The organism is Streptomyces sp. NPDC088706 (assembly GCF_044752765.1).
GTDB lineage: Bacteria > Actinomycetota > Actinomycetes > Streptomycetales > Streptomycetaceae > Streptomyces.
Map to the genome: position 1 here is coordinate 111,406 of NZ_JBIVLW010000007.1, position 54,365 is coordinate 165,770.

At 72.0% G+C, this 54,365-nt stretch carries 54 protein-coding genes, 2 pseudogenes and 1 riboswitch (2 of these 57 only partly in view); of the genes and pseudogenes, 42 read left to right on the forward strand and 14 right to left on the reverse strand.

Annotation, left to right across the window (positions count from 1 at the left end; translation table 11 throughout):
* The 4 genes from ACIQAK_RS18730 to ACIQAK_RS18745 all read left to right on the forward strand — a co-directional run.
* Positions 1-1,847: the end of a SpoIIE family protein phosphatase gene (locus ACIQAK_RS18730; protein ID WP_366389354.1), read on the forward strand. Its footprint begins 2,296 nt before the window's first position; only the last 1,847 of its 4,143 coding nucleotides appear in the window; the start codon falls outside the window, past its left edge; it ends in the stop codon at positions 1,845-1,847.
* Positions 1,847-2,164: an STAS domain-containing protein gene (locus ACIQAK_RS18735; protein WP_366389163.1), complete on the forward strand. Its 318-nt coding sequence runs from the start codon at positions 1,847-1,849 to the stop codon at positions 2,162-2,164. The genes ACIQAK_RS18730 and ACIQAK_RS18735 overlap by 1 nt, the downstream gene beginning before the upstream one ends.
* 203 nt (positions 2,165-2,367) lie before the next feature.
* Positions 2,368-2,970 carry a hypothetical protein gene (locus ACIQAK_RS18740; protein ID WP_366389162.1) on the forward strand — a complete coding sequence of 201 codons (603 nt, stop codon included), beginning with the start codon at positions 2,368-2,370 and terminating at the stop codon, positions 2,968-2,970.
* Positions 2,957-3,718, forward strand: a complete 762-nt coding sequence (locus ACIQAK_RS18745; RefSeq protein WP_401848503.1) for a class F sortase — start codon at positions 2,957-2,959, stop codon at positions 3,716-3,718. The genes ACIQAK_RS18740 and ACIQAK_RS18745 overlap by 14 nt, the downstream gene beginning before the upstream one ends.
* A gap of 14 nt (positions 3,719-3,732) precedes the next feature.
* Here ACIQAK_RS18745 and ACIQAK_RS18750 read toward each other — a convergent pair whose 3' ends face one another.
* Genes ACIQAK_RS18750 through ACIQAK_RS18760 form a run of 3 tightly spaced genes read right to left on the reverse strand, consistent with a single transcriptional unit; the run spans position 3,733 to position 5,527 of the window.
* A complete protein-coding gene (locus tag ACIQAK_RS18750) occupies positions 3,733-4,233 on the reverse strand; it encodes an SRPBCC family protein (protein ID WP_366389161.1) in 501 nt (166 codons plus the stop codon).
* Positions 4,230-4,763 carry a hypothetical protein gene (locus ACIQAK_RS18755; protein ID WP_366389160.1) on the reverse strand — a complete coding sequence of 178 codons (534 nt, stop codon included), beginning with the start codon at positions 4,761-4,763 and terminating at the stop codon, positions 4,230-4,232. Before ACIQAK_RS18755 ends, ACIQAK_RS18750 begins: the two co-directional genes overlap by 4 nt.
* The gene (locus ACIQAK_RS18760; protein ID WP_366389159.1) at positions 4,760-5,527 is read right to left on the reverse strand and encodes a helix-turn-helix domain-containing protein; all 768 of its coding nucleotides are present in this window, start codon (positions 5,525-5,527) and stop codon (positions 4,760-4,762) included. Before ACIQAK_RS18760 ends, ACIQAK_RS18755 begins: the two co-directional genes overlap by 4 nt.
* 272 nt (positions 5,528-5,799) lie before the next feature.
* Here ACIQAK_RS18760 and ACIQAK_RS18765 point away from each other — a divergent pair, with 272 nt between their 5' ends.
* The 15 genes and pseudogenes from ACIQAK_RS18765 (at position 5,800) to ACIQAK_RS18835 (ending at position 18,981) form a co-directional block, all read left to right on the forward strand.
* Entirely contained in the window at positions 5,800-6,684 is an 885-nt protein-coding gene (locus ACIQAK_RS18765; protein ID WP_366389158.1) for an alpha/beta hydrolase, read from the forward strand.
* A 29-nt stretch (positions 6,685-6,713) separates the two neighbouring features.
* Positions 6,714-8,336, forward strand: a complete 1,623-nt coding sequence (locus ACIQAK_RS18770; RefSeq protein WP_366389157.1) for an NAD(P)/FAD-dependent oxidoreductase — start codon at positions 6,714-6,716, stop codon at positions 8,334-8,336.
* Positions 8,337-8,379: 43 nt separating this feature from the next.
* A complete protein-coding gene (locus ACIQAK_RS18775; protein ID WP_366389156.1) occupies positions 8,380-9,216 on the forward strand; it encodes an alpha/beta fold hydrolase in 837 nt (278 codons plus the stop codon).
* A 30-nt stretch (positions 9,217-9,246) separates the two neighbouring features.
* A complete protein-coding gene (locus ACIQAK_RS18780; RefSeq protein ID WP_366389155.1) occupies positions 9,247-9,747 on the forward strand; it encodes a helix-turn-helix domain-containing protein in 501 nt (166 codons plus the stop codon).
* A 106-nt stretch (positions 9,748-9,853) separates the two neighbouring features.
* Positions 9,854-11,470 (forward strand): ABC transporter substrate-binding protein, encoded by a 1,617-nt coding sequence (locus tag ACIQAK_RS18785; RefSeq protein WP_366389154.1) that lies wholly within the window; start codon positions 9,854-9,856, stop codon positions 11,468-11,470.
* A 23-nt stretch (positions 11,471-11,493) separates the two neighbouring features.
* Positions 11,494-12,459: an ABC transporter permease gene (locus ACIQAK_RS18790; RefSeq protein WP_366389352.1), complete on the forward strand. Its 966-nt coding sequence runs from the start codon at positions 11,494-11,496 to the stop codon at positions 12,457-12,459.
* Entirely contained in the window at positions 12,452-13,309 is an 858-nt protein-coding gene (locus tag ACIQAK_RS18795; protein ID WP_366389153.1) for an ABC transporter permease, read from the forward strand. Before ACIQAK_RS18790 ends, ACIQAK_RS18795 begins: the two co-directional genes overlap by 8 nt.
* Positions 13,310-13,359: 50 nt before the next feature.
* On the forward strand, positions 13,360-14,295 hold the full coding sequence (locus ACIQAK_RS18800; protein WP_366389351.1) for an ABC transporter ATP-binding protein: 936 nt from the start codon (positions 13,360-13,362) through the stop codon (positions 14,293-14,295).
* Positions 14,288-14,962 carry an ATP-binding cassette domain-containing protein gene (locus tag ACIQAK_RS18805; RefSeq protein ID WP_366389152.1) on the forward strand — a complete coding sequence of 225 codons (675 nt, stop codon included), beginning with the start codon at positions 14,288-14,290 and terminating at the stop codon, positions 14,960-14,962. Before ACIQAK_RS18800 ends, ACIQAK_RS18805 begins: the two co-directional genes overlap by 8 nt.
* Before the next feature lie 330 nt (positions 14,963-15,292).
* Positions 15,293-16,137: pseudogene (locus tag ACIQAK_RS18810) on the forward strand (phosphatidylinositol-specific phospholipase C/glycerophosphodiester phosphodiesterase family protein).
* A gap of 117 nt (positions 16,138-16,254) precedes the next feature.
* Positions 16,255-16,449 (forward strand): hypothetical protein, encoded by a 195-nt coding sequence (locus ACIQAK_RS18815; RefSeq protein ID WP_018512925.1) that lies wholly within the window; start codon positions 16,255-16,257, stop codon positions 16,447-16,449.
* A gap of 55 nt (positions 16,450-16,504) precedes the next feature.
* Positions 16,505-17,248, forward strand: a complete 744-nt coding sequence (locus ACIQAK_RS18820) for a hypothetical protein (RefSeq protein WP_366389151.1) — start codon at positions 16,505-16,507, stop codon at positions 17,246-17,248.
* Positions 17,249-17,444: 196 nt separating this feature from the next.
* Positions 17,445-18,249 (forward strand): annotated as a pseudogene (locus ACIQAK_RS18825) (hypothetical protein).
* Between the two features lie 71 nt (positions 18,250-18,320).
* Entirely contained in the window at positions 18,321-18,713 is a 393-nt protein-coding gene (locus ACIQAK_RS18830; RefSeq protein ID WP_366389150.1) for a hypothetical protein, read from the forward strand.
* 88 nt (positions 18,714-18,801) lie between these two features.
* Entirely contained in the window at positions 18,802-18,981 is a 180-nt protein-coding gene (locus ACIQAK_RS18835; RefSeq protein ID WP_366389149.1) for a hypothetical protein, read from the forward strand.
* 216 nt (positions 18,982-19,197) lie between these two features.
* On the opposite strand, the gene ACIQAK_RS18840 is transcribed toward ACIQAK_RS18835, so the two are convergent.
* Entirely contained in the window at positions 19,198-19,866 is a 669-nt protein-coding gene (locus tag ACIQAK_RS18840; protein WP_366389148.1) for an endonuclease, read from the reverse strand.
* A complete protein-coding gene (locus tag ACIQAK_RS18845) occupies positions 19,863-20,045 on the reverse strand; it encodes a DUF6480 family protein (protein ID WP_401848435.1) in 183 nt (60 codons plus the stop codon). Before ACIQAK_RS18845 ends, ACIQAK_RS18840 begins: the two co-directional genes overlap by 4 nt.
* A gap of 133 nt (positions 20,046-20,178) precedes the next feature.
* On the opposite strand from ACIQAK_RS18845, the gene ACIQAK_RS18850 reads away from it, so the two are divergent.
* Together ACIQAK_RS18850 and ACIQAK_RS18855 are read left to right on the forward strand one after the other, a co-directional pair.
* Positions 20,179-21,384: an FUSC family protein gene (locus ACIQAK_RS18850; protein WP_366389146.1), complete on the forward strand. Its 1,206-nt coding sequence runs from the start codon at positions 20,179-20,181 to the stop codon at positions 21,382-21,384.
* A 97-nt stretch (positions 21,385-21,481) separates the two neighbouring features.
* Positions 21,482-21,673, forward strand: coding sequence for a DUF6381 family protein (locus ACIQAK_RS18855; RefSeq protein WP_366389145.1), 192 nt, complete (start codon positions 21,482-21,484; stop codon positions 21,671-21,673).
* 99 nt (positions 21,674-21,772) lie between these two features.
* Here the strand turns inward: ACIQAK_RS18855 and ACIQAK_RS18860 are convergent, their stop codons facing one another.
* Positions 21,773-22,783: a PHP domain-containing protein gene (locus ACIQAK_RS18860; RefSeq protein ID WP_366389144.1), complete on the reverse strand. Its 1,011-nt coding sequence runs from the start codon at positions 22,781-22,783 to the stop codon at positions 21,773-21,775.
* Between the two features lie 104 nt (positions 22,784-22,887).
* Positions 22,888-24,267, reverse strand: coding sequence for a helix-turn-helix transcriptional regulator (locus ACIQAK_RS18865; RefSeq protein WP_366389143.1), 1,380 nt, complete (start codon positions 24,265-24,267; stop codon positions 22,888-22,890).
* A gap of 129 nt (positions 24,268-24,396) precedes the next feature.
* Between ACIQAK_RS18865 and ACIQAK_RS18870 the strand changes: the two genes are divergently transcribed.
* Positions 24,397-25,098: a hypothetical protein gene (locus tag ACIQAK_RS18870; RefSeq protein WP_401848439.1), complete on the forward strand. Its 702-nt coding sequence runs from the start codon at positions 24,397-24,399 to the stop codon at positions 25,096-25,098.
* Between the two features lie 87 nt (positions 25,099-25,185).
* On the forward strand, positions 25,186-27,792 hold the full coding sequence (locus ACIQAK_RS18875; RefSeq protein ID WP_366389142.1) for a SpoIIE family protein phosphatase: 2,607 nt from the start codon (positions 25,186-25,188) through the stop codon (positions 27,790-27,792).
* Between the two features lie 19 nt (positions 27,793-27,811).
* Here the strand turns inward: ACIQAK_RS18875 and ACIQAK_RS18880 are convergent, their stop codons facing one another.
* On the reverse strand, positions 27,812-29,203 hold the full coding sequence (locus tag ACIQAK_RS18880) for an FAD-dependent oxidoreductase (RefSeq protein WP_366389141.1): 1,392 nt from the start codon (positions 29,201-29,203) through the stop codon (positions 27,812-27,814).
* Positions 29,204-29,654: 451 nt separating this feature from the next.
* Positions 29,655-29,839, forward strand: a riboswitch (cyclic di-AMP (ydaO/yuaA leader).
* Between the two features lie 5 nt (positions 29,840-29,844).
* On the opposite strand from ACIQAK_RS18880, the gene ACIQAK_RS18885 reads away from it, so the two are divergent.
* Together ACIQAK_RS18885 and ACIQAK_RS18890 are read left to right on the forward strand one after the other, a co-directional pair.
* Positions 29,845-30,684 (forward strand): transglycosylase SLT domain-containing protein, encoded by an 840-nt coding sequence (locus ACIQAK_RS18885; RefSeq protein WP_366389140.1) that lies wholly within the window; start codon positions 29,845-29,847, stop codon positions 30,682-30,684.
* 147 nt (positions 30,685-30,831) lie between these two features.
* Positions 30,832-32,475, forward strand: coding sequence for a GMC oxidoreductase (locus tag ACIQAK_RS18890; protein ID WP_366389139.1), 1,644 nt, complete (start codon positions 30,832-30,834; stop codon positions 32,473-32,475).
* Positions 32,476-32,560: 85 nt separating this feature from the next.
* Here the strand turns inward: ACIQAK_RS18890 and ACIQAK_RS18895 are convergent, their stop codons facing one another.
* The 4 genes from ACIQAK_RS18895 to ACIQAK_RS18910 all read right to left on the reverse strand — a co-directional run bounded on the left by ACIQAK_RS18895 (position 32,561) and on the right by ACIQAK_RS18910 (position 38,259).
* Complete coding sequence (locus tag ACIQAK_RS18895; RefSeq protein ID WP_366389138.1) at positions 32,561-33,040, reverse strand: carboxymuconolactone decarboxylase family protein; 480 nt, start codon at positions 33,038-33,040, stop codon at positions 32,561-32,563.
* The gene (locus tag ACIQAK_RS18900; RefSeq protein WP_366389137.1) at positions 33,037-34,116 is read right to left on the reverse strand and encodes a dihydrodipicolinate reductase; all 1,080 of its coding nucleotides are present in this window, start codon (positions 34,114-34,116) and stop codon (positions 33,037-33,039) included. Before ACIQAK_RS18900 ends, ACIQAK_RS18895 begins: the two co-directional genes overlap by 4 nt.
* 121 nt (positions 34,117-34,237) lie before the next feature.
* On the reverse strand, positions 34,238-37,189 hold the full coding sequence (locus ACIQAK_RS18905) for a CARDB domain-containing protein (RefSeq protein ID WP_366389136.1): 2,952 nt from the start codon (positions 37,187-37,189) through the stop codon (positions 34,238-34,240).
* A gap of 164 nt (positions 37,190-37,353) precedes the next feature.
* Positions 37,354-38,259 carry a UbiA family prenyltransferase gene (locus ACIQAK_RS18910; protein WP_366389135.1) on the reverse strand — a complete coding sequence of 302 codons (906 nt, stop codon included), beginning with the start codon at positions 38,257-38,259 and terminating at the stop codon, positions 37,354-37,356.
* Between the two features lie 118 nt (positions 38,260-38,377).
* Here ACIQAK_RS18910 and ACIQAK_RS18915 point away from each other — a divergent pair, with 118 nt between their 5' ends.
* From ACIQAK_RS18915 to ACIQAK_RS18950, 8 genes are all read left to right on the forward strand, one after another.
* A complete protein-coding gene (locus ACIQAK_RS18915) occupies positions 38,378-39,430 on the forward strand; it encodes a 3-oxoacyl-[acyl-carrier-protein] synthase III C-terminal domain-containing protein (RefSeq protein ID WP_366389134.1) in 1,053 nt (350 codons plus the stop codon).
* 65 nt (positions 39,431-39,495) lie between these two features.
* Positions 39,496-40,023 carry an isoprenylcysteine carboxyl methyltransferase family protein gene (locus ACIQAK_RS18920; RefSeq protein WP_366389133.1) on the forward strand — a complete coding sequence of 176 codons (528 nt, stop codon included), beginning with the start codon at positions 39,496-39,498 and terminating at the stop codon, positions 40,021-40,023.
* Positions 40,020-41,033 (forward strand): FAD-dependent monooxygenase, encoded by a 1,014-nt coding sequence (locus tag ACIQAK_RS18925; RefSeq protein WP_366389132.1) that lies wholly within the window; start codon positions 40,020-40,022, stop codon positions 41,031-41,033. Before ACIQAK_RS18920 ends, ACIQAK_RS18925 begins: the two co-directional genes overlap by 4 nt.
* 158 nt (positions 41,034-41,191) lie before the next feature.
* Positions 41,192-42,766 (forward strand): MFS transporter, encoded by a 1,575-nt coding sequence (locus tag ACIQAK_RS18930; protein ID WP_366389131.1) that lies wholly within the window; start codon positions 41,192-41,194, stop codon positions 42,764-42,766.
* 14 nt (positions 42,767-42,780) lie between these two features.
* Complete coding sequence (locus ACIQAK_RS18935) at positions 42,781-43,236, forward strand: VOC family protein (RefSeq protein ID WP_366389130.1); 456 nt, start codon at positions 42,781-42,783, stop codon at positions 43,234-43,236.
* 128 nt (positions 43,237-43,364) lie between these two features.
* Positions 43,365-43,763: a DUF6221 family protein gene (locus ACIQAK_RS18940; RefSeq protein ID WP_366389129.1), complete on the forward strand. Its 399-nt coding sequence runs from the start codon at positions 43,365-43,367 to the stop codon at positions 43,761-43,763.
* Between the two features lie 84 nt (positions 43,764-43,847).
* Complete coding sequence (locus ACIQAK_RS18945) at positions 43,848-44,225, forward strand: DoxX family protein (RefSeq protein WP_366389128.1); 378 nt, start codon at positions 43,848-43,850, stop codon at positions 44,223-44,225.
* 233 nt (positions 44,226-44,458) lie between these two features.
* Positions 44,459-44,662, forward strand: a complete 204-nt coding sequence (locus ACIQAK_RS18950; RefSeq protein WP_003964323.1) for a cold-shock protein — start codon at positions 44,459-44,461, stop codon at positions 44,660-44,662.
* Positions 44,663-44,733: 71 nt separating this feature from the next.
* Here ACIQAK_RS18950 and ACIQAK_RS18955 read toward each other — a convergent pair whose 3' ends face one another.
* Positions 44,734-46,257: an MFS transporter gene (locus tag ACIQAK_RS18955; RefSeq protein ID WP_366389127.1), complete on the reverse strand. Its 1,524-nt coding sequence runs from the start codon at positions 46,255-46,257 to the stop codon at positions 44,734-44,736.
* Between the two features lie 232 nt (positions 46,258-46,489).
* On the opposite strand from ACIQAK_RS18955, the gene ACIQAK_RS18960 reads away from it, so the two are divergent.
* On the forward strand, positions 46,490-46,618 hold the full coding sequence (locus tag ACIQAK_RS18960) for an LPFR motif small protein (RefSeq protein WP_267881533.1): 129 nt from the start codon (positions 46,490-46,492) through the stop codon (positions 46,616-46,618).
* An 88-nt stretch (positions 46,619-46,706) separates the two neighbouring features.
* On the opposite strand, the gene ACIQAK_RS18965 is transcribed toward ACIQAK_RS18960, so the two are convergent.
* Positions 46,707-46,958, reverse strand: coding sequence for a hypothetical protein (locus ACIQAK_RS18965; RefSeq protein ID WP_366389126.1), 252 nt, complete (start codon positions 46,956-46,958; stop codon positions 46,707-46,709).
* Positions 46,959-47,174: 216 nt separating this feature from the next.
* On the opposite strand from ACIQAK_RS18965, the gene ACIQAK_RS18970 reads away from it, so the two are divergent.
* The 8 genes from ACIQAK_RS18970 to ACIQAK_RS19005 form a co-directional block, all read left to right on the forward strand.
* Positions 47,175-47,402, forward strand: coding sequence for a DUF5133 domain-containing protein (locus ACIQAK_RS18970; RefSeq protein WP_366389125.1), 228 nt, complete (start codon positions 47,175-47,177; stop codon positions 47,400-47,402).
* A 7-nt stretch (positions 47,403-47,409) separates the two neighbouring features.
* Positions 47,410-48,525: a glutamate--cysteine ligase gene (locus tag ACIQAK_RS18975; RefSeq protein ID WP_366389124.1), complete on the forward strand. Its 1,116-nt coding sequence runs from the start codon at positions 47,410-47,412 to the stop codon at positions 48,523-48,525.
* Between the two features lie 52 nt (positions 48,526-48,577).
* Positions 48,578-49,141 (forward strand): type 1 glutamine amidotransferase domain-containing protein, encoded by a 564-nt coding sequence (locus ACIQAK_RS18980; RefSeq protein ID WP_366389123.1) that lies wholly within the window; start codon positions 48,578-48,580, stop codon positions 49,139-49,141.
* A gap of 237 nt (positions 49,142-49,378) precedes the next feature.
* Positions 49,379-50,461 carry a hydrogenase expression protein HypE gene (locus ACIQAK_RS18985; protein ID WP_366389122.1) on the forward strand — a complete coding sequence of 361 codons (1,083 nt, stop codon included), beginning with the start codon at positions 49,379-49,381 and terminating at the stop codon, positions 50,459-50,461.
* 78 nt (positions 50,462-50,539) lie between these two features.
* Positions 50,540-52,330, forward strand: a complete 1,791-nt coding sequence (locus tag ACIQAK_RS18990; RefSeq protein ID WP_366389121.1) for a nickel-dependent hydrogenase large subunit — start codon at positions 50,540-50,542, stop codon at positions 52,328-52,330.
* A gap of 26 nt (positions 52,331-52,356) precedes the next feature.
* Positions 52,357-53,271 carry a NifU family protein gene (locus ACIQAK_RS18995; protein ID WP_366389120.1) on the forward strand — a complete coding sequence of 305 codons (915 nt, stop codon included), beginning with the start codon at positions 52,357-52,359 and terminating at the stop codon, positions 53,269-53,271.
* Entirely contained in the window at positions 53,268-53,924 is a 657-nt protein-coding gene (locus ACIQAK_RS19000; RefSeq protein ID WP_366389119.1) for a DUF5947 family protein, read from the forward strand. The genes ACIQAK_RS18995 and ACIQAK_RS19000 overlap by 4 nt, the downstream gene beginning before the upstream one ends.
* Positions 53,921-54,365: the 5' portion of a DUF6084 family protein gene (locus ACIQAK_RS19005; RefSeq protein ID WP_366389118.1), read on the forward strand. Its footprint extends 215 nt past the window's final position; only the first 445 of its 660 coding nucleotides appear in the window; the start codon lies at positions 53,921-53,923; its stop codon lies beyond the right edge, outside the window. Before ACIQAK_RS19000 ends, ACIQAK_RS19005 begins: the two co-directional genes overlap by 4 nt.

The following is a 54,365-nucleotide window of genomic DNA, read 5'->3' on the forward strand; positions in this document are numbered from 1 at the left end:
ACTCCCTGCAGGAGGCGTTCTTCGTCTGCGACGAGGACGGCGCGATCGTCGAGATCAACACCGCCTTCACCGACATCCTCGGCTACGGCCCCGAGAACCTGCCCTACGCCCCGAGCCACCCCTGGTGGCCGGACGCAGACACCGACCCCGACGCCCACCGGCAGGTGGCGAACGCCTTCGCCGGCCTCCTCGGCCGGAACCGGGGCAGCTACACCATTCCCGTCACGCACCGCGACGGACACCGGCTGTGGATCAGCGCCACCTTCAATCAGGCCCAGGACCCCGACACCGGGCGCACCGTCATCGTCGGAACCTTCCGCGACACCACCGCGGACCACTACGCCATCCAGCGCGACATGGCCCTCGCCTCGCTCAGCACCTGCCTGAGCAAGGCCGCCAGCCTGCCGGAGGCGCTGGCGAACGCGATGGCCGAGATGAAGGAACTGTGGCGTGCCGAACGCGTACTGGGCGCCGTCTTCGGCCATGGGGACAAACCCGTCCTGACCAGCACCCAGCCGGCTCTGGCCTGGCAACAGCTGCCCGCCGACCGCCGCCAGGCACTCAGCGACCTGCGTGAGCGCCCCCTGCTCACCCCGACCGTCGACGCGACGGGGGCCGGGATCATCCTGGAACACCCCGACGGCCCGATGGCGCTCCGGGTCGACCTCGGCCATCAGCGGCCCTTCACCGGCGAGGACCAGCTGCTGCTGTCGCTGCTGGCCGGACGCCTCGCCCAGGGCCTGACCCGCGCCCACCAGATCGACCAGCAGCGCGAGACCGCCCTCGTCCTGCAACGCGCCATCCTCGGCCCCTCCCAGCTCCCCGAGGGCTTCGCCGTCCGCTACGAACCGGCCACCCGGCCCCTGGAGGTCGGCGGCGACTGGTACGACACGGTGTGCCTGCCCGACGGGCGCATCGGCATCGTGGTCGGCGACTGCGTCGGCCGCGGCCTGGAGGCCGCCACCGTCATGGGCCAGCTGCGCAGCGCCTGCCGCGCCCTGCTGCTCCAGGACGCCAGCCCCGCCCGGACGCTCATGGCGCTGGACCACTTCGCCGCCGGTGTCCCGGGCGCGATGTGTACGACGGTCTTCTGCGGCGTCCTCACCCCGGAGACCGGCCAGTTGACGTACTCGAGCGCCGGACACCCACCGGGCATCCTCGCCCGCCCGGACGGAACGACGACGCTGTTGGACGGCGGCCGGTACGTACCGCTCGCCGTCCGGCCCGGTACCGAACGTCCGGAGGCCGAATGCTCCGTGCCCGCCCGGGCCACGCTGCTGCTGTACACCGACGGCCTCGTCGAACGCCGGAGGCGTCCGCTGACCACCGGTATCGACCAGGCGGGCGCGGCCGTCCAGGACGGCCGTGATAGCGCCGTCGACGACCTTGCCACCCAGGTGATGGAAAGTCTCGCGCCGGCCGGAGGGTACGACGACGACGTCGCCCTGCTGCTGTACCGTCACCCAGCCCCGCTGGAGATGTCCTTCCCCGCCGAGTCCGAGCAGTTGGCGCCGGTCCGCAAGGCGCTGCGCAGCTGGCTCGACCAGTGCGACCTGCCGCCCCAGACCGTGCAGAACGTCCTGGTCGCCGCGGGTGAGGCGTGCGCCAACGCCATCGAGCACGGCCACCGCCACAGTCCCGGGGAGACGATCCGCCTGCGCGCCGAGGCCTTCGTGGACGATCTGCACCTCTCTGTCGTGGACAGCGGCAACTGGAAGCCACCCCAGCCCGAACTCAACGCCCACCGCGGCCGGGGAGTGACGTTGATGCGCGCGATGATGCAGCAGGTCACCATCACCCCCGGCCCGGCCGGCACCACCGTCGGTATGCACACGAGGATCGCCTGATGACCACACCGCTCACCCTCACCGCCCATCACCGGCCGGACGGAACGGCGCTGCTCAAGGCTGTCGGGGAGATCGACATGAGCAACACCGACGCGCTGGCCTCCGCTCTCGACGCCACCGCGGGACCGCTGGTCATCGACCTCACCGACGTCGAATACCTCGACAGCGCCGGCCTGAGTGTGCTGTTCGCCCACGCCGGCCGCCTCGAACTCATCGCGGGCCCGCTCCTGACGCCCGTCCTGACGATCTCCGGACTCGCCGACCTGACCACGCACCACGGCCCGGGCGACGAGCATCCCGGCGCCCCGCTGCGGTGAAGTTCTGACGCAGACGCAGACACGGAGGCAGCAGACGTAGACACGGAGGCAGCAGACGTAGACGCGGAGACGGACGCGCTGCGCCGTACGGGGCAAAGAACGCGTTCCGGCGGCGTGGCTGATGTCCCGTCACTCCGGCGATGTGGCATCTCTCTAGTCAAAGGTCCGATTAGTACGACAATCGCATCGAACTGGGAGTCGACATGCTCTCGTCCACCCCCTCGCGCTCGTCCACCCACCGTCTGGCCGCGGCTGCGGCCGGTGCGCTCGTGGTCACCGGAATGTGCGTCGCCGGTGCCGCCCCGGCCGTCGCCGCCCCCGGCGACAGCGGCGAGCTGAAGGTCCACCGGGCAGGCACGCCCTACGGTGACTCCCGCGACGAGACCAAGGTGTGCCGGTTCAACCTGTCCGCCGACAACTTCGAGACCGTCACGCTGATCAACGTCACCATCACGCCGCAGCCGCCGCAGCCGCCGCAGCCCACCCGCCCCACGGTCACCGCCGCCGTGACCCTGGCCGCCGGCAAGGGCTACTCCCAGGACTACTCGCTGCCCAACGGCCGGTACCAGGTCAGCTGGACCTTCCCGGGCGGCGTTCCGAAGGAGAAGGTCTTCACCGTGGACTGCCGTCCCAGCGGTGGCGTCCCCGCGGGCGGTGGCGGCGTCCCGACCGTGGAGAGCAGCACGGCCTCCGGGGACGGAATGTCGGTCGGGACGGCCTCCGCCCTGGCCGCCGGCGGTGTCGGAGCGGCCGGGCTGTTCCTCGCCCGCCGTGCCGCGCGCCGCCGTGCCGATGGCGCCGCGTAACGCGGGTCGCCGTCGGCGTCGGCGCGGACCGAACCGCGCCTGCCGTCTCTCCATCACGCTGAGCGTCACCTTCTCGCTGGTGGCCGCCGTGGTCCAAGGGTGCTCTTCCGCCTCCCCGGGCCACGGCGCCGCGACCGCGTCCGGGGAGGCCGACGCGAAGGTGTCCCAGCAGGCGCCGCCGAACGGCGCGGCGGCGGAACCCTCGCTGCCGCCCTCCCCGTCCGCGTCGGCGCGGGCCCGGCCGAAGCCCCGTCCGACGCGCACCGCCCCTGCGCCCGCTCCGCTGCCCCGTTCCGCCGCGACGAGGCTGTCCATCCCGGCGCTCTCCCTGGAGGCACCGGTTGTCGGGCTTCCGCTGGACCGGGCGGGACACCCCGGCACCCCGCCCATCAGCAAGCCGAAACTGGTCGGCTGGTACGGGGACGGGCCGGCACCGGGCGAGCGGGGGACGGCGCTGGCGGTGGGCCACCGCGACACTCTGACCGGGCCGGCGGTCTTCCTCAACATCAGCATGTTGCGCCCCGGCAACACCGTCCGGGTCACCCGGGCCGACCGGCGTACGGCGGTGTTCACGGTCGACGCCGTACGCACCTATCCGAAGTCGTCCTTCCCGGACGACGAGGTCTACGGTGACCGGGGCCGCCCCGAGCTGCGGCTGATGACCTGCGGCGGAAAGTTCGACAAGAAGAAGGGGTACGCGGCCAACGTGATCGTCTTCGCCCATCTGACCGGTGTGCAGAAGGCGTGAGGCGCACGGCGGGCTCACACCATCAGGGCCTCCGCCTGCGCCTTGAGGCGGCGCAGCGTGGTGTGCGTGCCGCTTCTGTTGGCGTCGGCGCGCTGGGCGGGAGTCGTCCCGGCCAGCAGAACACCGAGCAGGTCCGTCACCGCGCCACCCGGGCCGTGCCGCAGGTCTTCCCATGTCTCCGTCACCCGCGTGCCGTGGTCGCCGAGCTGTTCCAGCCGGTAGGTCCACTGCGCGATGGGCAGGCCGAGGATCGACACGTGGAAGGAGAACTCGACAGGCGGTCGGTGGGTGGTGACGCGGCAGATGGTGAACCACCGCCGTGCGCCACGGCGGTTGAAGCCGACGAACAGGGGCCCGGGGCGGCGGCGGGGGCGCAGCACCCACACACCGGAGCACTCGGGGCTCAGGTGACGCATCCGTTCCGGGTCGCTGATCAGCGGGAAGAGCGCGTCGGCGGGTGCGGCGACGACCAGGGACTGCTCCCCATGCCGGGTCCGTTCGCGTGCTCCGGTCATGAGGTGGCCTCCGGAGCGGGTGCTGAGGAGGCAGGACGCGCACCCGCGCTGACGCCGGGGCGCGGGCGCAGCCCGAGGATCACCGTGAGGACCACGGCGTAGGTGACGGGGACGAGCAGGGGTATCAGCCCGATGGTGCCGGCGTCCGTCGGGTGGAGGACGTGGTGGTGGCCGGGACCGTTCATCGCCTGCACGCGGAACTGCGGGTCGGTGAGGAAGGCGTGCAGCAGGGCGCTGATGCCCCAGGCGAGTGCCAGGCTCACGGCCGTCGCGGTGAACGGCGCCCGCCAGGAGCCGCGTCGCGTGCTCTTCCCGATCACCAGATGGGTCAGGGCGCCGGGGGCGACCCCCCACACCATGATCAGCCAGAGCGTCATCAGGGCCGTTTGCGCGGCGCCGTGTGCGGCGGACAGCAGGGCCTGGTGCCACAGGGCCAGGTTCAGCAGTACGGCGGCGGTGCACAGCCCGCACGCGGTGCGGGCCGGCGAGCCGGACCACGGCGTGGCCCGACCGGATGTGACGGCGTTCACCGAAAGACCTTGAGGCGGCACATCATCGCCGCCCCCGTGGCCGAGTTGAGATGGAAGCTCGCCAGCAGTCCGCCGAGCAGGGCGCCGGCGTACCCCTTGACCAGGAACAGCACCGGCATGTCCTGCGAACCCCAGTAGTTGAGGCCCACGTTGTGATCCAGGCTCCAGCACAGCGTCTGGCAGACGCCGTAGAGGACCGCCCCGCCGCCGGCGGTGGCGACGTAGGCGCTCCGGCTGCCCAGGGGGAGGCGCGAGGTGGTGAGAAACGTCAGAGCGCCCACCGCCGCGCCCATCCCGATGCCACAGAGCCCGAGCGTCCACACCATGCGCCACAACAGCGGGCCGTGGTCGGGAAAGAGGACGAGTCCCAGCACGAGGAACGCCGCCTCACCGACGAATCCGGTGAGGACGAAGACCTTGATGGTGTTCGCCGCGCGGGTCTCCACCGGGGAGGCCTCCGGCGATCGTACGGCGGCCGCGACGTCCTCGATGGGCGACGGGGCGCCGAGGCCGAGGACGTACAGCGTCGGCCCGAGGCCGTAGCGCCGCCCGGGCCGCTGTTCGACCAGGCCGGATGCGGCGAGCTCACCGAGGATGCGGTGGGCTGTGGGGCGGGGGATGCCCGTCTCGTGGGCCAGATCCAGCAGCCGACGGCCGCCGCCACCCTCGCGGGCCAGCGCGGTCAGCAGGGCGACGATTTTTCCCGTCACGCTGCCGCCGACCCGTGCCGGATCGGCGGGCCGGTTCTGCGGTGATCTCTCCATGACTCGCTCCTCCCCACCCTGTGTGCCGGTCGCTGGAAGTCCGGTGGATGGACTTCCCAGCGGAAAGTCGGGGTCTTCCGAGCCGGGGCACAGGTGACGGCATTGACGATACGTACCAGGTCAGCGTGTCATCACCGGAGTGAGGCCACGGGAGACATCCCGACGACGGCGGCTGCCGCGAAAGTCCACCGGACCGACTTCCCCGGAGGGCCGCCGCCCGCATCCCCGCGGCCGCGCCTCCGCTTCCTGCCACTCGAGCTCAAGGGAGAGCCATGACCACCAGCGTGATCCGAGAGGCACCCCACCGTGTCGAGGGGACGGTGGACGCCGACGGGGCGCCGGTCCGGTACGTCGACATCCGGCCCCAGGACGACGGGAACGGTCACGGAGCGGTGCGCCCGCCGATCGTCCTCGTGCACGGCACCGGCGGGAGCATCGAGCGTGACTACGGTTTCCTGCTTCCCCTGCTGGCCTCCCGCCAGCGCGTGGTCGCCCTCGACTTCGCCCTCCCGGTCCCGGCACCGGACCGGCTCCACCTCGATCACCTGGAACGGCAGGTCGTCGCGGTCTGCGAGAGCGTGCTGCCCGGCACCCCCGTCACACTCGTCGGCTACTCACTCGGCGCCGTCGTGGCCACGGCGGTGGCCGCACACCACACCGATCTGGTCACGCGCCTGGTGACGGTCGCGGGCTGGGCCAGGACCGACACCCAGCAGAGGCTGCGGAACGGCGTCTGGCGGCGACTGCGCGCGGAGCACTCCGCGGCCCTGCCCGCCTACATGGCGTTCTGCGCACTCGGCGGCCCGTTCCTCGCCCGGACGGACCTCGAACAGCTGGCGCCGCTGCTCTCCGACGCGGGCATGAGCGACTTCCTGGACTCCCAGATGGCTCTGAACGAGTCGATCGACATCACCCACCTGCTGGAGCGGGTACGCGCCACCACCCTGGTGATCGGCTGCACACACGACCAGATGGTGCCCGTCCGGCACAGCAAGGCCCTGTTCGGAACGATCCCGGACGCCCGCTACACCGAGATCGCCTCCGGGCACGCCGTCGTCTTCGAACGTCCGGCCCAACTGGTGCAGATCATCGACCGGTTCAACGACGACCCGAGCCGTTTTCCGGCCGGCTCGCTCATTCCCGAAGCCCGCGTCTGACCACCGAAGCCACCCTACGGAGACCTCCCATGAACCCTGACCGCGACACCACCACTGCGACGCACGCGCCCGGACACGCGCCCGGACACGCGGCCGAGCCGGCCGGGGACGAGGTCCGCGAGCGGGCCGACGTGCTCGTCATCGGGACCGGCTTCGCCGGCCTCGGCACCGCCACCCGGCTCAAGCGGCAGGGCCGGCACTCCTTCGTGGTCCTGGAACGGGCCGACGACGTCGGCGGCACCTGGCGCGACAACACCTACCCCGGAGCCGCCTGCGACGTCCCCTCCCATCTGTACTCCTTCTCCTTCCGGCCGAACCCCGACTGGTCACGCCTGTTCGCCAGGGGCCCGGAGATCCACCAGTACCTGCGCGACACCGCCCGGGACGAGGGGCTGCTGCCCCACATCCGCTTCGGAGCCGAGGTCACGCACGCCCGCTGGGACGCCGCGCAGCAGCACTGGGTCGTCACCACCACGCGCGGCGTCTTCGTCAGCCGGTTCCTGGTCACCGGAACCGGACATCTCAGTGATCACAGCCTCCCGGACATCCCCGGTCTGGACGGCTTCGACGGCCCGGTGTTCCACTCCGCCCGCTGGGACCACTCCACCCAGCTCGCCGGCAAGCGCGTCGCGGTGGTCGGCTCCGGAGCCAGCGCCGTGCAGATCGTCCCCGAGGTGGCCGAGGTCGCCGCCGAGGTCGTCGTCCTCCAGCGCAGCGCGCCGTACGTCGTCCCCCGCCCCGATCTCGCCTACACCGACTCCGAGAAGCGGGTCTTCCGCCGCGACCCCGAGGCCGTTCCGGCGCATCGCGCGGAGATCTTCTGGTACCTCGAAGCGGGTTACGCGGCCCGCCGGGCAGCCCCTCACCAGCTGGCCGAGGCCAAGTCCGCCGCCCGGTCCCATCTGGAGCGGCAGATCACCGACCCGGACCTGCGGGCCGCGCTCACCCCGGACTACGAGCTGGGGTGCAAACGCGTCCTCATCTCGGACACCTACTACCCGGCGCTCTCCCGCGACCACGTCCGGCTGGAGGCGTCGGCCCTCGCCCGGGTCGAACAGCGTACGGTCCTCGCGGCATCGGGCGCCCGTCACAGCGTGGACGCCATCGTGCTGTGCACGGGTTTCGAGACCGCCGAGCCCCCCTACGCCCACCTGGTCCACGACGGCGACGGCACATCCCTCGCGGAGCACTGGGCGCAGGGAATGGAAGCCTTCGCCTCCACCACGGTCGCCGGCTTCCCGAACCTCTTCATCGTCAACGGCCCCAACACCGGCCTGGGACACAACTCGATCGTCCACATCATCGAGGCGCAGATCGACTACCTCCTCGGTGCCATGGAGTGGAGCCGCAGGCATGGCGACCACACCGTCGAGGTGTCCGCCGCCGCCCAGCAGCAGTACACCGACGAGCTCGGCCGGCGCGGCGCGGGCAGCGTCTGGACCTCACAGGGCTGCAAGAGCTGGTACACCGACCCCCGGAGCGGCCGCCTGACGCTCATCTGGCCGGACTTCGCCGACGAGTTCCGCCACCGCAACGGCACCTTCGACCCCGCCCCCTACCTGCCGCCCGCCACGGCACACCGCCGGGCGGACGCGGGAGGCTCCCCGGCGCGTCCCGACGCCACCGACGCCACCCTCATCGACGTCCTCTGACCACCCGTACCGACCGACCCGACTCCACGACCCGGGGAGACCGATGCCTCAGCTGCGATCCGGCGGCGCGACACTCGCCTACACCGACACCGGCGTGCCCGGGGGCGTCCCCGATGCCCCCGCGGTGCTCTTCGGCCACGGCCTGATGTTCGGCGGCTGGATGTTCCGGTCGCAGATCGCCGCCCTGTGCGACACCTACCGGTGCATCAGCCTCGACTGGCGGGGGCAGGGCCGAAGCCCCCGCGCCCGCGACGGCTACGACATGGACACCCTCACCGAGGACGTCCTGAACCTCATGGACTCCCTCGGCACCGGTCCCGTGCACTACGTGGGCCTGTCCATGGGCGGGTTCGTCGGTATGCGCCTGGGCGCCCGCCACCCCCACGCGCTGAGATCGCTGTCCCTCCTCGCCACCACCGCGGACGGTCTGCGACCGGAGCGGGTGCGGCAGTTCCGGCAGTTCGCCGTCGTCCACCGCCTCGTCGGCCTCCGGCCGGTGCGGCGGCGGGCCGCGGCCCTCGCCCTCAGCCCCGGCTTTCCGCGCTCGCCGGCCGGCAGGCCGCTGCTCGCGGAGTGGGAACAGCGCGTACGCCGCGGCAGCCGCACCGGCCTCGCCCGCGCCGCACGGGCCGTGGCCGACCACCCCCCGGTGGCGGACGAGCTCCACCGGATCACGGCCCCGACGCTCGTCCTGGTCGGCGCCGAGGACGTCTCCACACCCCCGGCCGACGCCGAGGCGATCGCCGCCCGCGTGGCGGGCGCCCGCCTCAGGGCCATCGTCGGGGCAGGCCACACCCCGACGCTGGAGCAGCCCGCCGCGGTCAGCCTGCACCTGAGGGAGTTCCTCACCGAGGTCGACCGGCACCAGCAGCGGCCCTGAGCTTTCCGGCCACCGCTATAAGCTGGTCGGATGCGACGGACGTCCTTCGAGAACTGGCCCTGCTCGGTCGCCCGGACCACCGATCTGCTGGGCGACTGGTGGACCCCCCTCGTGCTGCGCGAGGCGTTCTACGGAACCCGGCGCTTCGAGGACTTCCAGAGCGAGCTCGGCATCGCCCGCGCGACCCTCACCGAACGGCTCCGCCGACTCGTCGAGCTCGACATCATGGAGAGGCGGCCCTACCAGGACCAACCCCTGCGCCACGAGTACCTCCTGACCGAGAAGGGCGAGGACTTCTTCGGCGTACTCATGGCCATCGTGGCCTGGGGCGACCGCTGGCTCGCCGACGCGGCCGGCCCGCCCGTGCTCTTCGAGCACCGGCCGTGCGGCCGTCACACCCACGCCCAAGTGGTCTGCGACTCCTGCGGTCGACCGCTGCACCCCTCTGACGTCCGTCCGCGGTTCGGGCCGGGCTACCCGGCCGACCGAGCCGCGCTCCCACGAGCCCAGCAGCGCTACACCGGCCCTTGATCAGCAGGGATCCGGAGGGCGACCGCAGACGTGCAGGAGGAGAGCGTGCTGTTTAATTGCGTGTTGTTCGCAATAACAGCCGATCTTGAATAGGGATGTGCAGAGTATGACGGCCCGATCGATACGGGGGGCGGTCGCCGCCACGCTGGTGACCGCACTGTCCCTGACCGCGGCAGCCTGCTCCAACCCGGACAGCCCCAGGAGCGGCTCCGGAACCGGGACCACCTCGGCCGTCGTCGGCATCGCCTACGAGCCCGACAGCCTGAGCCCGCTGCTCGGCTACGGCAAGGACGGCAACTCCAAGATCTTCGACGGGCTGCTCGCTCTCGACGCGGACATGAAGCTCCGTCCCGCCCTCGCCGCCGCGCTCCCCGAGGTCAGCGCCGACGGACTGACGTACACGTACAAGCTGCGCCAGGGCGTGAAGTTCAGCGACGGCAAGGCGTTCGGCGCCAAGGACGTCGTCTTCACCTACCGCACCGTCCTGGACGAGAAGACCAACAACCCCTCCCGCACCGAGCTGGACGCCGTCAAGGACGTCACGGCGAAGGGCGAGGACACCGTCGTCTTCACCCTCAAGTACCCCTACGCGCCCTTCGCCCAGCGCACCGTCCTGCCCATCGCCCCGGAGCACATCGCCGGCAGGCAGGACGTCAACACCGGCGCCTTCACCACCCGCCCCGTCGGCACCGGACCGTACGTCCTCACCCAGTGGTCCAAGGGCGAGAAGCTCAGCTTCACCGCCAACCCCCATTACTGGGGTGGCGAGCCCGAGGTGAAGAAGTTCACCATGGCGATCATCAAGGACGACGACGTACGCGCCACCCGGCTGCGCTCCGGCGACCTGGACGGCGCGATCCTGCCGCCCAACCTGGCCAAGGGCTTCGCCGACGACAAGGGCAGGAAGACGTACGCCGCGAACAGCTACGACTACCGCACGGTGACGCTGCCCACGCACAACAAGGTCGCCGGCGACACCGCCGTGCGCCGCGCCCTCGATGTGGCGGTGGACCGGCAGACCATGGTCGACGCCATCCTCAACGGCAGCGGCAAGCCTGCCTACGGGCCGGTCCCGACCGACAGCGAGTGGTTCACCAAGGGCACCGAGCGCACCCACGACCTCGCCACCGCGAAGAAGATCCTGGACGAGGCCGGCTGGAAGCCCGGCAAGGACGGCGTCCGGGTCAAGGACGGGGTGCGCGCCACGTTCCCCCTCTGGTACCTCAGCGGCGACAAGCTCCGCCAGGAGCACGCCCTCGCCTACGCCTCCGACGCCAAGAAGGCGGGCATCGACATCCGCACCGAGGCCGGGACCTGGGAGGTCATCCAGCCCCGGATGAAGCACGACGCCGTGCTCGCCGGCGGCGGCTCGCCCGCCGACCCCGACTTCGACCAGTACACCCTGCTGAAGTCCTCCCTCGCGGGCGACGGCTTCAACAACATGGCCTGGTACGACAACAAGGCCGTCGACACCGCGATCGAGGCGGGCCGCAGGAGCGGCGACAAGGCCGAACGCGAGAAGGCGTACGACACCGTCCAGCGCGAGCTGGTGAAGAACCCGGGCTACACCTTCCTCACCCACATCGACCACCTCTACGTCGTCGACGACCGCTTCGGCCCCCTCACCACCCAGGTCGAGCCGCACGACCACGGACTGGCCTCCGGCCCCTGGTGGAACGTCGAGAAGTGGAAGACCGCAGGCACGGGAGACGCGAAGAAGTGAGCCACCGCCTCCCCTGGGGGCCGATGGCACGGATGGCGGGACGGCGGGCCCTGTTCGCCGTCCCGGTCCTCCTCACCGTCACCTTCGGCGTCTTCGCCGTCGCCGCCGCATCCCCCTTCGACCCCGTCAAGGCGTACGCGGGCACCGCCGGCCTCACCGCCTCCCAGGAGAACCTGGACCAGCTCCGGGCCAACCTCGGCGTCGACCAGCCGCTCGTCACCCGCTGGTGGAACTGGCTGACCTCGGCGCTCCAGGGCGACCTCGGCGACTCCAGCGTGATGCGTCAGCCGGTCGCCGACGTGATCACCGAACGCATGGGCTGGTCCGTCCTGCTCGCCGCCTCCGCCTTCCTGATCGCTATCCTGCTCGGCACCTCACTCGGCGTCCTCGCCGCCCGCAGGCCCGGCGGCTGGCTCGACCGGGGCGTCAGCTCCGCCGCGTACACCCTGGAAGCCGCTCCCGCCTTCTGGCTCGGCCTCCTCGCCATCTGGCTCTTCGCCCTGAAGCTGGACATCCTCCCGGCCGGCGGGCTCACCGACGCCGCCAGCGAGACCATCACCTTCGGCCAGGTCGCCTCCCACCTCGTCCTGCCGGCAGCCGTCCTCGGGGTCTCCCAGCTGCCGTGGTTCTTCCTCTACGTACGCCAAGGGGTCACCGACGCACTCGCCGAGGACCCCGTGCGCGGGGCGCGCGCCCGCGGTCTGAGCGAGCGCACGGTCCTCCTCGGCCACGCCCTGCGCTCCGGGATGCTGCCGATGCTCACCCTGATCGGCTCCCGCGTCCCCGAACTCATCACCGGCGCGCTCCTCATCGAGACGGTCTTCAGCTGGCCCGGCATCGCCGCCGCCACCGTGGAGGCCGCCACCTCGGTCGACTTCTCCCTGCTCGCCGCGCTCACGGTGCTCGCCACCGCCGCCGTCCTGCTGGGCAACCTCCTCTCCGACCTGCTCTACGGGCTCGCCGACCCCCGGGTGGCCTTCGATGGCTGAGACCGCGCTCGCCCTGCCGAGCCGCACCACCCGCCGCGTCCGGGTCGCCACCTCCGTGACCGTCGTCGCCGCGGTCGCACTCGCCGTCCTGATCGTCCCGCCGCTGGCCCAGCTCGACCAGCAGGCCGTCGACCTCTCCAACAAGCTCCACCCGCCGTCCTGGGCGCACCCCTTCGGCACCGACGACGTCGGGCGCGATCTGCTGCTGCGCTGCGTCTACGGGCTCCGCGTCTCGCTGCTGGTCGGGCTGGTCGCGGCCCTCACCGCGACCGTCATCGGCACGGCGATCGGCGCGCTCGCCGCGGCGTTCGGCGGCTGGACCGACCGGATCGTGATGCGGCTGGTGGACACCTTCTCCTCGGTGCCGCACCTGCTGCTCGGGATCTTCATCGTGGCGATGTTCCGGCCCGGCGTCTGGCCGGTGATCATCTCGGTGGCGCTCACCCACTGGCTCTCCACCGCCCGGATCGTCCGCTCCGAAGTGCTCTCGCTGCGCTCGCGCCCCTTCATCGACGCGGCGGTCTCCGGCGGTGCGTCCCGGGGCCGGGTCATCGTGCGGCACCTGCTCCCCGGGGTGCTGCCGCAGGCCGGTCTCGCGGCGGTCCTCATGGTGCCGCACGCCATGTGGCACGAGTCCGCGCTCTCCTTCCTCGGGCTCGGACTCCCCGCCCACCAGGCCAGTCTCGGCAACCTCGTCCAGTCCGCGCGTGGTTCGCTGCTCGCGGGGGACTGGTGGCCGACGCTCTTCCCCGGCCTCTTCCTGATCATTCCGACCCTCGCCCTGGCGGGCCTGGCCGGGGCCTGGCGGGACCGGATCAACCCGCGCCGGAAATCGGAGCTGATGCTGTGACCCGCGACCACGCCGTCCTCGACGTCCAGGACCTCTCCGTACGCTTCCGGATGCGCGGCGGCCGGGACATCGCCGCCGTCACGGACGCCCGGTTCTCCGTCGCGCCGGGGGAGTGCCTCGCCCTGGTCGGCGAGAGCGGCTGCGGCAAGTCGGTGCTCGCCTCCGCGCTGCTCGGCCTGCTCCCGGCCAACGCGCAGACCACCGGCAGTGCGGTGCTCGGCGGGGACATCGACCTGCTGACGGCGGGCGAGCGGACCCTCGCCCGTACGGTACGGGGACGGCGCATCGGACTCGTACCGCAGAGCCCCGCCGCCCACCTCACCCCCGTACGCACCGTCCGCGCCCAGCTGGAGGAGACCCTGCGCGAGCTGACCGGGGTGCGCGGGTCCGCCGCCGTACGGGCCGCGGCGGGGGAGGCCGCCGCCCGGGCCTCGTTCCCGGCCGACCACCTCGACCGCTACCCGCACCAACTCTCCGGCGGTCTCGCCCAGCGCGCCGCCACCGCGCTCGCCCTGATCGGCGACGCCCCGCTGCTGCTCGCGGACGAGCCGACCACCGGACTGGACCGGGACCTGGTCGAGCGGACCGTGGACGAACTGCGCCGCCACACCGACGAGGGCCGGGCGCTGCTGATCATCACCCACGACCTGGCGGCGGCCGAACGGATCGCGGACCGGGTCGCCGTGATGTACGCGGGCCGGATCGTCGAGATCGCCGACGCGGGCCCCTTCTTCGGCGCGCCCGGGCCCCGCCACCCGTACGCCAAGGGCCTGCTCGACGCCCTGCCCGAGCGGGACTTCGCCCCTATCCCCGGCATGCCGCCCGAGCTCGGCGCGCTCCCCGACGGCTGCGCCTTCGCCGCCCGGTGCGCCCGCGCCGACGCCCGCTGCACCGCCGAACGCCCGGCCTTCGACGACGCACTCGCCTGCCACCACGGGCTGACCGGCCGCGCGCACTCCCTCACGAAGGAGGCCGCCGATGCTTGAGCTGACCGGTATCACCGCCGGGTACGACCACCGCGCCCCGGTCGTCCGCGACGTCTCCCTGAGCGTCGGGCCCGGCGAGGCGGTGGGACTCCTGGGCCCCAGCGGCTGCGGCAAGTCCACCCTGGCCAAGGTCGCCGCCCTCCTGCACCGCCCGGACGCCGGAACCATGACCCTCGACGGCACGGTCGTACGCGGCTGGCGGCACCGCGCCCCGCGGGAGCAGCGCACAGCCGTGGGCGTCGTGTTCCAGCAGCCCCGGCTCTCCGCCGACCCCCGCCTCAGCCTGCGCGAACTGATCGCCCAGCCGCTGCGGGCCACCGGCCGCCGCCGCGAGGTCACCGCGCGGCTGGCGGAGCTCGCCCCGCTGGTCGGCCTCTCCGAGGAGCTGCTGGAGCGCCGCCCGCACGCGGTGAGCGACGGGCAGCTCCAGCGGGCCTGCCTGGCACGCGCCCTCGTGCTGCGGCCGAGGCTGCTGATCTGCGACGAGATGACGGCGATGCTCGACGCTTCGACGACCGCCGCGCTGGTCGCGGTGGTGGAGACCTACCGCGCGGAGTCCGGAGCCGCCCTGCTGGCCGTCGGCCACGACCGGGTCCTCCTGGAGCGCTGGTGCGACCGGACGGTCCGCTGGGGCGAGCGGAGCGTGGAGAGCGCCCCGGTGGGGTGACCGGGAGGGGCAGGGGAACGGCAGGCGCGGAGCAGTCGACGTGCGGAGGGCCACGGCCTCAACAAATGGCAGGTACCTGACGAAGTCGCCGCGCGCGGCCCCATACTCGTCGCGTCCGGCCCACCTCGGGCCCTCCGCCCGGCCGACCGCTCAGGGAGTCCCCTCATGACAGCCCCGACAACCCCGACAGCCCCGACAACCCCGCCAGCGCCGACAGGCCCTTCAGGCCCGACAGCGCCTTCAGCCCGGCCGCCCTCTTCAGCGCCTTCAGCCCCGTCGGCCCCCACCCGCCGTCGGGCCCTCACCGTCACCCTCGCCACCGCCGCCGCGGTGATCGCCGCACCCGCCACGGTGGCCGCCGCGTCCCCGGCCACGGCGTCCCCAGCCACCACCCCCCGGCCGCCCCGCCCGCGCCCCCTGCGCCACGCCCACGCGCACAACGACTACCTGCACCCGCAGCCCCTCCACGACGCCCTCGCGCACGGTTTCACCAGCGTCGAGGCGGACATCTTCCTCGTCGCCGGCGAGCTGCTCGTCGCCCACGACCCGGCCGGGCTCGACCCGCGACGGACCCTCGCCGGTCTCTACCTCGAACCGTTACGCGCTCTGGCCCGCGCCGGACACGGCAGCGTGTACCCGCACCACCGCCGGTCTCTGAACTCCTCATCGACATCAAGGCCGACGGCGTCGCCGCCTACCGCGAACTCGACCGGCAACTGGGCCGCTACCGCACCCTGTTCACCCGCTACCACCACGGCCGCGTCCGCCCGGGAGCCGTCACCGCCGTCATCTCCGGCGACCGCGCCGCCCGCGTCCCGATGGAGGCCCAGCGCACCCGCCTCGCCTTCTACGACGGCCGCCTCGACGACCTCGGTACCGGGTCGCCCGCCTCGTTCACGCCGCTGATCAGCGCTAACTGGACCCAGACCTTCGGCTGGCTCGGTGCCGGCCCCTTCCCGCGCGCCGAGCGCGACCGGCTCCGCACCCTCGTCGCCACCGCCCACCGCGAGGGCCGCCGCATCCGCTTCTGGGCCACCCCCGACCTGCCGGGGCCCGAGCGTGAGGCCGTCTGGAGCGAGCTCCTGGCCGCCGGGGTCGACCACCTCAACACCGACGACCTGACCGGGCTCGAACGCTTCCTCCGTGCTCGTACGAACGTTCCCAGGGTTTTGTAACGCGCCACAGACGGGCCGTACCCGTTCGGCGGACACGCCAGTGCGCCGAACGGCCGCCCCGCTGCGCCACACTGGCGGCCGAAAGCCGCAAATCCGGCGCGGCGGAGGAGGCTGGCCATGGTCATTTCGATCTCACTGGTGGTGCTGCTGACGATCCTGGCGGTGATCTTCCTCCGCAACGGCGGGCTGAAGCTCTCGCACGCGATCGTCTGTGCCCTGCTGGGCTTCCTGCTGGCCAGTACGAGCATGGCGCCGACCATCCACGACGGAATCGGCGCCACCGCCAACCTGGTCAGCGGCCTGCACCCCTGACCTGTTCCTTTCGGGACCGTCCGCGCGGCGCCCGGCGATCCCGCACAATGGTCAGATGTCTTTCCCGCCTCCCGGACGGCACTCGGGCGCCGCCCACCACGAGTACTGCAACACCGGCCTCTGCTGCCGGTGCCAGATGCGTACCTGGACCACCAAGGCGGGCAACGAACGGCTCTGCGGGCCGTGCGCGGCCTGCTGTCAGGAGTGCGGCCGCGCGCCGGCGCCGCACCTCGACGGGCTCGACGGCGGCCTGTGCGCCGAGTGCCGAGGCCTCTGCGGCCGGTGCCACGCCCATAAACGGCCCGACGGAACCTGCGCCTGCGACCGCTGGCGGGAGAACGCCAAGAGCAACCCGCGCGGCTACGTCCTCCAGGCGCTGCCGCAGCAGCTCCTCCAGGCGCTCGGCGGCCGGGTCCCGAGCACTGTCCACGACATGATCCACGACGAGCTCGGCCGCAACCGCAGTGCCGGTGTCCTCCGCGAGCGCATCGAACGCCGCTGGAACCTGCGCTGGGCCCACGCCCTCAACGAGAAGGACGAGGACGGCCGCCGCCGCTGGAGCGCCCAGGACATCGCCGAGCATCTGCTGATGCCCGGCTCCTGCTCCGACCCGGAGTGCGAGGACGGCTACCTCGCCACCACCGATGCTCCGTGCACCCGCTGCCGGCAGCCGCTGCACCGGTTCGTCACGTCCGTGGCCGACCACACCGCGACCCCGGAGCACGCCCACGCGGCGGCGGCCCGGATCCGCCGGGCGATGCTGGAGAACCGCTCGCACAGGAAGCCCCCGCCGCGCTGAGCGGGCGCGCCGGGCGTCCGCGCCGTCCGCGCCGGGTGGGCGCACCGCCGTGCGTTGCGGCGCGTTGCCGCACGTGACGCGGTGTTGCGGCGGTGTGTCGTACCCGCGAAACCCTCCCACTTAGCATGGACACTTCAAGGGGTGCGTCCTGACGTCGGGCGGCGGCGCGACCTCCCGTCCGTAACCAAGGAGCCCGATGTCCCCGCCGTACCGCCGTGCGCTCAGCCGCGTCCTGGTCCTGACGCTCGCCGCCACCTCCGTCACCCTTCTGGGGCCCGCCGCCCCCGCGGTGGCCGACGACATCCCCAAGGCTCCCGGTCACCGCCTGGTCGGCGACTACCAGGGCGCGCCCGCCACCGCCGCCCCGGTCGCCGGCCAAGCGCCCCCGCAGCACCCCTACCTCGCCCCCGACGGCCGCAGCGGCATGCACGCGGACGCGGCGGGCAGCGGCCGGATCTGGTGGGTCACCCGGCTCGGCCGGGTCGGCACGGTCGACCCGCGGACCTCCGTCATCCGCTCCGTCCGGCTGGCCGGGGAGGAGATCCAGAACTCCTTCTCCGTGGCCCGGGACGGGGTCTCCCTCGTCTCCGACCACGCCCTGTACAGCTTCACCGCCACCCCCGACGGCACCCCGCGCGTCCAGTGGCGCCAGACCTACGACCGGGGCACCGGTACCAAGCCGGGCTCGGTGAACCAGGGTTCGGGGAAGCAGCGGCTGCGACACCGTGTGGGAGAGCGCCGTCCGCTCACCCTCCACGGTGCCCAAGCTCTCCACCGCCAACGGGCTGCTCTACTTCTATGAGAAGGAGCCCAACGTCCTCGGCGTCGACGCCTGGTACCTCACCGCCGTCGACTTCCGTACGGGCGAACGCCGATGGCGCAAACTCACCGGCACCGGGCCCTCCTACGACAACAACTGGGCGCCCATCACCATCGGCCCGGACGGCACGGCGTACGCCGGGGTCTTCAACGGCATCGTGGCGGTGCGCGACACCGGCTGAGGCACCGAGCGGGACGTCGGCGACGCACAGAAGCGCACACCACCGCACGTGGTGACCGGCACACACGGCCTATGCTCGCGGCCATGGAGCAACGGGAAGTCGTGAAGCGCGTGATCGGCATCCTCACAGAGGCGCGCGAAATGCAGCGCCTGCTGGAGGCGGACCTCGAACGGGAAGATCTGGACGCGGGAGCGGGTGCCGTCACCGCCCTGTTGAACGAGACGATGCCCCACATCGCCATCCCCGACGACTTCTCCGTCGAGGAGGTGGTGACCGTGGTCGGGCGCGAGGTCGGCGGCGCCGTCGAGCAGCTGGTGAGCGCCTTCACCCTCGCCTTCACGATGCTGGCGCAGGTGCACGACTCCGGGCAGACGGACGTCTCCTCGGCCGATGTCCTCCAGGACCTGGCCCTGCGGGTCGAGGCCGGCGGCCCCGAGGACGAGGGCGAGGGCCCGGTGCTCTGACCCCCGGTCGTCCGCCTCCTGCGTTCTGCGGTATGCGTAGGCATAGTGGGATGGGAAGTATGAATCTCCTCGCGGTACGGAGGCAGCTGTGGGTAAGAGCACCGACATGGCCCGCGCGAAGGCGCGGCGGCTGAAGGGCTTGAAGAAGGAGTCGGACGGCATCGCCCTCGGCGACGAGCGGATGAAGGCCGAAGGAAGGCAGGAGCAGGAAGCGGCCCGCCGGCAGGAGGAGCAGGCGCGCGCACTGCGCCAGGCCTCCGACCGCTGAGGCCGGGAGGCGCCCGTCCCGTGCGCGACGAACGCGTCGGAACGGGCGCCTCCCGGGGGGGCATACGGTGCGGGCGCGCCTAGACGTGAGCACGCCTTCTCGGCGTGAGCGCGGTACGACGCCCCTCGACGCGAGCACGCTTCTCGGCGCGAGCGCGGCACGCCGCCTCCCCCGCTACGGGGGCGCCTGTGGTGACGGCGTGCCACGGGGGCGGGTTCAGCGGGCCCGTGCCGCCTCTGTGACCTCGTCCACGATGTCCTTGTCCAAGGCCGCCCGCACGAGCGCGGCGGCGAACTTCGCGGCGTCATGTCCGCGCGCCGCCTCGGCCAACTCGCCGGGGGAGGTGGGCAGGCCCAGCCGCTCGGCCCCCTGCAGCCCTTTCGCCCCGAACCACGGACCGGTCTCCGGCCAGAGGGACTGCACCTCGCGCACGAAGATGTCGGCGCCGGCCGGTCCGATGCCGGGGACGCGCTGAAGCCCTGCCAGCAGCCGGTCCCGGTCTCCGTCGGCCTCCTCACGCAGCCGGCGCAGATCGCCCCGCCAGGTGTCCAGGACGAGCTGCGCACCCTCGCTGAGCTGGGTGGCGGTGCGTTCGTCGTAACGCCGGTAATGGCCTTCGCCCAGCGCGTCCACCCGCTGCTGCCAGCTCGCGTCCACCATCCGGCGCGGGGTGCGCATGCCGTGGCCGTACAGGGCCCCGGCGGCCGCCACGGCGACCGACGCGCGGATGCGGGCGCTCAGCAGAAGGCTCAGCACCAGCAGCTGGTACAGGGGCTGTGGGGTGTCCTTCAGCCGGATGCCCGCCTCCTCGGCGTACGTCCGGCCGCACCCCGCCACCAGCGCGTCGGCGATCCGGCGAGCCGAGGGCGTCCTCCGCCCGCTCATGCCAGACCGACGACCCGCGCGACGAAGAACCCGGCGACCAGCAGCGCGCCGAGCACGATGAGACCGATCCACACAGCCGGGTGTTCCCAGACACCGCCGTCCGGGCGCTCCTGATGGGCGTCGCCGATCGAGCCCTCGGCGGGGGGCGTCTCTTCAGGGGGATTCACCAGAACAGCCATGCCTCCAGAGTCCTCCTCTCCGGGCTGTGGCGCACCCCGTGGGCTGCGCCCGCGCGGCCACCGGCACAGGGCCGTACGGAGGCACCCGGGGAACGGAGCGCTGCGCACGGGGAAAACGGGGCACCGTCAAGGAATGCCCGCAGTTTCCGCGCCCGTCATCAAGCTCGTGCAGCGCACCACCGAACCCGCGGCGGTGCAGACGCTGCGCTCCACCGCGGCCGCGGTCATCGCGTACTCCGTGGCCGTCTGGGCCCTGCCCGAACCGGCTCCGCTGACCGCGCCCCTCACCGCGCTCCTGGTCGTGCAGGTGACCCTCTACGCCACCCTCACCACCGGCATCCGCCGGGTGAACTCCGTCGTCGTCGGCGTGCTCATCGCCATCGCCTTCAGCTCCCTGGTGGGGCTGAGCTGGTGGAGCCTCGGATTGACGATCTTCACCTCGCTGATGATCGGGCGGCTGGTGCGGGTCAACGAGTTCGTCCCCGAGGTGGCGATCAGCGCGATGCTCGTGCTCGGCGTCTCCCAGGTCGCCGACACCGCCTGGGACCGGGTGTGGGAGACGCTCATCGGGGCGGTGGTCGGGCTGCTGTTCAACCTGCTCCTCGCCCCGCCCGTCTGGGTCCGATCGGCCGGAGTCTCCATCGACTCCCTGGCCACCCGGATGGGCACGATGCTGCGCAGCATGGGCGACGAGGTGATGGGGAACAACCCCGTCTCCCGGGCGGCGGCCCGGCTGCACGAGGCTCGCCAGCTCGACCACGACATCGTCGAGGTCGACGCGTCCCTGCGGCAGGCGGAGGAAAGTCTCACCCTCAACCCCAGGGTGAGACAAGGGCTGCTCTACCGGGTGGTCCTGCGCACCGGACTCGACACCCTGGAGATCTGCGCGGTCGTGCTGCGCGTCCTGTCCCGGACCCTCACCGACCTGGCCAAGGCCCGTACCGAGGAGACGTTGTTCCCGGCCGATGTGGCGGTCCTGCTCCAGGAGCTCTTCGGCCAGCTCGCCGAGGCCATCGAGAGCTTCTCCGAGCTGGTCACCACCCCGCTCGCCGCCGACGGCGAAGCGGCGGAGGACCGGCTCGCCGAAGCGCTCACCCGCAGCCGCGCCACCCGGGACCGGGTGGCGGACCTGCTGCTGGAGGACGTCCAGGAACACCCGCGCCAGTGGCAGCTGCACGGGGCCCTGCTCGCCGAGATCGACCGGGTGCTGGCCGAGCTCGACATCGACGAACGGACGAAGCGACTGGGCGAGGAGCTGGACCGGCGCTCCGCGGAGGCCCACGAGCGCCACCCCCGGCTGCGCGCGACGGTCCGGCGACTGAGCCGGGTCGCCACCTGACACCTCGCCCGCGGCGCGCGGGATGCGGAAGCGTCCGGTCACTGGTTCGCTGGGGGCAGTGGTCCGTTTTTGTCAGGGAATGGTGCAAGGAGTGGTGATGAGCGGTACGGACGAGCCCGCCGACCTGGCGCGGCAGATGCGTGAGAAGGCCCAGCAGCTCGCCGAGGCCGCGGAACGCGCGACAGACCCGCAGGAACGTCAGCGGCTGGAGAAGAAGTCCCGGACGATCCGGGACCGGAGCGAGCAGCAGAGCGGTATGGCCGCCGGAGACATCTACCCCGAGAAGTGAGCCGGCCGCACCGGCCCCACCCAGAGGCACCCGCCCGCCCCGGACCCCGACCGGGGCGGGCGTTCCACGTCCGCGCGCTCTCCTGGAGTACGGCTGGACTCAGCTCCCCGCCCACTCCAGCAACCGCTCCACCGGCCAGGCCGTCACCACCCGGTCCGGCGGCACGCCGCACTCCTCGGCCCGCGCGCAGCCGTTGATCTGCCAGTCGAGCTGACCGGGGGCGTGCGCGTCGGTGTCGATCGAGAAGAGGGTGCCCGCCTCGACGGCCTTGCGCAGCAGGCGGCGGGGCGGATCCAGCCGCTCGGGCCGGCAGTTGATTTCCACCGCCGTCCCCGCCTCGGCACAGGCGGCGAAGACCCGGTCCGCGTCGAACCGCGACTCCGGCCTGCCGCGCCCCGACAGCAGACGGCCTGTGCAGTGGCCGAGCACATCGGCCTGCGGATGGCGTACGGCCGCCTCCAGACGGCGGGTCATCGGGGCCGGGTCCATCCGCAGCTTGGAGTGGACGGAGACCACCACCACGTCCAGCCGCTCCAGCAGCTCCGGCTCCTGGTCCAGCGAGCCGTCCGGCAGGATGTCGCACTCGATCCCGGTCAGCAGACGGAACGGCGCCCACTCCCGGTTGAGCCGCTCCACCACCGCCAGTTGCTCCCGCAGCCGCTCGGGGGACAGACCGCCGGCCACCGTCAGCCGGGGCGAATGGTCGGTGAGCACCGCCCACTCGTGCCCCAGCTCCGCCGCCGTCCGGCCCATCTCCTCGATCGGGCTGCCGCCGTCCGACCAGTCGGAGTGCAGATGGCAGTCGCCCAGCATCCGGGCCAGAAGCTCCTGGCCCCTCCCGGGAGCGGGCTCGGCGGCGGCCTCCTCCTCCAGCCGCTCCAGATAGCCGGGAACCTCGCCCGCCTGCGCCTCCCGGATCACCTGCGCGGTACGGGGCCCGATCCCGGAGACCCGCTCCAGGGTCCCCGCGGCCACCCGCTCGGCCACCTCCCCGGGGTCCATCCCGGTCACGACCTCGGCGGCCGTCCGGAAGGCCTTCACCCGGTAGGTGGCGGCCTGCGAGCGCTCCAGCAGGAACGCGATACGCCGCAGAGCAGTGACAGGGTCCATCGGCACCTCCACACAGAGCGTCGGCCGCCGCACGGATCACCCACCGCCCGGGCCGCTGTCACCAGGATGGCCGCAGCGGGGCCCGGACGGCCACCGCACCACCCTCATCCGGCCCCGGGCGGCCCGTCGGCGTCCTCCGGCCCCACCATCCAGCGCCGGGCCCCGAAGTCGTAGTCGTGGACGGGCCGGCCCGGCGCCCCACTCGTACGGAACGGGCGCCCGCCGTCGTCCATCCGTACCGTGCCGGACCGGCCCCCACTGCTCCAGCTCAGCTCCGCGACCCAGTCGCAGTCGCAGCGGACCGTACGCCCGGTGATCAGGAGGACCTCGGGGTCCGTGGCCGACACCCGGTACGGGAAGGAGACCGGGGCGATGGGCTCGCCCGTGTCGTTGCCGGGGACGGACCGGGCCACGGGCCGCGCCGCGTCGAGATCGACGTCGAACATCCGCGGGGTGAGCGCCCCGCCGCACCCGGAACTCATCCGGTGGACCCGCCCTGCGGCGGGTGCCCGCCGCTCGACCACCCGGATCCGCAGGGCTTCCAGGACCACCGCCCGCTCGTCCGCACCCTGGAGGGTGATCCGTACGCCGGTCTCGCCCGCGTGCACCGCGCCGAGCGCCGTCGCCCAGGACTCCGCGTCGGCCTCGGCCGGTGGCGGCGGGACGGCGGCCGGAGGACGGGCGACGAGGTAGGCGTGCCCGCAGCCGTACCTCCAGACGTGGTCGTCACCGGTCCAGGTGAACGGGACAGCCCCGGGCCGCGCCACCGGCGGCTGCCGCTCGTGGCGCCCGAGCCGGGTGGGTCCGTCGAAGAACCCGGTCAGGGTGGCGAGCGCCACGGTGGCGAGGGCGCAGACGCCCAGCGCCAGGGCCCACCGGCGTAGGGCGGGGGAGCGGGGTGCGTGCGCAGGCTTGTCCTCCTCGGGGGGTAGCGCGGGTACGCGGGGTACGGCAGTGGCGGCAGGTGGTACGGAGCCGCTGAGGGCCTTCGTACCCGTCGCAGTTGGGCTCTCGTCCGTACCCGTCGCAGTTGGGCTCTCGTCCGTACCCGTCGCAGTCGGGCTCTCGCCCGGACCCGTCGTATCCGGGCTCTCGCCCGCACCCCTGTCTCCGCCCGCCCCGGTGTCAGACGCCGACGCCCCCGACTCCTGCCGCTCCACCCGTTCCGCGTCCGCCCTCAACCACAGCCGGTGCAGTGCCTCCCGCTCCTCGCCGGAGCGGCCGCAGAACCGGGCCAGCCGCTCCACCGGCGCGAACTCCGCCGGCACCGTCTGCCCGGTGCAGTAGCGGTGGAGCGTCGAGCCGCTGACCCCGATCCGGCGGGCGAGGCCCGCGTACGTCCGGCCCGACCCCTTCCGCAGCTCCCGCAGCCGCTCCGCCAACACCTTCCGTGCGGACTCCTCGCCCGTTCCCCACGCGTCCGACACCCGCTCGACCTCCCCCGGTCGTCCCAGGGCGCGTTCCACCCCACCGAGAACACCCACGTCACCGGGGGTGGGACGGTTCCGGGTCCGCCGGAACCCGCGTCAGGCTTGTCCACGCCGGGACGCCCGCCCCAGTCTGGTGCCGTTCCACCGACCTGACCGCTCGACACCTGAACGGGGATTTCGACCATGCGTACCACCCGCACGATCCGCACCGCCCTCCTGACCGCCGCCGCGTGCCTGGCCGTCACCGCGCTGTCTGCGGCGCCCGCATCCGCGGCGCCCGCATCCGCGGCGCCCGCATCCGCGGCGCCCGCATCCGCGGCGCCCGCATCCGCGGCGCCCGCATCCGCGGCGCCCGCATCCGCGGTCCCCGCCGTGCCGAAGTTCCTCTCCGCCGGGCAGTGGCCCGCCTCCCCCACCCCCTGGGCCGCCGGCCCCGTCCAGCAGGGCCTGCCGGCGGAGGGCTCCCACTGCACCGCCGGAACCACCCCGGCCGCGGGCACCCGTCACCGGGACTTCCGCACCGAGCTGGACACCGGGGCCCGGCAGACGATCACCGTCGCCCCCACCACCGCCCAGGCCGAGGCCCTCGCCGCGAAGCTCCGGACCGCGCTGGCGAGCTGCCTGGACCGGCTCAAGGAACAGGACCCCGGGCTCGATGGCGTCAGCCGGTACCACGGCCGGGTGAACGTGGAGGAGGGTGCACACGTCTACAGCATCGACACCTCCCACCCGGAGGCCGGCTCCACCGACATCGGCCTCCACGCGGTCGGCCGGGACGGTCGCACGGTGACCGTTCTGGAGTGGGGACAGCTGGGTGACCTGGACGGCGCCCCGCTGAAGGGGTTCGAGAAGACGACCGGCACCGCTGTCGCCAGGCTGCACTGAGACCGCGGCGGCGGACCGGCCGGTGCGGCTTCGGCCGGCCGGTCCGCCGACGTGCGCGGCCCCCGCTGCGGGGAGCATGCTGGCTGTGTGACCCGGCACGATGCGACCCGGCCCACCCCGTCCCCCGGAAGCGGGGCCGCGGCCGGGCAAGACGACGGCGGCCGAGTACCGGACGAGCTGTCCCTCGTACTCGCGCAGGGAGTGGTCAGCGCCGTCGAGTCCGCCGGGGGATACGCGGGGGGCGTCTATCTGCGCACCGGGACGCCCGGGCTGCTGCGCCTCGCGGTCCTCGCCGGACTGCCGGGGCCGCTGTTCCGGCCCTGGTGGCGGATGCACGTGAACCGGCCGTTCCCCGTCTCCGAGGCCTACCGCACCGGGCGGCCCGTGCTGCTCGCCGACGCGGAGGAGGCCATGCGGCGGTTTCCGCAGCTGATGGCGGGGCTGCCGTTCCCGTTCGGCTCGCTGTGGGTCCCCATCACCGGCCCGCAGGGCAGCACGGGGGTGCTCGCCGTCCTGCGGTCCGCCACCCCCGGTGAGCAGATCGCCCCCGCCGACGGGCAGCGGCTGCTCCGCCTCGGCCGCCGTCTCGGGGCCGCCCTCGCCGATCTGGAGTCGCGGTCCATCCCCGTCGTCTGGGAAAGGGAGCCGATCCCCGTCCAGCTGCCGGCCGCCCCCGCGCCCCCGGTACGGGTCGGCAGCTTCGACTGGAACCTGCACTCCGGTGCCCTGTCCGCGGACGACGACCTGTGCGCGATCTTCGGCACCGCACCGGCGGAGTTCCCCGGCACCGTCGACGCCCTCGCCGGACGCCTCGTACCGGAGGACGTGTACGGGCTGTGGGCCCTGGCCCGGCAGGCGGTGGAGTCGGCCGACCCGGTGGTGCGCCGGATGCGGTTGCGCGGCCCCGACGGGCGCTACCACCTGCTGGAGCTGTCGGGCCGCTGGACGCACCCCGACGGGGAGAGCGCCGAGAGCCGGCTGACCGGCTTCGTCGTCGACTTCGGCGCGGGACCCGTCGTCGCGGAGGCGGCCGACCGGCTGCCCCGGGGGATCGTCTCCCTGGACCGGATCGGACGCATCACCTATGCCAACGCGCTCGCGGAGGAGCTGCTGGACCGCCCCCGGGCCGAGCTGGTCGGCCACGTGGTGTGGGAGGTGCTGCCGTGGTTCGGGCACCCGGCGTACGAGGACCACTGCCGGGCCGCCCTGATCTCCGACGAACCCGTCCACTTCCTCGCCCGGCGGGCCCCCTCCGTCTGGCTGTCGGTCTCGCTGTACCCGGGCCACGACGGGCTGAGCGCGGTGTTCCAGGCCACGGAGCAACCGGCGTACGCCCCCGGCTCCGTCGCCTCGCCGGGCCTGGGCATCGGTTCCACCGCCGACCGTTCCCCCGCCCTGTACCGTCCGGTGGCCCTGGCCATCGCGCTCACCGAGGCGGTCACGGCGCGTCAGGTCTCCGCGGTGGTCACCGAGGAGCTGCTCCCCGCGTTCGGCGGCCGGCAGCTCGCCATCTACCTGCTGAGCGAGCGTCACCTCCACCTGGCCTGGGAGACGGGTTTCCCCAAAGGGTTCCTGGAGCGCTTCGACGGGGTCGGGCTCGACGTCTCCATCCCCGGCGTGGAGACCCTGACCACCGGCCGCCCGATCTTCTTCGAGTCGATGCAGCGTCTGGCCGACGCCTACCCGGGCATCCCGATGGACGCCGACGTCGGGGCGCGGGCGTTCCTGCCGCTGATCGCCTCGGGCCGGCCCGTCGGCTCGTGCATCCTCGGCTTCGACCGCCCCCGGGGCTTCAGCCCGGAGGAGCGCACCGTGCTGACCGCCCTGGCCGGGCTCATCGCCCAGGCCCTGCAACGCGCCCAGCGGTACGACAGCGAATCGGCGCTGGCCCGGGGGCTGCAGGACGCCCTGCTGCCGCACCGGCTGCCGGAGGTCGACGGGGTCGACACCCTCGGGCGCTATCTCTCCGGCACCCAGGACATGGAGGTGGGCGGCGACTGGTACGACGTCATCGAGACCGGCCACGAACTCGCCCTGGTCATCGGCGACGTCCAGGGGCACGGCGTCTCGGCTGCCGCCACCATGGGCCAACTGCGCAGCGCGGTAAGGGCGTTCGCCCTCAGCAACCACGACCCGCAGGAGGTGATGAGCGGCACGAACCGGCTGCTCATCGACCTCGACCCGGGACAGTTCGCCAGCTGTTGCTACATCGCCCTGGACCCGGTGACGGGACGGGCCCGTGCCGTACGCGCCGGGCATCCGCAGCCGGTGCTCCGGCACCCTGACGGGCGCGCCGAGGTGCTGGACCTGCCCGGCGGCATCGTGCTCGGCGTCGACGGGCAGGCGACCTACCCGGTCACCGAGCTGCGGCTGGACCCGGGCGCCGTGCTGGCCCTGTTCACCGACGGGCTCATCGAACGCCCCGGGAGCGACATCGACGAAGGCATCGAACGGCTGCGCGCCACCATCGCCGGGATCGGCCCGGTCCCGCTGGCCGAGATGGCGAACCGGATGGTCGAGGAGGCCCGGCAGGCCACGGACCGCCCCGACGACATCGCCATCCTGCTGGCCGCCCGCTGGACCCACACCCCCGAGGCCGACCGGCCGTCCACCGGCGCCGCCCCGCCGGACCTGTGGCGGACGTTCCGCGGTCCGGGCCAGGGCGGCACGGCGGGTGCCCCGGGCCCGGCCTGACGACGGACGGTGGTGCTGATCAGAGCTCGGAGAGCCGCTCGGCCGGAACGAAGGCGCCGGAGGCGTCCAGCATGCCGTCGCGCTCCACGACCTTGATCCGCTCACGGCCCTGGGCCGCACCGAGCGCCTGCTCATGGGCGTCCAGCTGGTGCCAGCCCTCCCAGGTGGTGTAGCGGACGTTCCGGCTCTGCAGGAAGGTTTCGACGGCCTCCGGAGCGGGCGTCGCGGGCTCGGTCAGACGGCCGGCGGCGCGGTCCTCCAGCAGGCAGGCCACCGTCTCGTTGGCGTCACCCTTGGTGTGCCCGATCAGACCGATCGGGCCGCGCTTGATCCAGCCCGTGACGTAGACCGAAGCCATGTGCTCGTCACCGGCGATGACCCGTCCCGCCTCGTGCGGGACGGTGCCGGAGGCCACGTCGAAGGGCAGCTTGGGCAGCTCCTCCGAGTAGTAGCCGACGGCGCGGTAGACGCTCTGCATGTCCCAGTCGGTGAACTTCCCCGTGCCCCGGACGTTGCCGGTGCCGTCGAGCTCGGTGCGTTCCGTGCGCAGCGCGACGACCTTGCCGTCCTCGCCGAGGATCTCCACCGGGGACTCGAAGAAGTGCAGGAAGAGCTTGTGCGGGCGGTCGCCCACATCGCGGATCGCCCAGTTCTCCAGGGTCTGCGCGACCATGTTGGCCTGCTTGTTCTCCCGCCGGGTGGCGATGGAGCCCTCGTCGTACTCGATGTCCTCGGGGTTGACGATGACCTCGATGTTGGGGGAGTGGTCCAGCTCCCGCAGCTCCATCGGGCTGAACTTGGCCTGCGCCGGGCCACGCCGCCCGAACACGTGCACCTCCAGCGCCTTGTTCGCCTTGAGGCCTTGGTACACGTTGTCCGGGATCTCGGTCGGCAGCAGCTCGTCCGCCGTCTTGGCGAGGACACGGGCGACGTCCAGCGCCACGTTGCCGACGCCGAGGACGGCGACCTTCTCCGCGGTGAGCGGCCAGGTGCGCGGGACCTCGGGGTGGCCGTCGTACCAGGAGACGAACTCGGCCGCGCCGTAGGAGCCGTCCAGCTCGATGCCGGAGATGTCGAGCGCCCGGTCGGCCTCGGCACCGGTGGAGAAGATCACCGCGTCGTAGAAGGACCGCAGGTCGTCCAGGCCGATGTCGTGCGGGTAGCTGACGTTGCCGAAGAGGCGGATCTGCGGCTTGTCCAGCACCTGGTGCAGCGCCTTGACGATGCCCTTGATCCGGGGGTGGTCGGGGGCCACGCCGTAGCGGATCAGACCGAAGGGCGCGGGCATGCGCTCGAACAGGTCGATCGAGACCCCCGGGTCCTGGCAGACCTCGGATTTGAGCAGCGCGTCCGCAGCGTAGATACCGGCAGGGCCGGCTCCGACAATGGCGACGCGGACGGGGCGTGTCATGGCGTGGTGATCCTTAAGGCGGGCGAACGCGGGCAGGTACAGCGTACGTCGAGGTAAGGGTGGGCTTACCAAGTCTCCACCCCACACCGTAAGCCCTGGCCGCGCGAGGCCACCGACCCGGCCTACATGGCCGCCCGATAAGTCCGTTTCGGCTGGTAGGTATGGGTGATTTTAGCCTTTTGGACCTCTATTTCATAAAAGGGCTATTAGGGCTCTTAGGTAATTTTGACCGCCTCTGTTTCAGCCACCCCCGTGCGGCGTGGCGAGCGTCACGTCCGGGGGCGCGGACGAGGATGAGGCGGGTTCGGTTCCCTTCTGGGCCAAGAAAGTTGACTCCGTGACGGAACGGGCGCGGCCGGGAATTCTTTCATTGGATCTTGCGGGGAAAGATGATCCGGAATTCGGGGCTTGTTCTTTCCGATGTTTTTCGCCTACGGTCACGGTCAATCCGGATGGAACGCCTAATCCTGCCGCCGTCCGGGAATCCGAAACCCACTCACGTACGGCAGGAGCGGGGGACCCAGGTAAGCCGCCGATCCGGTTCCGGAACGGCTAGGGGTGAAGTCGCACGACCATGCGGCCAGACATCTCCCGTCTGAACCCGACAGCTCACCTCGTAGGCGCCGGAGAGGAAATCCCCCATGCCCGCACAGGGTAAGCACCGCCGTCCCAAGTCCGTCTCGCTGAGCCGTGGCATCGCCGCCGTGACCACGGGTGGAGCCGTTCTGGCCCTCCCGGCGCTCGGCGCCACCACCGCCTCCGCGGCCCCCGCGCACTCCGTCGCCGCCGAAAAGGCGGTGGCTCCCGTCTCCGTGACCGCCCAGGCGAATTCCGTGACGAAGGCCGCGCCCGCCAAGCATTCCGTGGTGGCCGGTGAGACGCTTTCCAAGATCGCCCGCGAGTATTCCGTCAGCGGCGGCTGGAAGAAGCTGTACGAAGGCAACCGGAAGGCCATCGGGGAGAACCCGAACCTTATTCACCCGGGTATCACCCTGACCATCGGCGCCAAGGCTGCCGCCCCGTCAGACGCCAAGGCCGACAAGGCTTCCAAGGCCGCCGTCCCCGCCGCGGACCGCACCGCGACGGCGGAGCGCGCCGACCGTTCCGAGCGCACCGCAGCCGCCCCCGTGGCCAAGGCCGCCGCCGCTCCCGCCACGTACACGAACGACCTCGACGGCTGGATCAAGGAGTCCCTGGCGATCATGGCCGAGCGGGGCATCCCCGGCACCTACGAGGGCATCCACCGCAACATCATCCGCGAGTCCTCCGGCAACCCGAACGCCATCAACAACTGGGACTCCAACGCGGTGAAGGGCACCCCGTCCAAGGGGCTGCTCCAGGTCATCGACCCGACCTTCCAGGCGTACCACGTGCCCGGCACCTCGACCGACAGCTACGACCCGGTCGCCAACATCACCGCCGCGTGCAACTACGCCGCGGACCGGTACGGCTCGATCGACAACGTCTTCGGCGCCTACTGATTCCTCCGCGCCCACGCCTGAGGGGCCCCGGACCGCATGGTCCGGGGCCCCTCAGGCGTACCGGGAAGTTACCCCTAAGTTTCTAGTGACTTACCACACGATCAACAGTAGAACCTGTTGCACTCCGTCGAGAGTGAGGTACGTCACATGAACGACACCAAACTGCACGAAGGCGCACCCAGAGGCGTCTCCCGTCGAAGTTTCATCGCAGGAACAGGTTCTCTTCTCGGTGCCGCAGCGCTCGCCGGGCCCGCCACACCGGTCTGGGCCACGGCCCGGGGGGCAGCGAGCCCGATCGGCTCCGGCGCCCATGTGCCGGTGCTGATCATCGGCACCGGATACGGCGGCTCCGTCGCCGCCCTCCGGCTCGCCCAGGCCGGCACGGACGTGCACATGGTCGAGATGGGCATGGCCTGGGACACCCCCGGCGCGGACGGCAAGATCTTCGCCAACACCACCAGGCCGGACGACCGCTCCTTCTGGCTCCGCACCAGGACGAAGCAGCCGCTCAGCAACTTCCTCGGCTTCCCGATCGACAGACACGTCAACCGCTACACCGGGATACTGGACGCCGAGGAGTTCGCCGGCATCACCGTCTACCAGGGGCGCGGGGTCGGCGGCGGCTCGCTGGTCAACGGCGGCATGGCCGTCACGCCCCGCCGGGAGAACTTCGCCGCCATCCTCCCGTCGGTCGACGCCGCTGAGATGTACAGCACGTTCTACCCGCGCGCCAACGCGGGCCTCGGGGTCACCACCATCGACCCCGCGTGGTTCGACACCGTCGACTGCTACCAGTACGCCCGGGTCGGCCGGAAGCACGCGCAGCGCTCCGGCTTCCCGTTCCTCTTCGTACCCGCCGTGTACGACTGGGACTACATGAAGCAGGAGGCGGCCGGGACCGTCCCCAGGTCCGCGCTGGACGCCGAGATCCTCTACGGCAACAACTACGGCAAGAAGTCGCTCCAGAAGACCTACATCGACCGGATCAGGGCCACCGGCCGGGTCACCATCACCCCGCTGCACAAGGTCACCTCCGTCTCGCCGGCGTCCGGCGGCGGTTACACGGTCCTCATCGACCAGCTGGACACCACCGGCCGGACCACCGCCACCAAGTCCGTCACGGCGGACAGGGTCTTCTTCGCGGCGGGCAGCGTCGGCACCAGCAAGCTGCTGACCGCCCTCAAGGCGACCGGAGCGCTGCCCCGCCTCAACGCCGAGACCGGCAAGGGCTGGGGTGACAACGGCAACGTCATGTGCGGCCGGGCCAACCACCTCTGGGACCCGACCGGCAAGGTGCAGGCGTCCATCCCCACCGGCGGCATCGACAACTGGGACGCCGGCGGAGCGTTCGCCGAAGTCGCTCCGCTGCCCACCGGGATCGAGACCTGGGCCTCGTTCTACCTCTCCATCACCAAGAACCCGCACCGGGCCGAGTTCAGCTGGAACGCGGCGGCGGGGAGGGCCGAGCTGAACTGGCAGGCGGCGTGGAAGCAGCCGTCCATCGACGCCGCGAAGACCATCTTCGACAAGATCAACAAGAAGGAGGGGACGATCTACCGCACCGACCTCTTCGGCGTCCACAAGATCTGGGGCGACCACCTCACCTATCACCCCCTGGGCGGCGCGGTCCTGAACAAGGCCACCGACAACTACGGCCGGCTGCACGGCTACCCGGGCCTGTACGTCATCGACGGCGCGCTGATCCCCGGCAACACCAGCGTGAACCCGTTCGTGACGATCACCGCGCTCGCCGAGCGCAACATCGAACGGATCATCGCCGCCGACCTGTAGCCCGGTCGGCGGGCATACGGAGAGCCCGGGGCCGGGAGAGCCAACCCGGCGGCCCCGGACTCCGTCAGGGGTGGCCGACCGGCGCCTAGTGCCCGGGCAGAACACACACGGCGTCGATCCCCAGCACATGGTTGAGCCGCCCGAACGCCAGCCAGGAGCCGATGCTCATGGACAGCTCCACGATCTCCACCTGGCTGTAGTGCGCGGTCATCCGCTTCCAGAAGGCGTCGTCGAGCCCGTGGTGGTCCAGCGCGTACCGCTCGGCGTACTCCGCCGCCAGCCGGGTCCGCTCGTCGAAGGCGTCCGTCGTACGCCACTGCGTCACCGCCTCCGCGAACTCCTCCCCGACCTTCGCCCCGTCCCGCTCGGTCCGCCAGTCCAGGCAGAACAGGCACCCGTTGATCTGCGCGATCCGCAGCCGCGCCGCCTCGAACTCCCGCAGGCCCAGCGTGGTGTGCTGGTACACGGACATCGAGAACGTGGCGGCGGCCGTGCCGATGCCGGGGACCATCTCCCCCCAGACGTAACCGATGGGCTCCTGGCCCTCCGGGATGTCGATGATCATGCCGGTCTCCTTCCCAGCCTGCCCACCGCAGGCCGCAGCGGGACGTCGAGTGCGTCGTACAGGCCCGGCTCGGCGTCCACCAGCCAGTCGATGGCCGAGACGAGCCGCCCGACCGCGGTGGCGTTGCCGCCCGCCGACCGGTTCTCGCCCTCGTCCGAGGACTCGACCGTCACCTCGATACGGGGGCACCCCTCGATCACCACCCGGTGCGCGCCCACCCCGTCGGGCGGGGAGGGCCAGTCCGGTGCGCACGAGGGATGGATGCGGGTGATGTGCTCGATGACGAGGCGGGGCTCCCCGTCCACGACTCCCTGCACCTCGAACCGCACCGCGCCCTGGGTGCCCGCCGCGAACTCGCCCATCGTGCGGGTGCGCACCGTCGTCTCCAGGGCCCGGCGGTCCAGCGTCTCGCGGATCTCGTCCAGTTCGACGCCCAGGGCCCGGGCCATGAGACGTATCTGACCGCCCCACACCATCGTCGGGACACTCCGCGCCAGCATCAGCGGCTGGTAGTCCATCGGGTGCCCCATGCCGATCAGATGGCGTACCGAGTCCTCCTGCTCGTACGTGGAGTAGTCGAAGATCTCCTGGCAGCGGATCACGTCCACCTCGGTGCCCAGGCCGCTGACCAGCAGCGGCAGCACATCGTTGCCCCAGCCGGGGTCGACCCCGGAGACGAAGAGGGAGCCGCCGCCCGCCGCGACGGCGGCCAGCAGGGGATCGCGCAGCTCCGGCGGGGCGTTGCGCTGGTCGTAGAGCGGATAGAGGGAGGGCGTCACGACCACCGCTCCGGCCCGGACCGCCCGGCCGATGTCGGCGAGGGCGTCGTCGGGGCGGATGTCGCCGGAGGCCGCGTACACCACCGCGCGGGGGCGGCCGGCCAGGACGGCCGCGCTGTCGTCGGTGGCCGCGACCCCGAGCGTGCGCCCGAGACCGCCGAGCTCGCCGGCGTCGCGGCCGACCTTCGCGGGGTCGTGGACGAGGACGGCGGAGAGTGTCAGTGCCGGATGGGCCTCGACGGCGCGGATCGCCGCGCGGCCGACGTTGCCGGTACCCCAGACAACCGTGGGAATCATGCGCGGAGGGTAGCGGCCGGGCCGCGCACTTCCCAGAGCCGTGACGGGGCCGGATCCGCCTGGACGGAGAGGGTGCTCCCGGGCCGACGGCGGTCCGCCGGCCCAGGAACCGTACCGGGGCCTACCGCTTGGCGCGGGCGCTGTTCGGGCTGCCCGCGATCGTGAACTGCGAGCCGGGCTCGATGAGCACATGGCCGTCGCGCGAGTTGGTGATCGTCACGTCGGTCAGCGTCGCGTTGCCGCGGGCACCGCCCATGGCGAGGATGCCGGAGCCGTTGTTGGACTTGTCGATCCGGACGTTCTGGATCTTCACGTCCGGCATCAGGCCGCCCCCCGTCTTGAACTGGATGCCGTCATAGGTCGAGTCGACGATGTCGGTGTCGCGGATCGTGACGCCGGGGATGGGCAGGTTCTGCGGGAAGAGGGTGATCGCACCGAACTCCTGGTCCTCGTTCCAGAAGGCTCCGCCGGTGCGGTACAGCGCGTTGTTGGCGATCAGCGTCTGCCCGGAGAAGGGCAGCGGGTCGTGGTCGGTCGCCAGCATGATGGCCGGGTAGTTCATGGTGTCGGAGATGATGTTGTTCTCGATCTTGTTGCCGTGACCGCCGTAGATCGCTATGCCGTTGGCCCGCCACGGCAGCTGGATGGTGTTGTTGCGGAAGCTGTTGTCGTGGCCGATGTCCACGGACTGGTCCTTGACGTACTTGCTGGACCAGACGGCGAGCGCGTCGTCACCCGTGTTGCGGAACGAGGAGTTGTACACCGTCGAATTGCGGGTGCCGTTGGCGAAGTTGATGCCGTCGGCGTAGGTGTTGCGGATCCGCATCCCGGTGAACTCGACCCCGTCGCCCGGGTTCCACAGATCGGGGATGTTGTCGAAGTCGCGGCCCGCCCAGACGGCCACGTTGGTGTGCTCGATCCACACGTTGCTGATCTTCGTGTTCTTGCCGAACCGGCCGTTGAGCGCGACGCCGCCCTCGTGGTTGCCGTCACCGCCGCGGATGGTGCCGGAGCCGAAGATCGCTATGTCGGAGATTTGCGTGCTCTCGTCGATGTCGAAACCGAAGTTTCCCTCGTGCGGGTGATTGATCCCGCCCGCCTCGTGCGGCGGGGTCAGCGTGTAGAGCTGCGAGTGCCACATGCCCGCGCCCCGGACCGTCACGTCACGGATGCCCACCTGGTTCCACTGTCCCCGGTTCAGCGGGTCGTCCGTGAGGATCTTCTGCTCCTGGCGCCACTGGCCCGCCGGAATCCAGACGCAGCCGATCTGGCCGTTCTGGTCGGCCGTCACCGCGCGCTGGATGGCGGCGGTGTCGTCGATCCCGTCGTTCGCCACGGCGCCGTACGTCGTGATGGAGACGCAGCCCGGCGGCTGGGCCTTGGGCGCGGCCACCTGCTCCAGGTCGATCAGGTCGATGATGTGGAACGCGGCGTCGTCGGCGGCGTCCCGCTGGAGACGGAACCTGGTGCCCGCCGGGTAGGTCTGGGCGAGCAGGGCGTGCGACTCGTCGAACAGCCGCCGCGCGTCGCCGCCCGGCCTGTTGGTGAGCCCCTCCGGGCTGTCGGTGTTCCCGTACAGCCAGCTGTACTTGGAGGAGAGGTCGAGCTTGCGGACGAACTGTCCGTTCGCGTAGAGGCTGATGGTCGCCGCACGGCCGCCACCGCCCGCCGCGTCCGGGACGGAGTTGCGTACGACGATGGAGTTCGACGCGTTGGTCGAGGTGAACTCCACGAAATCGCCCGTGGAGTTGAGCCGGACCGACTTGCGGCCGGAGGACTCGGTGGCGAAGTCGGTGTGGCCGAAGGTCCGCTCGGCGTCCGACGTGAGCAGCGAGCCCCGGTAGGCGGCGTCCTCCGCCTCGTACTCCGTGTACGGCACCGCGGCGCCGCGTCCGACGACGATGGAGCGGGCGAACACGTTGTTGGTCTCGCTGGTCTCCGCCACCAGGTTCGTCGCGTCGGCCGTGGCGCTCAGCGTGGCCCCGCCGCCGGCCGCCGTCCAGCTGCCGCCGATGGCGACGTTCGCCGTGGCGCCCGCCGCGATGGCCGGGGCCGTGCCGTCGAGCGTGGTGGAGCCCACCGTCAGCCGGGTGACCGTGCCCACGCTCACCGCACCGGTCCCGCGGTTGTGCACCGCCACGGTGAAGCTGACCGCCGCGCCGACGGCCGGATTGGACGGGCTGGAGGTGATGGAGCGGACCTCCAGGTCGGGGCCGGGGCTCTGGCCCACCACCAGCGGGGAGGCGGTGGTGCGGCTGTTGTTGGAGTCGTCCGACTCGACGATCGTGTCGGTCGGGTCCACCAGCGCCGATACGGTGTACGAGCCCTGCGGCCGCTTGCCGACCGCGACCGAGACCGGGGCCGACGCCCCCGTCGCGAGCGGGCCGACCGGGGCGCTGCCCACGACCGCACCGCCCAGGCTCACATGGACCGTGGTGGCGGCCGAGGGTGCGGAGCCCGCGTTCCGGACGGCCCCCTGGATGGTGATGCTGTCGGTCTCGGAGGGCGCCGACGGGTTCCAGGACAGGGCGCTCACGGTCAGGTCGGGGTTGGGCGCGGGCGTCCCCAGGACCTGGATCTCGCCGACCTGGGCCCCGGGCGCCCCGGTGTTGGAGAAGAACTGCAGCTGGAGGTCGGCGACCCTGCCGCTGACCGGGACCGTCACCGTGTTCTGGTTGGTGGCCGGGTTGAACACATAGCCGGCGCGAGCCTTCAGCGAGGTGAAGCCGGTGCCGTTCTGGGTCCGGCCGAGCACCTGGAACTCCTGGGCCCTGGTGGCCCAGACCGGGTCCGGGTTCAGTTTGATCACCACGGACCGGAGATCCGCGTCGGCGCCCAGCTTCACCGTGAGGGTGGCCGGGTGCCCGTTCGACTCCCAGTAGGAGTTCACCTGGCCGTCGTTGGCGTTGGCGACGGGGAAGCCGCCGTGCGATCCGCTGGCGGTGACGCTCTTGCCCCGGGCCAGGTCGGTCGGTTCAGCCGCCGCCGCCTGGACGGGCAGGAGGCCGGCGGTGACCAGCCCGGCGATGAGCAGGCCGGTGACCGATCGTCCGGTGAGTCGTTTCCATCTCATGCTGTCCTCGGCTTCCACAGATATTTGAGCCATGCAGTCAATGTTTTGCAAGCAGCGGTTGATAGATTTCTGGTCTGTTTCTGATTTGTCAACGGTTCTCGCATGCTCACGTCAACCCAACGGGCGGGTGACGCGGGGTCGGAAGACGGGCCGAGGCGCGCTGTTCAGGACAGCGCTGTGCCGCGCGCCAGGAGAAGCGCCAGGTCCGCCGCCGCCACGGCCACCGCTCCCGCCAGCGCGGCCTTGTGCCACCACCTGCCGAGCACCGGCCCCAGGAGCGCCGCCGCACCGGCGAGGGCCAGGACGGCAGCGGACCGGGCGTCCACCGGACCGGGCGGGCCCAGCACCAGGACGGCCGTGGCCGCGAGGAGCGGAACCGGCAGCAGCAGCCGGGTCCCCGTGGAGCCGAGCCGGTGCGGCAGCCCTCGGATGCCGGCGGCCCGGTCCTCCTCGATGTCCGGGAGGGTGTCGCCCAGATGGGCCGCGCACCCCAGCAGCGCCCCCGCGGTCACCGTCCACCAGCGCGGCCAGGGCGCGTCGGGCAGACTGAGCGTCACCAGCGAGGGGAGCGCGGCGAATCCGGCGGCGTACGGCAGCCAGGAGAGCGCCGTGGCCTTCAGCCTCAGGTTGTAGAGCCAGGCGGCCGCCACCGCGGCCAGGTGCACCGTACCGGCGAGAAGACCGCAGGCCAGGGAGAGCGGTACGCACAGGACGAGCGTCACCGCCGCCGCAGCCCACACCGCGCGGACGGAGACCGCACCGTCGGCGGCCGGCTTCCCCCGGCGCCCGGCCCGGGCATCGCGCGCCGCGTCGTACGCGTCGTTGCACCAGCCCACCGAGAGCTGCCCGGTCAGCACGGCCGCCCCGACCAGGGCGAGCCGCGCCGGGGAGAGGCCCGCCCCGACGGCCAGGGCGCAGGCGAGCGCGGTCACCGCCACCACCGGCCCCGGATGGCAGGCGAGCGCCAGCCCCGCCGCGCGGCCCGGCCACCGGGCCGCCGCCGTGGACGTCCTCGGGTGCGTCCGGCCGGGATCCGCCGCGCACTCCCTTGCCCCGCCCGTGGCGTCCATCCGGCGATCGTAGAGACCCGCGGGCCGCTCAACACGACGGCCGCGCGGTTCCGTTACCGGGATTCCTCCGCCTTTCTGGGCAGGATGGGGTGATGACGCCCCCGACGCAGGAGCCGCAATGACCCGGATCGCCGCGGTCCACGGGGCCCTGCCGCCCCACCGCCACGCCCAGCGCGACGTCACCGACATGGTGGCCGGGACCTGTCTGCCGCCCGGCGCCGACCGCCGCGTCCTGGACCGGCTCCACGAGAACGCCCGCGTCCGCACCCGGCACACCGTGCTGCCGCTGGACGGCTACCGCGACCTGGACGGCTTCGGCTCCGCCAACGACGTGTTCATCCGCTCGGCCGTCGACCTCGGGGGCCAGGCCGTACGCGGCGCACTGCGCGCGGCGGGGCTGCGCCCCACCGATGTGGACCTGCTGATGTTCACCTCCGTCACCGGCATCGCGGCGCCCTCCGTCGACGCCCGGCTGGTGGCCCGCCTCGGCCTGCGGTCCGACGTGAAACGACTGCCGGTCTTCGGCCTCGGCTGCGTCGCCGGCGCGGCCGGGATCGCCCGCATCCACGACTACCTCCTCGGCCGTCCCGACGACGTCGCCGTCCTCCTCTCGGTCGAGCTGTGCTCCCTCACCTTCCAGCGCCACGACGTGACCCCCGCCAATCTGGTGGCCACCGCCCTCTTCGGCGACGGGGCGGCCGCGGTGGTCGCCCTCGGCGGCCGCCGGGCGGTCGCCGGACCCGAGATCGTGGCCACCCGCAGCCGGATGTACCCGGAGACCGAGCACGTGATGGGCTGGGACATCGGCTCGGGCGGATTCAGCGTGGTCCTCGACCCGGCCGTGCCCGATGTCGTACGCCGGTACCTCGCCGACGACGTACGGGAGTTCCTCGACGAACACGGCCTCAAGCCGAAGGACATCGCCCACTGGGTCTGCCACCCCGGCGGCCCCAAGGTCCTGGAGACCGTCACCGAGGTCCTCGACCTGCCCGAGGGGGCGCTGGACGTCACCTGGCGCTCGCTGGCCGACGTCGGCAACCTCTCCTCCTCCTCGGTCCTGCACGTCCTGCGCGACACCCTCGAACACCGCCGTCCCGAACCGGGCACCCCGGGGCTCCTGCTGGCCATGGGCCCGGGCTTCTGCTGCGAACTGGTGCTGCTGCGCTGGTAGGAGGGGAGCGAGCACATCACCCGCCGGACACCTCCCGGCCCGCCGCCCGTGAACTGGAGCGCCGCATGATCTGGTACACCGCCCTGGTGCTCGCCGTCGCCGTCGAGCGCCTGGCCGAACTCGTCGTCGCCCGGCGCAACACCCGCTGGAGCCTGGCCCGCGGCGGCACCGAGGCCGGCAGCGGCCACTACCCGGCGATGGTCGTCCTGCACACCGCCCTGCTGGCCGGCTGCCTGGCCGAGGTCCACCTCGCCGGCCGCCCCTTCCTGCCCGCCGTCGGCTGGACCATGGCGGCCGTGGTCGTCGCGGCGCAACTGCTGCGCTGGTGGTGCATCACCGCGCTCGGCCCCCGGTGGAACACCCGCGTCATCGTCGTCCCCGGGCTGCCCCTGGTCACCGGGGGCCCCTACCGGTGGCTGCGCCATCCCAACTACGTCGCCGTCGCCGCCGAGGGCGTCGCGCTGCCCCTGGTCCACGGGGCCTGGCTGACCGCGCTGGTCTTCACCGCGCTCAACGCCGTCCTGATGGTCGTCCGGATCCGGTGCGAGGACGAGGCGCTGGCCCGCCTCCCGGTGGCGGACGTACGGGTGTGATCGACATCCTGGTCGCGGGAGGCGGCCCGGCCGGGCTGGCCGCAGCGATCCGCGCCGCCCAGGCCGGTCTGGAGGCGGTGGTCGTCGAACCCCGCCCCGCCCCCGTGGACAAGGCCTGCGGCGAGGGCATCATGCCCGGCGGCCTCGCGGCCCTGCACCGCCTCGGCGTGCACCCGGCCGGACACCCCCTGCGCGGCATCCGGTACACGGACGGACAACGCGGTGCGGAAGCGGCGTTCCGGGGCGCGTACGGGCTGGGCGTGCGCCGCACCGCCCTGCACGCGGCCCTGCACGAGCGGGCCGAAGCCCTCGGCGTACGCATCGTGGAGGGCAAGGCAGGGGAGGTCCGCCAGGGCGCGGACACCGTCACCGCCGCCGGCCTCACCGCGCGCTGGCTCATCGCCGCCGACGGGCTCCACTCGCCGCTGCGGCGCGCCCTCGGCCTCGATCACCCCCTCCCCGGGCCCGGTCGCTACGGGCTGCGCCGCCACTACCGCACCGCCCCCTGGACGGACCTGGTCGAGGTGCACTGGTCCCCGCACGCCGAGGCGTACGTGACCCCCGTCGGCGGGCAGCTGGTGGGCGTGGCCGTGCTCAGCCGCGACCGCCGCCCCTACGAACAGCATCTGGCCGCCTTCCCGGCCCTCGCCGCCCGGCTGACCGGCCCCGACGCCACCCCCGTACGCGGGGCGGGTCCCCTGCGGCAGCGGGCGCGGGGGCCACGGGCCGGGCGTGTCCTGCTGGTGGGCGACGCGGCGGGCTACACCGACGCGCTCACCGGGGAGGGCATCGCCCTCGCCGTGACCACCGCGACGGCGGCCGTCGGCTGCCTGGTCGCCGGCCGTCCCGAGGACTATCCGGCGCAGTGGACGAGGGCGACCCGCCGCTACCGGCTTCTGACCCAGGCCCTGCTGAGCGCCGCGGGCCGCCCCGCGTCGCGCCGGCTGATCGTCGCGGCGGCCCACCGCGCGCCTGCCCTCTTCCGCACGGCGGTCCACGCGCTCCAGTGAGCGGGCACGGTCCGATCCGCCCCCCCCGGTGATCGAATGGCGGGGCTCCCGGTTCCGTCATAACGTCGATCGGGTGAACGCCCGCGTTCATCCGGCCGACGGAGAGACCGACCGCCCCCGCGGGGGCAGCGCCCTCGGAACGAGAGACGGACTGATCCATGACGGGCTCCCACGCGACACCCGCGAACACTGCCCGCCCCGGCGAACGGGGCCGCGGCAGCGGACCGGCACTCCTGGTCATCGCCTCGTGCCAGCTGATGGTGGTTCTCGACATCACCATCGTCAACATCGCGCTTCCCCACATGCAGACGTCCCTGGGCTTCTCCACCGAGAGCCTGTCCTGGGTGGTCAACGCCTATACGCTGACCTTCGGCGGACTGCTGCTGCTCGGCGGACGGCTCGGTGACATCCTCGGCCGCCGCCGCGTCTTCATCTTCGGTGTGCTGCTCTTCGTCCTCGCCTCGCTGCTCGGCGGACTGTCCCAGGAGTCCTGGCAGCTGCTGGCCGCCCGCGCGCTCCAGGGTGTCGGCGGTGCCATCGCCTCGCCGACCGCGCTGTCACTGATCACCACGACCTTCCGCGAGGGCCCCGAACGCAACCGCGCGTTCGGGGTCTTCGCCGCGGTCTCGGCGGGCGGCAGCGCGATCGGGCTGCTGGCGGGCGGGGTGCTCGTCGAGTGGCTCGACTGGCGCTGGGTCCTCTTCGTCAACGTCCCCATCGGTCTGCTCATCGCGTTCGCCACCCCCCGCTACATCCGCGAGTCCGAACGCCATCCGGGCCACTTCGACGTCCTCGGCGCCCTCACGTCCACGGTCGGCATGGTGCTGCTCGTCTACGGCTTCATCCGCGCCTCCGAGGACGGCTGGAGCGACCCGCTCACCCTCGGCTCCTTCGCCGCCGCCGTCGTGCTCCTGGCGCTCTTCATCGGGATCGAAAGCCGCTCCCGGCAGCCGATCACGCCGCTCTGGATGTTCCGCGACCGCAATCGCGCCGGAACGTACGCCATGATGCTCAGCCTCGCCGCGGCGATGTTCGGGATGTTCTTCTTCCTGACGCTCTTCGTCCAGAACGTGCTGGACTTCAGCCCGCTGCGCGCCGGACTCGCCTTCCTGCCGGTCAGCGTCATCATCGCGATCGGCGCGGGCCTGGCCTCCCAACTGCTGCCCAGGTGGGGGCCCAAGCCCTTCATGGTGGCGGGCGCGCTGCTGGCCGCCATCGGGCTCGGCTGGCTCACCCTGACCGATGTCCACAGCTCCTACCTCGGCTCCATCCTCGGCCCGATGCTCGTCTTCGGCCTGGGCATGGGCATGCAGTTCGTCTCGCTGACCCTGATGGCGGTCTCCGGCGTCGCCCCGAAGGAGGCGGGCGCCGCCTCCGGCATCCTCAACGCGACCCAGCAGGTCGGCGGCTCGCTCGGACTGTCCATCCTGGTGACCATGTTCGGCACGGCCAGCCGCCGCGAGGCCACCGACCAGGTGCCGGGGTTCCTGGAACAGGCCACCCCGGCACAGCTGGTGCAGTTCCGCAGGACCGGGGAGCTGCCACCGCCCTGGGGGGACCAGGTCCTGACCTCGGGCGTCTCCAGCGCCTTCGTCGTCGCGGCCTGCTTCGCCGTACTCGCCGCCCTGGTCGCCCTCCTGGTCATCCAGGTCCGCCCCTCCGACCTGGCCCGGCTCCAGGGGGACGCCACCGCGGGGCAGGATGATGCCTCCCGGGACCTTCCGACGAAGTGAAAGGGCTTACCGCCATGGACTGGACGCTCGAAGTGATCGTGCTCCCCGTGACCGACCTGGACCGGGCCCGCGACTTCTACCGGGACAAGGTGGGCTTCCACGTGGACATCGACGGCGAGGTGATGCCGGGCGCGCGCGTCGTCCAGCTCACCCCGCCCGGCTCGGGCTGCTCGATCGCCCTGACCGACGGCGTGCCCAACCCGACGGGGGACCCGCGACCGGGCACGTACCACGGCCTCCAGCTCTGCGTCACCGACATCGAGGCCGCCCACGCGGAGCTCGTCGCCCGTGGGGTCGAGGTCTCCGAACCCCAGCGGTACGCCGCGGAGGACGGGGCCACGTTCATGTACTTCACCGACCCGGACGGCAACGGCTGGGCCGTACAGGAGTACCGCCGCCGGCTCACCGAACCCCTGCACCAGGTCCTGGCCGGCCAGGCGACGGAGGGCGCGGGGGAGACGGCGGACTGAAGCGCTGGCTCCGCTTCCCCTCGTCCGCACACCGCCCGCCGGCCGCCGTGGTGGATAGCGCCGCTCCGGTCCACCACAATGCTCCCGTATCACCGCAGTGATCCATGGACACGAGGGAGCAGCATCCAATGGCCGGCAACACAGACATGGTGGCCTTCGTCCGGGCGCGTCTCGCCGATGAGGAGCAGGTCGCCCTGGCTGCCGGCGGGGACCGGTGGCGGTGCCCGGCGGATGTGCCCGGCGAGGTCCACGACCGCACAGGTGGCGTCGCGTTCACCGTGCGGGACCGCGGCTTCGACCGCCACATCGCCCTCCAGGACCCCGCGCGCACCCTGGAGCGCATCGAGACGCACCGGGTGCTGCTGGGCGAGTACGTCGAGGTCGCCGAGCTGGACACCGACCGCCCGGCCCAGGACTTCCGCTCCGGCCGGGCGGTGGGCCTGGGCTTCGCCGTACGCCAGCTGGCCGCCGAGTACGCCGGGCACCCGGACTACCAGGCCCGGTGGCTGCCCCGGTTCATCCAGTAGCGGGGACGCGGAGGATGCCGGGAACCGGTAACTTACTCGCAAGTAAGTCGAGTTCCCGGCCCCTTCGACACCCCTGGAGTGCCCATGTCCCCCCGGACGCGTTCCCCGCTGCTGCTCGCCGGACTCATGGCGGGAGCGGGGGTGCTCCACTTCGCCGTCCCGAAGGCGTTCGACTCCACCGTGCCCCGGATCCTGCCCGGCGAGCCCCGAACCTGGACGTACGCCAGCGGAGTGGTGGAATTCGCCCTCGCCGCGGGCCTCGTACACCCCCGCACGCGGGGCGCCGCCGCCCGGGCGACCGCGGGCTTCTTCGTCGGGGTGTTTCCGGCCAATGTGCGGATGGCCGTGGACTGGCGCCACCGGCCCCGGCCGCAGCGGGCCGCCGCCCTTGCCAGGCTGCCCCTCCAACTGCCCCTGGTGCTGTGGGCGCGCAGCGTCGCCCGGGGCGCCGACGCACCCTGAACGGGGTGCGGCCGGTGCGGTTCGAGCCAACCGACCGGAGGAAGATCCACGGCAAAATGGCGTTGCTCTCTGGTGAGGAGTGATCCCGCCGTGTAGCGTCGCCGGAAGATGTCGTGGTTCGCAGTACCTGCCCGCGCCTGGCGCGGGCGTTTTGCTGTGCAGTGCCTGAGAACCAGGGCGATCACCTCCGGGTCCGCGCGGTGCGGATCCGTTTACTGCTGAGAGGTACAGGCATGGCCAGCGGAACCGTCAAGTGGTTCAACTCGGAAAAGGGCTTCGGCTTCATCGCGCAGGACGGCGGCGGCCCCGACGTCTTCGCGCACTACTCCAACATCAACTCCACCGGCTTCCGTGAGCTCCAGGAAGGCCAGGCGGTGACCTTCGACATCACCCAGGGCCAGAAGGGCCCGCAGGCGGAGAACATCACCACCGCCTGATCCGGGTTGAACAGTTCCTCGGGCCCCCGGGACGCATCGCGTCCCGGGGGCCCGAGGGCGTCAGCGGCCGCTCAGGCCGGCGAGCGCCCGCCCGGCGAGGTGCTCCGCCCCTGGCCCTGCCCGTCCCCGCCGCCGGAGTCACCGGCGTCGCGGGCCGAGAGCGGGGTGGCGATGTCCTCCAGCGACTTCTGCTCGGCCGCCACGGCGAAGAAGACGGCGACCACACCCGCGGCGACCATCAGCGCGGCGCCCACACAGAAGGCGAGGACGGCGTCGGCGACCACGCCGCTCTCCGTGAGGTGGGCGAACAGCAGCGGCCCCGAGATGCCGCCGGCCGCGGTGCCGATGGCGTAGAAGAAGGCGATCGACATGGCGCGCGTCTCCATCGGGAAGACCTCGCTGACCGTCAGATAGGCGGAGCTCGCGCCCGCCGAGGCGAAGAAGAGGACCACCGACCAGCACACCGTCATGGTGGTCGCGGTGAGCAGGCCGGCGCCGAACAGCCCGGCCGTCACGAACAGCAGCAGACCGGACAGGATGTAGGTGCCCGCGATCATCGGGCGACGCCCCCAGGTGTCGAAAAGGCGCCCCAGCAGCAGCGGGCCGAGCAGGTTGCCGAACGCGATGACGGCGAAGAAGTACCCGGTCGCCCCGCTGGAGACGTCGAAGAACTTCACCAGGATGGAGCCGAAGCCGAAGGTGATCGCGTTGTAGAGGAACGCCTGCCCGATGAAGAGCGCCAAGCCGAGCGTCGCCCGCCTGGGGTAGTCGCGGAAGACCGTCCGGGCGATCTCGCCGAACCCGATGTTCTCGCGCTGCCGGATCGTCATCTCCGTGGCCGCCTCGGGCAGCGGGCGCCCCTTCTCCTCCTCGACCCCCCGCTCCACGTCGTCCACGAGGCGCTCCGCCCGCTCCTGGTGCCCATGGATGATCATCCACCGGGGGCTCTCGGGCACATGACGGCGGACGAGCAGGATGACCAGCCCCAGCACGACGCCGAGCGCGAAGGTCAGCCGCCACCCGATGTCCTTGGGGAAGAGGTCGGTGTTGAGGGCGGCCACCGAGAGCAGGGCGCCGCCCATCGCGCCGAACCAGTAGCTGCCGTTGATGATCAGGTCGACCCGGCCGCGGTACTTGCTCGGGATCAGCTCGTCGATGGCCGAGTTGATGGCCGCGTACTCACCGCCGATGCCGAAACCGGTGAGGAAGCGGAAGAGGAAGAACCACCAGGGGGAGAAGGACAGCGCCGTCATGGCGGTGGAACCGAGATACACCGCCAGGGTGATCAGGAAGAGCTTCTTGCGGCCGTAGAGATCGGTGAGCCGCCCGAAGAAGAGCGCGCCGCAACAGGCCCCCGCCACATAGAGCGCCGCGGCCACGCCGGTCACCTGGGCGTCGGTGATCGCCAGTCCGCTACCGTCCTCGGAGAGCCGGCCGGCGATGTTGCCGACGACGGTCACCTCAAGGCCGTCGAGGATCCACACGGTCCCGAGGCCGATCACGATCATCCAGTGCCACCGTGACCAGGGCAGCCGGTCCAGTCTGGCCGGGACCTTCGTCGAAACGGTCCCGGTGGCTTGCTCTTCGCCGCTCATCGGCGTGCCTCCTCAGGTGCGGCCTTCCGTGTCGCCGTCCGGCGCGGAGCGCGGGTACCCGGAGATCAAACCGGAGAAACGACGAGGTCCGGGTATGCCGCGCGGGCTCGCGCCTCGCCTTCCCACCCTCCGTTTCCCGGCCGCTTCTGAGGTTGCGCGGCCCGAACCGGGTACCCGTGCTGTCCCAGCCGTACGTTCCGGAGATCCCGGGCCGCCAAGGGAAGGAGACAACATGCTGAAGGCCATCGCCGATGTGCTGCGGTCCATCGGAGGAGCTGTCGCCACCGTGGTCACGCTGCCCTTCCGGGCCCTCGCCCGCCTCTTCGGAGGCGCTTCGAGTTCAGCGCGCGGACACCACTGACCCACGGACATGCCGGCGCCCCCGATCCTCTCGGAGGATCGGGGGCGCCGGCATTCTTCCGTATGTCCCGCACACCCGGGGCGGGCTGCTACCCCGTGGACTCGTCCGGCGTGGGGTCCTCCTCGGGGTGGGCGCCCGCGTTGCGTGGCTCGTCCCGCCCCGAACCCGCCTCGTCCGGGTCGGGCTGGTCGCCGCTCTCGCGGGCGACCCGCTCCGGAACCGGTATGTCGAGGGGGTCCTCCCCCTCCTGGTTCTGCTGGTCCGGCATGTCCGCCGGTACGGGAGGCGGGCTGCCGGAATCCCCGGTGTAGGCGGTGCCTTCCGGCCTGCGGTCGGTCATGAGAGCTTCCTTCCGTGCTGCCCCGGAGTGCCCGGGGGCGATCGTTCGTCCTGCTGGGTACCCGTATCGGCGCGAACGATTCACCGGAGACCGGGGCGGAGGAGACTTCCCGCACAGGGGTGTGGTCCGCGCAGGTGGGGGTACTCGGGGCTGTGCCCGAGTACACAAGCCGGGCGCACGACATTCACAAGAAGAATCGCGCGGAAGGATCCCCGCATGCTGATGGCCCACCCCACCGTGCTGCGCAACCTGGTCGAGCAGTACGAGGCCCTGCGCCTGCTGCACGCGGAGAGCGGCAGCACCGAGACGCGGCAGCGCATGGACGACATCGCCTACACCCTGTGCGTCTCCACGGGCACGGGCGATGTCGACAGCGCGCTGGTCGCCGCCCGGCACCGGCTGCCGGGGGCTCGTCCCGAGGACGACTCCATCCTCTCGGCCTGATCGCCGAATGATCACTGAAGGGGTGGGCACTGTGGTGCGAACCGTGGGTGTGGAAGAAGAACTGCTGCTGGTCGACCCGGAGAGCGGCGAGGCGCGGGCCCTGTCCACGGCCGTGCTGGCGCTCGCCGAGAAGGACGCGGAGGGGGAGTCGGCCTTCGAGCCGGAGCTGCACCGCCAACAGCTGGAGTTCGCCACGCATCCCTGCCGGGAGATGGACGACATCGCCGACGCGGTGCACCGGTGGCGGGCCGAGGCGATCCGCCACGCGGCCGACGTCGGAGCTTCGGTGGCGGCCCTGGCGACCTCGCCGCTGCCGGTCAGCCCCATGATCGGGGCGGGGGAGCGGTACAGCTGGCTGGCGGAGCGCTTCGGGCTGACCGCCCAGGAGCAGCTGACCTGCGGATGCCACGTACACGTCTCCGTGGAATCGGACGAGGAGGGTGTCGCGGTGCTCGACCGGGTGCGCGGCTGGCTGCCGGCCCTGATCGCCCTGAGCGCCAATTCCCCCTTCTGGCAGGCCCAGGACAGCCAGTACGCCAGCTACCGCAGCCGGGTATGGGGCAGGTGGCCGTCGGCCGGGCCCGTGGAGCTGCACGGATCCGCCGAGCGCTACCACGAGCAGGTCCGGTCCCTGGTGGGCACCGGCGTGCTCAAGGACGAGGGGATGGTCTACTTCGACGCGCGCCTCTCGCACAGCTACCCCACAGTGGAGGTCAGGGTCGCGGACGTCTGTCTGGACCCGGCGGACACGGTGCTGATGGCCACGCTGGTGCGAGGGCTGGTGGAGACCGCCGCGCGGGAGTGGCGGGCGGGGGTGCCTCCCCTGGACACCAACGTGTCGCTGCTGCGCGTGGCGTCCTGGCAGGCCGCCCGGGCAGGGCTGGAGGACCGGCTGATCCATCCGCTCACCCTGCGGCCCGAGCCCGCGGCCGACGTGCTCCAGGCGCTGCTGGCCCATGTCCGGGACGCCCTGGAGGACAGCGGCGACCTGAAGGCGGCCCAGAAGGCGCTGGCCACCCTGGAGCGGCGCGGCAACGGGGCCAGGGTGCAGCGCGAGATCCTGGAGCGCACCGGGAGCCTCCGCGACACCGTGGCGGAGTGCGTCCGCATCACGGGGGGATGAGCACGACCACCTGAGGACACCACCGCATGACGCAAGAGGAAAGGAGCAGCACATGGCCACCACCGATCTCGGCAACCGCCGGATCCTGGCGATCGTCACCAACTACGGGGTCGAGCAGGACGAACTCGTCGTCCCCGTGAAGCACCTGCGCGACAACGGTGCACAGGTGAGCGTGGCGGCGGTCTCCGACGACGAGATCCGCACCCTCGTGGGCGACCGCGACCCCGGCGACACGGTGCGGCCCGACCTCACGCTGGCGGACGTCGACCCCGCCGCGTACGACCTCCTGCTGGTGCCGGGCGGCACGCTGAACGCCGACACGCTGCGCCTCCAGGACGCCACCACCCGGATCGTCAGTTCGTTCGCGGCCTCCGGGCGGCCCGTCGCGGCGATCTGCCACGGCCCGTGGGCGCTGATCGAGGGCGGCTACGTCCAGGGCAAGACCCTGACCTCGTACGCGTCGCTCAAGACCGACATCACCAACGCCGGCGGCTCCTGGGTCGACAAGTCGGTGGTCCGCGACGACGAGGGCGGCTGGCCGCTGATCACCTCGCGGACGCCCGACGACCTGAAGGACTTCCTGCGCGAGATCGACGCGGCGCTCACCGAGTCCTGACGCACGGCATCGCACCGGAGCCGGTGGCACGGCCACCGGCGACCCGACGACGACGGCCCCCGCCCGCGTACACGCGGCGGGGGCCGTCGTCCGTCCGCGTGCGGGTGCAGGGAGGCGGGTACGGGTGCACGGAGGCGATAGGGCCACCGCGCACTTACCGGCCGGGAGGTGCTCGCGGTATCCAGGAAGCAGGCTGCTGGTCAGCGATCCTGGAACGGGCCGACCCGAGGAGGGCTCATGGATGCCCCGACCGTCACTACGGCCGACACGGACGCACCTGACACACCTCAGGAAGACCCGACCGTCCACATCCTCTGGATCAACGCGGGGCTGAGCTGCGACGGGGATTCCGTGTCCCTCACCGCCGCCACCCAGCCGAGCATCGAGGAGCTCGCGCTCGGCGCCCTGCCGGGCCTGCCGAAGGTCGCCGTCCACTGGCCCCTCATCGACTACGAGTGCGGGCCCGTCCAGGGCGCCGACAACTTCATCGAGTGGTTCTTCAAGGCGGACCGGGGTGAGCTGGAACCCTTCGTCCTGGTGGTCGAGGGCTCCATCCCCAACGAACGCATCAAGCCCGAGGGCTACTGGTGCGGCTTCGGTGACGACCCCGAGACCGGCCAGCCGATCACCACCAGCGAATGGCTCGACCGGCTCGCCCCCAAGGCCCTGGCGGTCGTCGCCATCGGCACCTGCGCCACCTACGGCGGCATCCACGCCATGGCGGGCAACCCCACCGGAGCGATGGGCATACCGGACTACCTGGGCTGGGAGTGGCAGTCGAAGGCGGGCATCCCGATCGTCTGCATACCCGGCTGTCCCGTCCACCCCGACAACGCGTCCGAGACCCTGCTGTACCTGCTCTACCAGGCCGCCGGAGCCGCGCCCATGATCCCGCTGGACGAGGAGCTGCGGCCCACCTGGCTGTTCGGCGCCACCGTCCACGAGGGCTGCGACCGGGCCGGCTACTACGAGCAGGGCCAGTTCGCCGAGGAGTACGGCTCCCCGCAGTGCCTGGTCAAGCTGGGCTGCTGGGGCCCGGTCGTCAAGTGCAACGTACCCAAGCGCGGCTGGATCAACGGTGTCGGCGGCTGCCCCAACGTCGGTGGCATCTGCATCGCCTGCACCATGCCGGGCTTCCCCGACAAGTTCATGCCGTTCATGGACGAGCCACCCGGCGGCCACGTCTCGGTGGCGGCGAGCGGGGCGTACGGCTCCGTCATCCGCCGACTGCGCAGCTTCACCGTGAAGACGGCCGACAAGGAACCGAAGTGGCGCACCAAGACCGACACCATCAAGACCGGCTACCGGCCGCCCTGGTGACCCCCGCCTCCGGCGATCGCGGAGGGCCGTAGGGCCAGGGCGAGCAGGACGACCTACCAGGAAAGGCGGCGCGGGACCATGGCGACTGCGACCGGCAATCACGCCGTCGACGCTGACGGCCTCATGGAGATGTCGTGGGACCCGATCACGCGCATCGTCGGCAGCCTCGGCATCCACACCAAGATCGACTTCGCCGCCAAGCGGGTCGCGGAGTGTTACAGCACCTCGTCGATCTTCCGCGGCTACAGCGTCTTCATGAAGGGCAAGGACCCTCGGGACGCCCACTTCATCACCAGCCGCATCTGCGGCATCTGCGGTGACAACCACGCCACCTGTTCCGTCTACGCGCAGAACATGGCGTACGGGGTAGCGCCCCCGCACATCGGTGAGTGGATCATCAACCTCGGTGAGGCCGCCGAGTACATGTTCGACCACAACATCTTCCAGGAGAACCTGGTCGGCGTGGACTACTGCGAGCGCATGGTCCGCGAGACCAACCCCGGCGTCCTGGAACTGGCCGAACGCACCGAGGCCCCCCACGCCGCCGACCACGGCTACCGCACCATCGCCGACATCATGCGCTCCCTGAACCCGCTGGAGGGCGAGTTCTACCGCGAGGCGCTCCAGGTCAGCCGCTACACCCGGGAGATGTTCTGCCTGATGGAGGGCCGCCATGTGCACCCCTCCACGCTCTACCCCGGAGGCGTCGGCACGGTCGCCACGATCCAGCTCTTCACCGACTACCTCACCCGCCTCACCCGGTACGTGGAGTTCATGAAGCGGGTCGTCCCGCTCCACGACGACCTCTTCGACTTCTTCTACGAAGCGCTGCCCGGGTACGAGGAGGTCGGCCGCCGGCGCATCCTGCTCGGCTGCTGGGGCGCCCTGAACGACCCCGAGTACTGCGACTTCACGTACGCCAACATGGCCGACTGGGGCCGCAGGATGTTCGTCACCCCCGGCATCGTGGTCGACGGCGAGCTCGTCACCAACAGCCTCGTCGACATCAACCTCGGCATCCGCATCCTGCTCGGCAGTTCGTACTACGAGGACTGGGCGGGCATGGGCAAGTTCGTGGAGCGCGACCCGCTCGGCAACGAGCTGGACGAGCGCCACCCCTGGAACCAGCACACCATCCCGGCCCCGCAGAAGCGGGACTTCGACGACAAGTACAGCTGGGTCATGTCGCCCCGCTGGTTCGACGGCACCGACCACCTCGCCCTGGACACCGGCGGCGGCCCCATCGCCCGCCTGTGGGCCACGGCCCTGTCCGGACTCGTCGACGTCGGCTACATCAAGGCCACCGGCCACAGCGTCCAGATCAACCTCCCCCGCACCATGACCAAGCCGGAGATGGCGCTGGAGTGGACGATCCCGAAGTGGTCCAACGCCATCGAACGCAACCGGGCCCGCACCTACTTCCAGGCGTACGCGGCCGCCGCCGCCCTCCACTTCGCCGAGCGGGCGATGGAGGAGGTCCGCGCCGGACGCACCCAGACCTGGGAGCAGTTCGACGTCCCCGACGAGTCGATCGGCGTCGGCTTCACCGAGGCCGTACGGGGCGTCCTGTCCCACCACATGGTCATCCGGGACGGGAAGATCGCCAACTACCATCCCTACCCGCCGACCCCGTGGAACGGCAGCGTCCGCGACAGCTACGGCACCCCCGGACCGTACGAGGACGCCGTCCAGAACACGCCCATCTTCGAGGAGAACCCGCCCGAGAACTTCAAGGGCATCGACATCATGCGGGCCGTGCGCAGCTTCGACCCGTGCCTGCCCTGCGGTGTCCACATGTACGTCGGCGGCGGCCGGACCATCGAGCAGACCCATATGCCGACCGGGCTGAGCGGACTGGCGGGCGGCTGACCCGCAATCCAGGAAAGGGGCTCACGATGGCGGGAGCCGACCCCGGGACACGCATCAACGAGCTGCTGGACCGGCTGGGACGCGAGGCCGGACCGCAGGCCCGCGAGACCGCCGACGAACTGATGCGCAGCGTCGTCGAGTTCTACGGCGAGGGCCTCGCCCGCACCGTACGCCTGCTGCGCGCCGCCCCCGCCGGGGCGGACCCGCTCGCCGTGCTCACCGCGGACGAGCTCGTCGGGGACCTGCTGATCCTGCACGACCTGCACCCCGAGGACACCATGACCCGGGTCGGCCGCGCCCTGGACAAGGTCCGGCCCTACCTCGGCTCGCACGCCGGCGACGTCGAGGTGGCCGGACTCGACCCCGGGACGGCCGAAGGCGCCACGCTGCGCCTGCGGCTGCGCGGCAGCTGCGACGGCTGCCCCTCCTCCACCCAGACCGTGCGCTGGACCATCGAGGAGGCCGTCGCCCGCCTCGCACCGGAGATCGCGCACATCGAGGTGGCAGGGGTCACCGAGGAGCCCGCCGGTGGACAGCCCCTGCTCCAGATCCTGCCGCACCCGCCCGCCGACGCCCCGGGTGAGTCCTCCGCGGCCGAACCCGCGCCGGGCGACCCGCCTCGCTGGCACACCCTCGCCACCCCCGCCCTGCCCGCCCACGACCACGCCACCCGCGTCGCCGACGTCCAGGGCAACGCACTCCTGCTCGTCCGGCTCCCCGGCAACCTGTACGCCTACCGCGACCGCTGCCCGGGCTGCGGGGCCGACCTGCGCACCGCCCCCCTCGACGGGGAGTTCCTGAGCTGCGCCGGGTGCGCCGCCCGGTTCGACGTACGGCACGCGGGACGCGGCGAGCACGCGCACCTGGAGCCCCTGCCGCTTCTGGAGGAGGAGGGAGCCGTCCGGGTCGCGCTGCCCGAGCTGCTGGGGGCCGGACCGTGAGCGCGGGCGTCCTCGCCCAGTTCACCCGGCGGCCCCCGCCACCGGGGGAGCGGTGCGAACTGTGCGGGGAGCCGCTGCCGGACGAGCACCGGCACCTCGTCGACACCACCCGGCGCTCCCTCAAGTGCTCCTGCCCGCCCTGCCACCTGCTCTTCACCCGGCCCGGCGCGGGACAGGGCCGCTTCCGGGCCGTCCCCGACCGCTACCTCACCGATCCGGCCTTCACCCTCGACGACGACGGGCGGAACCGGCTCCAGATCCCGGTCGGCCTCGCCTTCTTCTTCCGCAACTCCGCGCTCGACCGGTTCGCCGCCTTCTACCCGAGCCCCGCCGGAGCGACCGAGAGCGAACTCGACCCGGCCACCTGGGACGCGGTCATCGGCCGCACCCGCCTCGCCGGACTGCTCCAGGACGACGTGGAGGCGCTGCTGCTGCACGCCGAGCGCGGAGCAGCAGCGACCTGCACCCTCGTACCGATCGACGTCTGCTACGAACTCGTCGGCAGGATGCGGCTCCACTGGAAGGGCTTCGACGGCGGAGCCGAGGCCCGGGCGGACATCGCGGAGTTCTTCGGCCGCGTCACCGCGCGCTCCCGTCCCCTGCCCGCCGAGACCGACGCCGCCGGCGCCGGGAACTCCGGGGGCGCGCCGTGACCGACCTCGACTTCCGCTGCACCGGCGTACGGCCCGAGCCCTTCGGCGCGAGCCCCACACTCCTGTTCGGTCTGCGCATCGAGGAGCTGGACCACCAGCCCGTGCACGCCGTCGCCCTGCGCTGCCAGATCCGGATCGAACCAGCGCAGCGCACCTACGACCCGGACGAGGTCGACATGCTGGGCGACCTGTTCGGCGAACCCAGCCGCTGGAGCAGCACCCTCAAACCGCTCCAGTTCGCCCACGCCTCCATCACCGTGCCCGCCTTCACCGGCACCGCCCACATCGACCTCCCGGTGCCCTGCACCTACGACACCGAGGTCGCCTCCGCCTCGTACTTCCGGGCCCTGGCACGCGGCGAGATACCGCTGCTGATGCTCTTCTCCGGCACGGTCTTCACCGGCCGCAACGGCTTCCGCGCCGAGCCGATCCCCTGGCACA

What these genes read in the sequence shown, in the direction of transcription:
- ACIQAK_RS18990 (WP_366389121.1), top strand. Translation starts at nt 50,540, where the DNA reads ATGGCGACTGCGACCGGCAATCACGCCGTCGACGCTGACGGCCTCATG.
- ACIQAK_RS18770 (WP_366389157.1), top strand. Translation starts at nt 6,714, where the DNA reads ATGAACCCTGACCGCGACACCACCACTGCGACGCACGCGCCCGGACAC.
- ACIQAK_RS18900 (WP_366389137.1), bottom strand. Translation starts at nt 34,116, where the DNA reads ATGATTCCCACGGTTGTCTGGGGTACCGGCAACGTCGGCCGCGCGGCG.
- ACIQAK_RS18915 (WP_366389134.1), top strand. Translation starts at nt 38,378, where the DNA reads ATGACCCGGATCGCCGCGGTCCACGGGGCCCTGCCGCCCCACCGCCAC.
- ACIQAK_RS18805 (WP_366389152.1), top strand. Translation starts at nt 14,288, where the DNA reads ATGCTTGAGCTGACCGGTATCACCGCCGGGTACGACCACCGCGCCCCG.
- ACIQAK_RS18760 (WP_366389159.1), bottom strand. Translation starts at nt 5,527, where the DNA reads ATGGAGAGATCACCGCAGAACCGGCCCGCCGATCCGGCACGGGTCGGC.
- ACIQAK_RS18940 (WP_366389129.1), top strand. Translation starts at nt 43,365, where the DNA reads ATGGCCGGCAACACAGACATGGTGGCCTTCGTCCGGGCGCGTCTCGCC.
- ACIQAK_RS18995 (WP_366389120.1), top strand. Translation starts at nt 52,357, where the DNA reads ATGGCGGGAGCCGACCCCGGGACACGCATCAACGAGCTGCTGGACCGG.
- ACIQAK_RS18855 (WP_366389145.1), top strand. Translation starts at nt 21,482, where the DNA reads ATGAGCGGTACGGACGAGCCCGCCGACCTGGCGCGGCAGATGCGTGAG.
- ACIQAK_RS18905 (WP_366389136.1), bottom strand. Translation starts at nt 37,189, where the DNA reads ATGAGATGGAAACGACTCACCGGACGATCGGTCACCGGCCTGCTCATC.
- ACIQAK_RS18985 (WP_366389122.1), top strand. Translation starts at nt 49,379, where the DNA reads ATGGATGCCCCGACCGTCACTACGGCCGACACGGACGCACCTGACACA.
- ACIQAK_RS18790 (WP_366389352.1), top strand. Translation starts at nt 11,494, where the DNA reads ATGGCACGGATGGCGGGACGGCGGGCCCTGTTCGCCGTCCCGGTCCTC.
- ACIQAK_RS18910 (WP_366389135.1), bottom strand. Translation starts at nt 38,259, where the DNA reads ATGGACGCCACGGGCGGGGCAAGGGAGTGCGCGGCGGATCCCGGCCGG.
- ACIQAK_RS18785 (WP_366389154.1), top strand. Translation starts at nt 9,854, where the DNA reads ATGACGGCCCGATCGATACGGGGGGCGGTCGCCGCCACGCTGGTGACC.
- ACIQAK_RS18765 (WP_366389158.1), top strand. Translation starts at nt 5,800, where the DNA reads ATGACCACCAGCGTGATCCGAGAGGCACCCCACCGTGTCGAGGGGACG.
- ACIQAK_RS18830 (WP_366389150.1), top strand. Translation starts at nt 18,321, where the DNA reads ATGCTCGCGGCCATGGAGCAACGGGAAGTCGTGAAGCGCGTGATCGGC.
- ACIQAK_RS18955 (WP_366389127.1), bottom strand. Translation starts at nt 46,257, where the DNA reads ATGAGCGGCGAAGAGCAAGCCACCGGGACCGTTTCGACGAAGGTCCCG.
- ACIQAK_RS18775 (WP_366389156.1), top strand. Translation starts at nt 8,380, where the DNA reads ATGCCTCAGCTGCGATCCGGCGGCGCGACACTCGCCTACACCGACACC.
- ACIQAK_RS18750 (WP_366389161.1), bottom strand. Translation starts at nt 4,233, where the DNA reads ATGACCGGAGCACGCGAACGGACCCGGCATGGGGAGCAGTCCCTGGTC.
- ACIQAK_RS18920 (WP_366389133.1), top strand. Translation starts at nt 39,496, where the DNA reads ATGATCTGGTACACCGCCCTGGTGCTCGCCGTCGCCGTCGAGCGCCTG.
- ACIQAK_RS18870 (WP_401848439.1), top strand. Translation starts at nt 24,397, where the DNA reads ATGCGTACCACCCGCACGATCCGCACCGCCCTCCTGACCGCCGCCGCG.
- ACIQAK_RS18885 (WP_366389140.1), top strand. Translation starts at nt 29,845, where the DNA reads ATGCCCGCACAGGGTAAGCACCGCCGTCCCAAGTCCGTCTCGCTGAGC.
- ACIQAK_RS18890 (WP_366389139.1), top strand. Translation starts at nt 30,832, where the DNA reads ATGAACGACACCAAACTGCACGAAGGCGCACCCAGAGGCGTCTCCCGT.
- ACIQAK_RS18740 (WP_366389162.1), top strand. Translation starts at nt 2,368, where the DNA reads ATGCTCTCGTCCACCCCCTCGCGCTCGTCCACCCACCGTCTGGCCGCG.
- ACIQAK_RS18975 (WP_366389124.1), top strand. Translation starts at nt 47,410, where the DNA reads ATGATCACTGAAGGGGTGGGCACTGTGGTGCGAACCGTGGGTGTGGAA.
- ACIQAK_RS18860 (WP_366389144.1), bottom strand. Translation starts at nt 22,783, where the DNA reads ATGGACCCTGTCACTGCTCTGCGGCGTATCGCGTTCCTGCTGGAGCGC.
- ACIQAK_RS18780 (WP_366389155.1), top strand. Translation starts at nt 9,247, where the DNA reads ATGCGACGGACGTCCTTCGAGAACTGGCCCTGCTCGGTCGCCCGGACC.
- ACIQAK_RS18970 (WP_366389125.1), top strand. Translation starts at nt 47,175, where the DNA reads ATGCTGATGGCCCACCCCACCGTGCTGCGCAACCTGGTCGAGCAGTAC.
- ACIQAK_RS18850 (WP_366389146.1), top strand. Translation starts at nt 20,179, where the DNA reads ATGCCCGCAGTTTCCGCGCCCGTCATCAAGCTCGTGCAGCGCACCACC.
- ACIQAK_RS18935 (WP_366389130.1), top strand. Translation starts at nt 42,781, where the DNA reads ATGGACTGGACGCTCGAAGTGATCGTGCTCCCCGTGACCGACCTGGAC.
- ACIQAK_RS18845 (WP_401848435.1), bottom strand. Translation starts at nt 20,045, where the DNA reads ATGGCTGTTCTGGTGAATCCCCCTGAAGAGACGCCCCCCGCCGAGGGC.
- ACIQAK_RS18930 (WP_366389131.1), top strand. Translation starts at nt 41,192, where the DNA reads ATGACGGGCTCCCACGCGACACCCGCGAACACTGCCCGCCCCGGCGAA.
- ACIQAK_RS18880 (WP_366389141.1), bottom strand. Translation starts at nt 29,203, where the DNA reads ATGACACGCCCCGTCCGCGTCGCCATTGTCGGAGCCGGCCCTGCCGGT.
- ACIQAK_RS18950 (WP_003964323.1), top strand. Translation starts at nt 44,459, where the DNA reads ATGGCCAGCGGAACCGTCAAGTGGTTCAACTCGGAAAAGGGCTTCGGC.
- ACIQAK_RS18945 (WP_366389128.1), top strand. Translation starts at nt 43,848, where the DNA reads ATGTCCCCCCGGACGCGTTCCCCGCTGCTGCTCGCCGGACTCATGGCG.
- ACIQAK_RS18895 (WP_366389138.1), bottom strand. Translation starts at nt 33,040, where the DNA reads ATGATCATCGACATCCCGGAGGGCCAGGAGCCCATCGGTTACGTCTGG.
- ACIQAK_RS18965 (WP_366389126.1), bottom strand. Translation starts at nt 46,958, where the DNA reads ATGACCGACCGCAGGCCGGAAGGCACCGCCTACACCGGGGATTCCGGC.
- ACIQAK_RS18735 (WP_366389163.1), top strand. Translation starts at nt 1,847, where the DNA reads ATGACCACACCGCTCACCCTCACCGCCCATCACCGGCCGGACGGAACG.
- ACIQAK_RS18800 (WP_366389351.1), top strand. Translation starts at nt 13,360, where the DNA reads ATGCGCGGCGGCCGGGACATCGCCGCCGTCACGGACGCCCGGTTCTCC.
- ACIQAK_RS18960 (WP_267881533.1), top strand. Translation starts at nt 46,490, where the DNA reads ATGCTGAAGGCCATCGCCGATGTGCTGCGGTCCATCGGAGGAGCTGTC.
- ACIQAK_RS18980 (WP_366389123.1), top strand. Translation starts at nt 48,578, where the DNA reads ATGGCCACCACCGATCTCGGCAACCGCCGGATCCTGGCGATCGTCACC.
- ACIQAK_RS18795 (WP_366389153.1), top strand. Translation starts at nt 12,452, where the DNA reads ATGGCTGAGACCGCGCTCGCCCTGCCGAGCCGCACCACCCGCCGCGTC.
- ACIQAK_RS18745 (WP_401848503.1), top strand. Translation starts at nt 2,957, where the DNA reads ATGGCGCCGCGTAACGCGGGTCGCCGTCGGCGTCGGCGCGGACCGAAC.
- ACIQAK_RS18840 (WP_366389148.1), bottom strand. Translation starts at nt 19,866, where the DNA reads ATGAGCGGGCGGAGGACGCCCTCGGCTCGCCGGATCGCCGACGCGCTG.
- ACIQAK_RS18815 (WP_018512925.1), top strand. Translation starts at nt 16,255, where the DNA reads ATGGTCATTTCGATCTCACTGGTGGTGCTGCTGACGATCCTGGCGGTG.
- ACIQAK_RS18820 (WP_366389151.1), top strand. Translation starts at nt 16,505, where the DNA reads ATGTCTTTCCCGCCTCCCGGACGGCACTCGGGCGCCGCCCACCACGAG.